At 55.1% G+C, this 57,671-nt stretch carries 45 protein-coding genes and 1 tRNA gene (2 of these 46 only partly in view); 26 read left to right on the forward strand and 20 right to left on the reverse strand.

All coding sequences use genetic code 11. The features are described from left to right. A protein-coding gene (gene yeiP, locus B3B59_RS14535; protein ID WP_040074772.1) for an elongation factor P-like protein YeiP crosses the window boundary here: on the forward strand, window positions 1-317 show its 3' portion. It extends 256 nt beyond the left edge of the window; 317 of the gene's 573 nt are visible here — the last part of the coding sequence; the start codon falls outside the window, past its left edge; it ends in the stop codon at window positions 315-317. 33 nt (window positions 318-350) lie between these two features. Here yeiP and uxuA read toward each other — a convergent pair whose 3' ends face one another. Beyond that, complete coding sequence (gene uxuA / locus B3B59_RS14540) at window positions 351-1,541, reverse strand: mannonate dehydratase (protein ID WP_040074771.1); 1,191 nt, start codon at window positions 1,539-1,541, stop codon at window positions 351-353. Window positions 1,542-1,747: 206 nt separating this feature from the next. On the opposite strand from uxuA, the gene B3B59_RS14545 reads away from it, so the two are divergent. From B3B59_RS14545 to yejF, 9 genes are all read left to right on the forward strand, one after another. Continuing rightward, entirely contained in the window at window positions 1,748-3,220 is a 1,473-nt protein-coding gene (locus B3B59_RS14545; protein WP_286809411.1) for a mannitol dehydrogenase family protein, read from the forward strand. A gap of 119 nt (window positions 3,221-3,339) precedes the next feature. Beyond that, window positions 3,340-4,326, forward strand: coding sequence for a CobW family GTP-binding protein (locus B3B59_RS14550; RefSeq protein WP_286809412.1), 987 nt, complete (start codon window positions 3,340-3,342; stop codon window positions 4,324-4,326). Between the two features lie 33 nt (window positions 4,327-4,359). Next, window positions 4,360-5,076, forward strand: coding sequence for a phosphatase PAP2 family protein (locus tag B3B59_RS14555; RefSeq protein WP_212477817.1), 717 nt, complete (start codon window positions 4,360-4,362; stop codon window positions 5,074-5,076). Between the two features lie 411 nt (window positions 5,077-5,487). After that, window positions 5,488-6,057: a bifunctional murein DD-endopeptidase/murein LD-carboxypeptidase gene (gene mepS, locus B3B59_RS14560; RefSeq protein WP_040074767.1), complete on the forward strand. Its 570-nt coding sequence runs from the start codon at window positions 5,488-5,490 to the stop codon at window positions 6,055-6,057. A 198-nt stretch (window positions 6,058-6,255) separates the two neighbouring features. Then, the gene (locus B3B59_RS14565) at window positions 6,256-7,812 is read left to right on the forward strand and encodes a cyclic di-GMP phosphodiesterase (protein WP_286809413.1); all 1,557 of its coding nucleotides are present in this window, start codon (window positions 6,256-6,258) and stop codon (window positions 7,810-7,812) included. 77 nt (window positions 7,813-7,889) lie between these two features. Further along, window positions 7,890-9,695, forward strand: a complete 1,806-nt coding sequence (locus tag B3B59_RS14570; RefSeq protein ID WP_286809415.1) for an extracellular solute-binding protein — start codon at window positions 7,890-7,892, stop codon at window positions 9,693-9,695. Window positions 9,696-9,703: 8 nt separating this feature from the next. Continuing rightward, window positions 9,704-10,798 carry a microcin C ABC transporter permease YejB gene (locus tag B3B59_RS14575; protein ID WP_046884720.1) on the forward strand — a complete coding sequence of 365 codons (1,095 nt, stop codon included), beginning with the start codon at window positions 9,704-9,706 and terminating at the stop codon, window positions 10,796-10,798. Further along, the gene (locus B3B59_RS14580; protein ID WP_286809416.1) at window positions 10,798-11,823 is read left to right on the forward strand and encodes an ABC transporter permease; all 1,026 of its coding nucleotides are present in this window, start codon (window positions 10,798-10,800) and stop codon (window positions 11,821-11,823) included. The genes B3B59_RS14575 and B3B59_RS14580 overlap by 1 nt, the downstream gene beginning before the upstream one ends. A gap of 1 nt (window position 11,824) precedes the next feature. Continuing rightward, a complete protein-coding gene (gene yejF / locus B3B59_RS14585; RefSeq protein WP_286809417.1) occupies window positions 11,825-13,414 on the forward strand; it encodes a microcin C ABC transporter ATP-binding protein YejF in 1,590 nt (529 codons plus the stop codon). Between the two features lie 3 nt (window positions 13,415-13,417). Here yejF and B3B59_RS14590 read toward each other — a convergent pair whose 3' ends face one another. The 3 genes from B3B59_RS14590 to rsuA form a co-directional block, all read right to left on the reverse strand. Beyond that, a complete protein-coding gene (locus B3B59_RS14590; RefSeq protein ID WP_040074760.1) occupies window positions 13,418-13,762 on the reverse strand; it encodes a YejG family protein in 345 nt (114 codons plus the stop codon). Between the two features lie 333 nt (window positions 13,763-14,095). Beyond that, complete coding sequence (locus B3B59_RS14595; protein ID WP_046884717.1) at window positions 14,096-15,292, reverse strand: Bcr/CflA family multidrug efflux MFS transporter; 1,197 nt, start codon at window positions 15,290-15,292, stop codon at window positions 14,096-14,098. Between the two features lie 14 nt (window positions 15,293-15,306). Then, on the reverse strand, window positions 15,307-16,014 hold the full coding sequence (gene rsuA, locus B3B59_RS14600) for a 16S rRNA pseudouridine(516) synthase RsuA (RefSeq protein ID WP_040074757.1): 708 nt from the start codon (window positions 16,012-16,014) through the stop codon (window positions 15,307-15,309). Window positions 16,015-16,164: 150 nt separating this feature from the next. Here rsuA and B3B59_RS14605 point away from each other — a divergent pair, with 150 nt between their 5' ends. Both B3B59_RS14605 and rplY read left to right on the forward strand, forming a co-directional pair. Continuing rightward, window positions 16,165-17,925 (forward strand): DEAD/DEAH box helicase, encoded by a 1,761-nt coding sequence (locus B3B59_RS14605; RefSeq protein ID WP_040074756.1) that lies wholly within the window; start codon window positions 16,165-16,167, stop codon window positions 17,923-17,925. Window positions 17,926-18,049: 124 nt separating this feature from the next. Next, window positions 18,050-18,334, forward strand: coding sequence for a 50S ribosomal protein L25 (rplY, locus tag B3B59_RS14610; RefSeq protein ID WP_040074755.1), 285 nt, complete (start codon window positions 18,050-18,052; stop codon window positions 18,332-18,334). A gap of 53 nt (window positions 18,335-18,387) precedes the next feature. Here rplY and yejK read toward each other — a convergent pair whose 3' ends face one another. Beyond that, window positions 18,388-19,395, reverse strand: coding sequence for a nucleoid-associated protein YejK (gene yejK, locus B3B59_RS14615; protein ID WP_040074754.1), 1,008 nt, complete (start codon window positions 19,393-19,395; stop codon window positions 18,388-18,390). A gap of 134 nt (window positions 19,396-19,529) precedes the next feature. Between yejK and B3B59_RS14620 the strand changes: the two genes are divergently transcribed. From B3B59_RS14620 to B3B59_RS14630, 3 genes are all read left to right on the forward strand, one after another. Continuing rightward, the gene (locus tag B3B59_RS14620) at window positions 19,530-19,757 is read left to right on the forward strand and encodes a YejL family protein (RefSeq protein ID WP_040074752.1); all 228 of its coding nucleotides are present in this window, start codon (window positions 19,530-19,532) and stop codon (window positions 19,755-19,757) included. A 19-nt stretch (window positions 19,758-19,776) separates the two neighbouring features. Next, window positions 19,777-21,537 carry an LPS biosynthesis-modulating metalloenzyme YejM gene (gene yejM, locus B3B59_RS14625; RefSeq protein WP_286809419.1) on the forward strand — a complete coding sequence of 587 codons (1,761 nt, stop codon included), beginning with the start codon at window positions 19,777-19,779 and terminating at the stop codon, window positions 21,535-21,537. Between the two features lie 72 nt (window positions 21,538-21,609). Continuing rightward, window positions 21,610-21,686: transfer RNA gene (locus B3B59_RS14630), tRNA-Pro, on the forward strand. Between the two features lie 327 nt (window positions 21,687-22,013). Here B3B59_RS14630 and B3B59_RS14635 read toward each other — a convergent pair. Then, window positions 22,014-22,274, reverse strand: coding sequence for a DUF2534 family protein (locus B3B59_RS14635; RefSeq protein ID WP_040074749.1), 261 nt, complete (start codon window positions 22,272-22,274; stop codon window positions 22,014-22,016). Between the two features lie 206 nt (window positions 22,275-22,480). On the opposite strand from B3B59_RS14635, the gene eco reads away from it, so the two are divergent. Beyond that, window positions 22,481-22,957 carry a serine protease inhibitor ecotin gene (eco, locus tag B3B59_RS14640; protein ID WP_263616498.1) on the forward strand — a complete coding sequence of 159 codons (477 nt, stop codon included), beginning with the start codon at window positions 22,481-22,483 and terminating at the stop codon, window positions 22,955-22,957. Window positions 22,958-23,003: 46 nt separating this feature from the next. Here the strand turns inward: eco and B3B59_RS14645 are convergent, their stop codons facing one another. Both B3B59_RS14645 and mqo read right to left on the reverse strand, forming a co-directional pair. Next, window positions 23,004-24,392: a DUF1996 domain-containing protein gene (locus tag B3B59_RS14645; RefSeq protein ID WP_286809420.1), complete on the reverse strand. Its 1,389-nt coding sequence runs from the start codon at window positions 24,390-24,392 to the stop codon at window positions 23,004-23,006. Window positions 24,393-24,533: 141 nt separating this feature from the next. Next, window positions 24,534-26,192, reverse strand: coding sequence for a malate dehydrogenase (quinone) (gene mqo, locus B3B59_RS14650; RefSeq protein WP_286809421.1), 1,659 nt, complete (start codon window positions 26,190-26,192; stop codon window positions 24,534-24,536). Window positions 26,193-26,369: 177 nt separating this feature from the next. On the opposite strand from mqo, the gene B3B59_RS14655 reads away from it, so the two are divergent. Beyond that, the gene (locus tag B3B59_RS14655) at window positions 26,370-27,668 is read left to right on the forward strand and encodes a SulP family inorganic anion transporter (RefSeq protein WP_286809529.1); all 1,299 of its coding nucleotides are present in this window, start codon (window positions 26,370-26,372) and stop codon (window positions 27,666-27,668) included. Here the strand turns inward: B3B59_RS14655 and mgtE are convergent. The 6 genes from mgtE to B3B59_RS14685 all read right to left on the reverse strand — a co-directional run bounded on the left by mgtE (window position 27,631) and on the right by B3B59_RS14685 (window position 35,022). Continuing rightward, window positions 27,631-29,067 carry a magnesium transporter gene (gene mgtE / locus B3B59_RS14660; protein ID WP_207292126.1) on the reverse strand — a complete coding sequence of 479 codons (1,437 nt, stop codon included), beginning with the start codon at window positions 29,065-29,067 and terminating at the stop codon, window positions 27,631-27,633. The two genes, B3B59_RS14655 and mgtE, sit on opposite strands and share 38 nt — an antisense overlap. Before the next feature lie 140 nt (window positions 29,068-29,207). Continuing rightward, on the reverse strand, window positions 29,208-30,851 hold the full coding sequence (locus B3B59_RS14665; RefSeq protein ID WP_207292127.1) for a multidrug ABC transporter permease/ATP-binding protein: 1,644 nt from the start codon (window positions 30,849-30,851) through the stop codon (window positions 29,208-29,210). Between the two features lie 76 nt (window positions 30,852-30,927). Then, window positions 30,928-31,578 (reverse strand): DNA oxidative demethylase AlkB, encoded by a 651-nt coding sequence (alkB, locus tag B3B59_RS14670; protein WP_286809422.1) that lies wholly within the window; start codon window positions 31,576-31,578, stop codon window positions 30,928-30,930. Continuing rightward, a complete protein-coding gene (ada, locus tag B3B59_RS14675; RefSeq protein ID WP_286809530.1) occupies window positions 31,578-32,642 on the reverse strand; it encodes a bifunctional DNA-binding transcriptional regulator/O6-methylguanine-DNA methyltransferase Ada in 1,065 nt (354 codons plus the stop codon). Before ada ends, alkB begins: the two co-directional genes overlap by 1 nt. A 72-nt stretch (window positions 32,643-32,714) precedes the next feature. After that, on the reverse strand, window positions 32,715-33,773 hold the full coding sequence (gene apbE / locus B3B59_RS14680) for an FAD:protein FMN transferase ApbE (protein ID WP_286809423.1): 1,059 nt from the start codon (window positions 33,771-33,773) through the stop codon (window positions 32,715-32,717). Window positions 33,774-33,891: 118 nt separating this feature from the next. Continuing rightward, window positions 33,892-35,022 carry a porin OmpC gene (locus B3B59_RS14685; RefSeq protein WP_286809425.1) on the reverse strand — a complete coding sequence of 377 codons (1,131 nt, stop codon included), beginning with the start codon at window positions 35,020-35,022 and terminating at the stop codon, window positions 33,892-33,894. 743 nt (window positions 35,023-35,765) lie between these two features. Here B3B59_RS14685 and rcsD point away from each other — a divergent pair. Both rcsD and rcsB read left to right on the forward strand, forming a co-directional pair. Further along, window positions 35,766-38,438: a phosphotransferase RcsD gene (gene rcsD / locus B3B59_RS14690; RefSeq protein ID WP_207292129.1), complete on the forward strand. Its 2,673-nt coding sequence runs from the start codon at window positions 35,766-35,768 to the stop codon at window positions 38,436-38,438. 16 nt (window positions 38,439-38,454) lie between these two features. Further along, window positions 38,455-39,105, forward strand: a complete 651-nt coding sequence (rcsB, locus tag B3B59_RS14695) for a response regulator transcription factor RcsB (RefSeq protein WP_001061917.1) — start codon at window positions 38,455-38,457, stop codon at window positions 39,103-39,105. Window positions 39,106-39,171: 66 nt separating this feature from the next. Here rcsB and rcsC read toward each other — a convergent pair whose 3' ends face one another. Together rcsC and gyrA are read right to left on the reverse strand one after the other, a co-directional pair. Beyond that, window positions 39,172-42,015, reverse strand: coding sequence for a two-component system sensor histidine kinase RcsC (gene rcsC, locus B3B59_RS14700; protein ID WP_286809427.1), 2,844 nt, complete (start codon window positions 42,013-42,015; stop codon window positions 39,172-39,174). 135 nt (window positions 42,016-42,150) lie between these two features. Beyond that, window positions 42,151-44,787, reverse strand: coding sequence for a DNA topoisomerase (ATP-hydrolyzing) subunit A (gene gyrA, locus B3B59_RS14705; protein WP_286809429.1), 2,637 nt, complete (start codon window positions 44,785-44,787; stop codon window positions 42,151-42,153). Between the two features lie 146 nt (window positions 44,788-44,933). On the opposite strand from gyrA, the gene ubiG reads away from it, so the two are divergent. The 4 genes from ubiG (at window position 44,934) to yfaE (ending at window position 49,786) form a co-directional block, all read left to right on the forward strand. Next, the gene (ubiG, locus tag B3B59_RS14710) at window positions 44,934-45,662 is read left to right on the forward strand and encodes a bifunctional 2-polyprenyl-6-hydroxyphenol methylase/3-demethylubiquinol 3-O-methyltransferase UbiG (RefSeq protein ID WP_046884704.1); all 729 of its coding nucleotides are present in this window, start codon (window positions 44,934-44,936) and stop codon (window positions 45,660-45,662) included. A gap of 348 nt (window positions 45,663-46,010) precedes the next feature. Further along, complete coding sequence (gene nrdA / locus B3B59_RS14715) at window positions 46,011-48,296, forward strand: class 1a ribonucleoside-diphosphate reductase subunit alpha (protein ID WP_286809430.1); 2,286 nt, start codon at window positions 46,011-46,013, stop codon at window positions 48,294-48,296. 105 nt (window positions 48,297-48,401) lie between these two features. Continuing rightward, window positions 48,402-49,532 carry a class Ia ribonucleoside-diphosphate reductase subunit beta gene (gene nrdB / locus B3B59_RS14720; RefSeq protein ID WP_040074723.1) on the forward strand — a complete coding sequence of 377 codons (1,131 nt, stop codon included), beginning with the start codon at window positions 48,402-48,404 and terminating at the stop codon, window positions 49,530-49,532. Then, window positions 49,532-49,786 (forward strand): class I ribonucleotide reductase maintenance protein YfaE, encoded by a 255-nt coding sequence (gene yfaE, locus B3B59_RS14725; RefSeq protein ID WP_040074722.1) that lies wholly within the window; start codon window positions 49,532-49,534, stop codon window positions 49,784-49,786. Before nrdB ends, yfaE begins: the two co-directional genes overlap by 1 nt. A 6-nt stretch (window positions 49,787-49,792) precedes the next feature. On the opposite strand, the gene inaA is transcribed toward yfaE, so the two are convergent. The 3 genes from inaA to glpT all read right to left on the reverse strand — a co-directional run bounded on the left by inaA (window position 49,793) and on the right by glpT (window position 53,101). After that, the gene (gene inaA / locus B3B59_RS14730; RefSeq protein ID WP_046884703.1) at window positions 49,793-50,443 is read right to left on the reverse strand and encodes a lipopolysaccharide kinase InaA; all 651 of its coding nucleotides are present in this window, start codon (window positions 50,441-50,443) and stop codon (window positions 49,793-49,795) included. Between the two features lie 232 nt (window positions 50,444-50,675). After that, window positions 50,676-51,737 (reverse strand): glycerophosphodiester phosphodiesterase, encoded by a 1,062-nt coding sequence (gene glpQ, locus B3B59_RS14735; protein ID WP_286809431.1) that lies wholly within the window; start codon window positions 51,735-51,737, stop codon window positions 50,676-50,678. 11 nt (window positions 51,738-51,748) lie between these two features. Next, window positions 51,749-53,101: a glycerol-3-phosphate transporter gene (gene glpT / locus B3B59_RS14740; protein WP_006176478.1), complete on the reverse strand. Its 1,353-nt coding sequence runs from the start codon at window positions 53,099-53,101 to the stop codon at window positions 51,749-51,751. Window positions 53,102-53,351: 250 nt separating this feature from the next. Here glpT and glpA point away from each other — a divergent pair, with 250 nt between their 5' ends. The 3 genes from glpA to glpC are packed head-to-tail and all read left to right on the forward strand — an operon-like array spanning window position 53,352 to window position 57,374. Next, window positions 53,352-54,980 (forward strand): anaerobic glycerol-3-phosphate dehydrogenase subunit A, encoded by a 1,629-nt coding sequence (glpA, locus tag B3B59_RS14745; RefSeq protein ID WP_286809433.1) that lies wholly within the window; start codon window positions 53,352-53,354, stop codon window positions 54,978-54,980. Further along, entirely contained in the window at window positions 54,970-56,187 is a 1,218-nt protein-coding gene (gene glpB, locus B3B59_RS14750; protein ID WP_286809434.1) for a glycerol-3-phosphate dehydrogenase subunit GlpB, read from the forward strand. The genes glpA and glpB overlap by 11 nt, the downstream gene beginning before the upstream one ends. Next, window positions 56,184-57,374 carry an anaerobic glycerol-3-phosphate dehydrogenase subunit GlpC gene (gene glpC, locus B3B59_RS14755; RefSeq protein ID WP_286809435.1) on the forward strand — a complete coding sequence of 397 codons (1,191 nt, stop codon included), beginning with the start codon at window positions 56,184-56,186 and terminating at the stop codon, window positions 57,372-57,374. Before glpB ends, glpC begins: the two co-directional genes overlap by 4 nt. A gap of 33 nt (window positions 57,375-57,407) precedes the next feature. Here the strand turns inward: glpC and B3B59_RS14760 are convergent, their stop codons facing one another. After that, a protein-coding gene (locus tag B3B59_RS14760) for a nicotinamide mononucleotide deamidase-related protein YfaY (RefSeq protein WP_286809436.1) crosses the window boundary here: on the reverse strand, window positions 57,408-57,671 show its final stretch. The gene runs 936 nt beyond the window's last position; 264 of the gene's 1,200 nt are visible here — the last part of the coding sequence; the start codon falls outside the window, past its right edge; its stop codon occupies window positions 57,408-57,410.

Consider the following 57,671-nt stretch of genomic DNA (forward strand, 5'->3'; position numbering starts at 1 on the left):
ATAAAGAAGATTACACCCCGTATATCTTCACCAAAGATCAGATCGCAGACGAGCTGCAGTTTATGCCTGAAGGCGGCATGCCGGATATGCAGGTACTGACCTGGGACGGCCAGCTGCTGGCGCTTGAGCTGCCGCAGACCGTTGATCTGGAAATCGTTGAGACCGCACCGGGCATCAAAGGGGCTTCAGCCAGCGCCCGTAACAAACCGGCGACGCTGACCACCGGCCTGGTAGTGCAGGTTCCGGAGTACCTCTCCGCTGGTGAAAAGATCCGTATCCATATCGAAGAAAAACGCTATATGGGTCGTGCAGACTAAGACAAAAAACCCGGCTTTCGCCGGGTTTCTTTTTTACAGCAGTTCGGGATATTTGGTCATTTTTAGCGCCAGTTCCACGCCACGCACTTCCGCCATCCCCTTCAGTCGCCCAATCGCCGAATAGCCAGGATTGGTTTTCTTACGCAGGTCATCCAGCATTTGATGGCCGTGATCGGGACGGAATGGAATCGGTCGCACATCGCCCGCTTTCTTGCGGCGTTGCTCTTCGCTGAGGATAGCGTCCACCACCGCCACCATATTCACGTCACCGCCCAGATGCGCGGCTTCGTGGAAGGTTTTTGGATTCTCTTCCCGGCAGGTAGCGCGCAGGTGAGTAAAGTGAATACGGTCACCAAAGGTTTCGATCATCCGCACCAGATCGTTATCGGCACGCACGCCGTAGGAGCCGGTACACATGGTGAAGCCATTGTTGATGCTGTCGACGGTCTCTTTCAGCCACTGCATATCTTCAATGGTAGAGACAATACGCGGCAGACCGAGAATTGGACGCGGTGGATCGTCCGGATGCACTGCCAGACGCACGCCCGCTTCTTCTGCCACCGGGACGATAGCGCGCAGGAAGTGCGCCATGTTTTCCCGCAGCTGTGCTTTATCGATATTACCATACTCCGCCAGACGCGCGCGGAACTGGTCGAGGGTATAGCCCTCTTCAGCGCCCGGCAGGCCGGCAATAATATTGCGGGTCAATTTTTCAATCTCTGCCGCGCTGGCCGCATTAAACCATGCCTGGGCTTGTTGCTGCTCTTCTGGGCTGTAATCGGCTGCTGCGCCTTCACGCTTCAGAATATGCAGCTCAAATGCGGCGAAGGCGATCTGATCAAAGCGCAGTGCTTTGGAGCCATCCGGCAATTCGTATTCCAGATCGGTGCGCGTCCAGTCGAGGATAGGCATAAAGTTGTAGCAGACTGTATCAATACCGCAGGCCGCCAGATTACGAATGCTCTGCTGGTAGTTGGCGATCCAGGTCGCGCACTGCCCGGAATGGGTTTTGATCTCTTCGTGCACCGGAATGCTTTCCACGACCGACCAGGTGAGCCCTTTTTCGGCCAGCAGCTTCTGGCGCTGTTTAATCTCTTCTACCGGCCATACCTCACCGTTAGGAATATGATGCAGCGCGGTCACCACGCCGGTCGCGCCTGCCTGGCGCACGTCATCAAGAGAAACCGGATCGTTCGGGCCATACCAACGCCAGGTTTGTTCCATCGCTTCATCCTCGCAAAGTTGTTATACCAATATAATGTGACGCAATGACGACTACCATACATGTCTAACGCGCCGGGTCAACGCGCCTCGCCTCATTGATTGATCAAACTCACAGTTCCCGCATATTTACGGCTCACCAATTTAAATTGCTGTCATATAACTTTAGACTGACATTGTTAATTAACGGTTAATCAGGTGTGTATTTCATGAAGACAATTGCCTCTATTACGCTGCCCGCTAACGTTAAGCAGCCCCAGTACGATCGTCAGCAACTGCGCTCCCGCATCGTCCATTTTGGATTTGGTGCCTTTCATCGCGCGCATCAGGCGCTGTTAACCGATCGCGTGCTGAATGCCGAGGGCGGCGACTGGGGTATCTGTGAGATTAGCCTGTTTAGCGGCGATAAGCTGATGAGCCAGCTGCGCGCGCAGGATCACCTGTTTACCGTGCTGGAAAAAGGGGCGGATGGGAATCAACCCATCATCGTCGGCGCGGTGCATGAGTGCCTGAACGCGAAGCTTGATTCGCTGGCCGCCATTATTGAGAAGTTCTGCGAACCGCAGGTGGCGATAGTCTCTCTGACCATTACGGAAAAGGGTTACTGCATTGATCCGGCCACCGGCAAACTGGATGTGCAGAACGAACGTATTCTTCACGATCTGGAAAATCCCACTGAGCCACACTCGGCGCCGGGTATTCTGGTCGAAGCGTTATACCGTCGTCGCGAACGCGGCCTGACGCCCTTCAGCGTACTCTCCTGCGATAACATCCCCGATAACGGTCATGTAGTGAAAAACGCCGTGCTGGGCATGGCGCAGAAACGCTCGCCGGAACTGGCTGAGTGGATTGCGGAACATGTTAGCTTCCCGGGGACGATGGTGGATCGCATTGTTCCTGCAGCGACCGACGCCTCCCTTGCGGAAATTGCTGACGTGCTGGGTGTGGATGATCCCTGCGCCATCAGCTGTGAGCCCTTTATCCAGTGGGTGGTTGAAGATAATTTTGTGGCTGGTCGCCCGGCGTGGGAAGCCGCGGGCGTTCAGCTTGTGCAGGATGTGTTGCCCTGGGAGCAGATGAAGCTGCGAATGCTTAATGGCAGCCACTCTTTCCTCGCCTGGCTGGGCTATCTCAGCGGGTTTGCCCATATCAGCGACTGCATGCAGGACGAGGCTTTGCGCAAGGCTGCCCGTCAGCTGATGCTGACCGAACAAGCCCCTACCCTGCGCATTACCGGTGTGGATCTGGATGCGTATGCCGACAGTCTGATCGACCGTTTTACCAACCCGGCCCTGCAGCACCGTACATGGCAGATTGCGATGGATGGCAGCCAGAAGCTGCCTCAGCGCATGCTGGAAGGGATCCGCGTGCACCTGCAGCGCGGCACCCCGTGGCCACTGCTGGCGCTTGGCGTAGCGGGCTGGATGCGTTACGTCAGCGGCGTGGATGATGCGGGTCAGGCCATCGACGTACGCGATCCCCTGAGCGACAAAATCCGCGCTATCGTCGACAGCAGTACCGAGCAGACGCGCGTGCAGGCGCTGCTTGGCCTGAGCGAAATTTTTGGCGAGGATCTGCCGCAGGATGCCGGGTTTGTTGACGCCGTCAGCAACGCTTACCAACGTATTCAGCACGCCGGCGCCCGCCAGGCGATCATTGATACGCTAAACCTTTCCCAATAATGGCGGTTTACGCGGACGGAATAGGGTTCCGTTCGCGTGACCTCTTCTCATGACTGTTCTTTTCAGCCAGGATTATTGATAATTGTTATAAGATTACAGTTATCACTCCTGGAGCACATGTGACCAAGACTAACCTGATCACCGGTTTTCTCGGCAGCGGCAAAACCACCTCAATTTTGCATCTGCTGGCCAATAAAGATCCTGCCGAAAAATGGGCCGTACTGGTCAATGAATTTGGCGAAGTGGGTATCGATGGCGCGCTGCTGGCCGACAGCGGCGCGATGATTAAAGAGATACCCGGAGGCTGCATGTGTTGTGTCAATGGTCTGCCGATGCAGGTTGGCCTGAACACGCTTCTGCGACAGGGTAAACCCGACCGACTGCTCATCGAGCCCACTGGCCTCGGCCATCCAAAGCAGATCCTCGACCTGCTCACCTCGCCGGTTTATGAACCCTGGATCGATCTGCGTGCGACGTTGTGCGTACTCGACCCGCGTCAGCTGCTGGACGAAAAAGCGGTACAAAATGACAACTTCCGCGATCAGCTGGCCTCTGCCGATATTATCATTGCCAACAAAGAAGATCGGGCGACGCCAGAAAGCCGTGAGGCGCTTAAGATTTGGTGGCAACACGTCGGCGGGGAGCGTCAGTTGCAGTACGCAACGCAGGGCAATATCGATATCGCCTTGTTAGATCTGCCGCACCTGAATACGGTGGAACTGCCTGCCAGCGCGGAACACAACCATTCCCATCGCGATCAGAAAGGGCTTGCCGCCCTGAGCCTGCCTGCCCACCAGCGCTGGCGGCGTAACCTCAATAGCGGCCAGGGCCATCAGGCGTGCGGATGGATTTTTGACGCTGACACCTGTTTCGACACTATCGGTCTGCTGGAATGGGCGCGACTGGCGCCGGTTGATCGCGTTAAAGGGGTGATGCGCACGCCAGATGGCCTGGTGCGGATTAATCGCCAGGGGGAAGATTACTTCATCGAAACCCAGGGAGTGGCTCCACCGGACAGCCGTATAGAGCTAATTAGTGCGGTAAATACCGACTGGAACGCACTTCAGGCTAGTCTGTTGAAGCTTCGTTTAACTTCCGACAACTAACGTTGCCCGGACTTCTTAGCTTAGTAAACGATGATGAAAACACGATTCCCCCAGATAATACTGCTTAATGTCGCTGGCCTGGCGCTCTTCTTCTCATGGTACCTGCCGGTTAACCACGGCTTCTGGTTCCCGCTGGACAGTGGCATCTTCCACTTCTTTAACCATAAGCTGGTGGAGAGTCGTGCCTTCCTGTGGCTGGTCGCCATCACCAATAACCGTGCTTTTGACGGATGTTCGTTACTGGCGATGGGCTGTCTGCTTCTCTGGTTCTGGCGCCAGGCATCGGCAGAAGGCCGTCGGCGCATTATTATTATCGGGCTGGTGATGTTATTGATTGCTGTGGTGCTGAATCAACTGGCATCTGCCCTTATTCCGGTGAAACGTTCGAGTCCTACGCTCTGGTTTTCTGATATTTATCGCGTTAGCGAATTGCTGCATATTTCAACGAAAGACGCCTCGAAAGACAGTTTCCCTGGCGATCACGGGATGATGCTGCTTATTTTTGCGGCAGTAGTATGGCGCTATTTCGGTCGTAAAGCCTTTATGGTTGCCCTGATTATCTTTATGGTCTTTGCTTTCCCGCGGGTCATGATTGGCGCCCACTGGTTCACCGATATTGCTGTCGGGTCGCTCTCTGTGGCGCTGATTGGTCTTCCCTGGTGTCTGATGACTCCATTAAGTGATAAATTAATCGCCGTATTCGATCGTTACTTACCTCATAAATTCAACAAAAATAAAACAAATAACTAACCGAAATTATTAAGCGCCGTCAGGGATCGTTATCGATCCCTGACGATTTAACGGCCGCTTAATTTACATTATGTCATCATGCTGTAACATTAATCGGCTTACAAATGAATCAGTTGTGTGATTTTTAGCCTGATTTCTCCCCTCATTTCCCTTTCCCATCAGCCTGATTTGGCTATCACAAATACTTATAAAAAATTGGCTTTTTTTACTCGCAATGGGTTCGGCAATCGGTTACTCTCAGACTCGTTTTACCCAGCACCGTAATTATTTCTAATGCAGAAAAATTTGTGCGATTCGCCACAGATTTGACCATAAAGAATTGTCTCAAAGTGCGCAGGTAATTAGTCTCGTCACGTTTGGCATTTTTATAACGATATTGATCGTTAAGGACTTCAAGGGAAAATAAACAAAATGGTCAAATCTCAACCGATTTTGAGATATATCTTGCGGGGGATCCCGGCGATTGCAGTTGCGGTTCTGCTTTCTGCTTGTAGCACAACGAATACCGCGAAGAATATGCATCCTGAGACGCGTGTTGTGGGGTCAGAAGACGCCTCTTCACTGCAAGCCTCTCAGGATGAATTTGAAACAATGGTACGTAATCTGGATGTGAAATCCCGACTTATGGACCAGTATGCCAGCTGGAAAGGCGTCCGTTACCGCCTGGGTGGCAGCACCAAAAAAGGTATTGATTGTTCCGGTTTCGTACAGCGTACTTTCCGTGAGCAGTTTGGTTTAGAACTTCCGCGTTCAACCTATGAACAGCAGGAGATGGGCAAGTCGATTTCGCGTACCAGCTTACGCACCGGCGATTTAGTCCTGTTCCGCGCAGGTTCGACCGGCCGACACGTCGGCATCTATATCGGTAATGATCAGTTCGTCCACGCATCCACCAGCAACGGTGTGATGATCTCCAGTATGAACGAGCCTTACTGGAAGAAGCGCTACAATGAAGCGCGCCGTGTACTGACGCGGAGTTAATCGATGCGTGTTGTCCGTTACCCTTGGCTGACAACACGTTGAATAAAGCACTGCTACGGCGGTGCTTTTTTTTGTTTCATCGCCAGGCAAGAGAGCGTAACCTTTCTCCGGCAAAGCCAATCCAGGCTATAGTCGTGTAACTGCATGAATTTAGCCGTCATGAAGACGGGGGCGGCAAATCAGGATCTGATAACATCAATGTTCACCCGCTACTTTTCATCCCGCCGTAAAGTGCTGATCATTAGCCTTCTTACCGGCCTGTTTATCGCCCTGCTCTGCGGCGGTTTGCAATTTTTTTCCAGTTACCATAAACGCGCGGTAAGGTTCGATAACCTGATTGTCGATCTTCGACTGTATATGGAGAGCTATTTCACCGAGCTGCGTACCTCTGTCGACCAGCTGCAACCCATGACTTTGAATAGATGTGAGGATGTGGGTTCAGAGCTGACCTCGCGCGCGGCCTTTAGCCTGAACGTTCGCGCATTTCTGCTGGTGAAAGACAAAATCGCTTTTTGCTCTTCGGCCACCGGGCCGATGAACACCCCCCTTACGGATCTGGTTCCCGAAATTGATCTGAAAAAGCCAATCGATATGGCGCTGGTCCCCGGCACCCCAATGATGCCGAATAAATCCGCCATTGTGCTGTGGTACCGTAACCCGCTGGTAAACGATGGCGGCATTTTTACGTCAATTAACCTCAACCTGACCCCTTATCTTTTATATACCGCCCGCCAGGATGAGTTTGCGGCCATTGCGCTGGTGGTAGGAAACACCGCCTTTTCAACCTATGCCGATCACCTGCTGCATACCAACGAATTAACTACGCCACCCATACGGTCCACCCGCATTGAAGAGTTGCCGCTGCAAATAAATCTCTACGCCGAAGCCTGGACGCGAGAAGACTTGCTGTTTGCATTACTGTTTGGCGTGATTTGCGGCATCAGCAGTGCGGTTGTCTGCTACTACCTGTCGATGGCGCGGGCTAACCCAAGAAAAGAGATCCTGACGGCCATTAAGCAGGATCAGTTTTATGTGGTCTATCAGCCGGTTGTAGATGCCAACGATCTAAAAATGACTGGCGTAGAGGTACTCATGCGCTGGCGTCATCCGGGTGCCGGAGAGATCCCGCCTGATGCGTTTATCAACTTTGCTGAAGCACAAAAGCTGATCGTCCCTCTGACGCTGCACCTCTTTGACCTGATACTGCGCGATGCGCCAATGTTGAAAAAACGGCTACCACCGGGTGCAAAACTGGGGATCAATATTGCTCCAGGCCACCTGCATGCCGAAAGTTTTAAAGAAGACATGCGTAAATTTGCCGCCTCGCTACCGCCGAATCACTTCCAGGTCGTGCTTGAAATTACCGAGCGCAATATGCTGCAGCACAGCGAAGCGGCCCGGCTGTTCGACTGGCTTCATCATGAAGGCTTTGAAGTGGCGATTGATGACTTTGGTACCGGGCATAGCGCGCTCATCTATCTTGAGCGCTTCTCGATGGACTATCTCAAAATCGATCGTGGGTTCGTCAACACCATCGGTATGGAAACGGTTACCTCCCCCGTCCTCGACGCGGTCATTACCCTGGCGCGCCGGCTGAATATGATCATCGTGGCGGAAGGGGTAGAAACAGCCGAGCAGGCAAAGTGGCTGCGGGAACATGGCGTCAATTTCTTACAGGGATACTGGATTAGTCGCCCTATGCCGCTGGACGCGCTGCTGACGTGGCAAGAAGATCCCGGGCTCAGTCGTGAATAATTGCACAACGGTCGCCTCGTCACTTATTATTCAATGATCATCGGGTGGCCAGCTAATAATAAGGAATGCGTAGCGGAATGATATTGCGCGTAATGATGCTACTGCTTGTAGCGCTGAGTGGATTCTGTCAGGCGCAGACCATCAAAGAGAGCTACGCGTTCGCCGTCATCGGCGAGCCGAAATACGCCATCAATTTCGATCACTACGATTACGTCAACCCGGCGGCGCCAAAAGGGGGAAAGGCTACCCTTTCCGTTATCGGTACCTTTGATAACTTCAACCGCTATGCTCTGCGCGGCGTGGCCGCCGAACGCACTGAATCACTTTACGATCCCCTCTTCACTACCTCGGACGATGAACCCGGCAGCTACTATCCTCTGGTCGCTGAGTTTGCACGCTACGCTGATGATTATTCCTGGGTGGAGCTTACGCTCAATCCGAAAGCGCGCTTTCATGATGGGACACCGGTCAGCGCCCGTGACGTCGAGTTTACCTTTCATAAATTTATGACGGAAGGGGTACCCCAGTTCCGACTGGTCTATAAAGGCACCACCGTTAAAGCCATCGCGCCGCTTACGGTGCGTATTGAGCTGGCGAAGCCCAATAAAGAGGATATGCTGAGCCTCTTCTCCCTGCCGGTGATGCCAGAGAAATTCTGGAAAAATCATAAACTCAGCGATCCTATCTCCACGCCGCCGCTGGCCAGCGGCCCGTATCGCATTACCAGCTGGCGTATGGGGCAGTATGTCATCTGGTCACGGGTAAAAGATTACTGGGCCGCCGACCTGCCTGTTAACCGCGGCCGCTGGAACTTCGACACCCTGCGCTATGACTATTATCTGGACGATAATGTCGCCTTTGAGGCCTTCAAGGCCGGGGCATTTGATATGCGCCTTGAGAGCAGCGCCAAAAACTGGGCCACCCGCTACACCGGCAGAAATTTCGAGCGCGGCTATATCGTTAAAGATGAGTTTAAGAGCGATTCGGCGCAGGACACCCGCTGGCTGGCGTTTAATATCCAGCGTTCCGTCTTTACCGACCGACGCGTGCGCGAAGCCATTACCCTCGCTTTCGACTTTGAATGGATGAATAAAGCGCTCTTCTACGGAGCCTACAGCCGGGTGAACAGCTATTTTCAAAATACGGAGTACGCCGCAACAGGGTATCCGGACGCCGCTGAGCTGACGCTGCTCGCTCCGCTCAAGGGTGAAATCCCGGCCGAGGTCTTTACCTCCGTCTATCAGCCGCCGGTGTCAAAGGGCGACGGCTACGATCGCAACAACCTGCTTAAAGCCAGTAAATTGCTGGATGAAGCAGGCTGGACGCTAAAAAATCAGAAACGCGTTAATATCCAGACCGGGAAACCGCTCACCTTTGAGCTGCTACTTCCCTCCGGCGGCAATAATCAGTGGGTGTTGCCGTTCCAGCACAATCTCGAACGCCTGGGCGTGACGATGACGATTCGTCAGGTCGATAATTCGCAAATCACCAACCGCATGCGTAGCCGCGATTACGATATGATGCCGCGCCTGTGGCGGGCGATGCCATGGCCAAGCTCCGATCTGCAGCTCTCCTGGGCTTCGGCATATATCGACTCCACCTATAACTCCCCGGGAGTAAAAAGCCCGGCCCTCGACGCGCTTATCGCCCGGATCGTTGACGCCCAGGGCGATAAAGAGAAATTGCTGCCGCTCGGGCGGGCGCTCGACCGGGTTCTGACATGGAACTATTACATGCTGCCCATGTGGTATATGGCACAGGATCGTGTCGCCAGCTGGGACAAATTCTCTCACCCGGCGGTACGTCCGGTTTACGCCCTCGGTTTTGAAAACTGGTGGTATGACGTGAACAAAGCGGCGAAATTACCCGCCGAGCGACGGTAAGGAAGGTTATGGGCGCTTATCTGATTCGTCGCTTATTACTGGTGATCCCCACCCTGTGGGCCATCATCACCATCAACTTTTTTATCGTGCAGATTGCCCCCGGTGGTCCGGTGGATCAGGCCATAGCCGCTATCGAAATGGGTAGCAGCAACAGCCTGCCGGGAGGGGGTGGCGAAGGGATGCGCGCCAGCCATGCCCGTACCGGCGTGGGTAATATCAGTGAAAGCCACTATCGCGGCGGACGCGGCCTCGATCCGGAGGTGATCGCCGAGATCACTCAGCGCTACGGTTTCGATAAACCGCTGCATGAACGCTATTTCAAAATGTTATGGGATTACGCGCGCTTCGATTTTGGTAATAGCCTGTTCCGCAGCGCCTCGGTATTGCAACTGATCAAGGAGAGTCTGCCCGTCTCCATCACCCTGGGGCTATGGGGTACCTTGATTATCTACCTGGTCTCTATCCCGCTGGGTATTCGCAAGGCGGTCTATAACGGCAGCCGTTTCGATACCTGGAGCAGTACCTTTATCATTATCGGCTATGCTATTCCGGCCTTCCTTTTCGCCGTAGTGTTGATCGTCCTCTTTGCCGGAGGCAGCTATTACGACCTTTTCCCGCTGCGCGGGCTGGTCTCGGCGGATTTTGACTCTCTGCCCTGGTACCAGAAAGTGACGGATTACCTCTGGCATATCACCTTGCCGGTGCTGGCCACGGTCATTGGCGGCTTCGCCGCGCTCACCATGCTGACCAAAAACTCGTTTCTTGATGAGATCCGCAAACAGTATGTGGTCACCGCCCGGGCGAAAGGGGTGAGCGAGCGCAAAATTCTGTGGCGGCATATATTCCGCAACGCCATGCTGCTGGTCATCGCGGGCTTTCCGGCCACCTTTATCAGCATGTTCTTCACCGGCTCGCTGCTCATAGAGGTGATGTTCTCCCTGAACGGCCTCGGCCTGCTGGGCTACGAAGCGACGCTCTCCCGTGACTACCCGGTGATGTTCGGCACGCTCTATATCTTCACCCTGATTGGCCTGCTGCTGAATATCATCAGTGATATCAGCTATACGCTGGTCGACCCACGCATCGATTTTGAGGGCCGCTGATGCTACGCCTAAGCCCCATAAACCAGGCCCGCTGGGCCCGTTTTCGCCACAACCGCCGCGGCTACTGGTCGCTGTGGATCTTTGCGGTGATCTTTATTCTGAGCCTGTTCTCTGAACTGGTGGCTAACGACAAGCCGCTGCTGGTCCATTTTAACGACCGCTGGTATCTGCCAGCGATAAATAACTACAGTGAGAGCGACTTTGGCGGCCCGTTCGCCACCCCGGCAGATTATCAGGACCCGTGGCTTCGCGCGCAGCTCGATAACCACGGCTGGGCGCTGTGGGCGCCGGTTCGTTTTGGCGCCACCAGCATTAACTTTGCCACTACCCGTCCCTTTCCTTCTCTCCCCTCCAGTCAGAACTGGTTAGGCACCGATGCCAACGGCGGCGACGTACTGGCTCGCATTCTCTATGGCACCCGCATCTCGATTCTGTTCGGCCTGCTATTAACCCTTTTCTCTAGCGTTCTGGGGATACTGGCGGGCGCCCTTCAGGGCTATTACGGCGGCAAAATCGACCTCTGGGGACAGCGTTTTATTGAGGTGTGGTCGGGCATGCCGACCCTGTTTCTGATCATTCTGCTCTCAAGCGTAGTGCAGCCGAATTTCTGGTGGTTACTCGCCATCACCGTGGTGTTCGGCTGGATGGCGCTGGTCGGCGTGGTACGGGCTGAGTTTTTGCGTACCCGTAATTTTGATTATATCCGTGCCGCGCAGGCGCTGGGGGTGGGCGATCGGGGGATTATTTTCCGCCACATTCTGCCCAATGCGATGGTGGCTACCCTCACCTTCCTGCCGTTTATTATGTGCAGCTCCATCACTACCCTGACCTCTCTCGATTTTCTCGGTTTCGGCCTGCCGCTGGGATCGCCATCGCTGGGGGAACTGTTATTGCAGGGCAAAAATAACCTACAGGCGCCCTGGCTTGGGATCACCGCGTTTGTCTCGGTAGCATTGCTGCTGTCGTTACTGATCTTTATTGGCGAAGCGGTACGCGATGCCTTCGACCCCAACAAGGCGGTGTAACATGACGCAGCCCCTTCTGCATATTGATAACCTCTCCATCGCTTTTCGTCAGCAGGGCGAAACGCGTCCGGTAGTGAGCGATCTCTCGCTGCATATCGATCCGGGAGAAACGCTGGCGCTGGTGGGTGAGTCGGGCTCGGGGAAGAGCGTTACGGCCCTCTCAGTGCTGCGCCTGCTGCCTTCGCCACCGGCCATCTATCCCCAGGGCGATATTCTCTTTCAGGGGCAGTCACTGCTGCATGCCGATGAACGTACCCTGCGCGGCGTGCGAGGCAATAAAATCGCGATGATCTTCCAGGAGCCGATGGTCTCGCTCAACCCACTGCATACCCTTGAAAAACAGCTGTATGAAGTGCTCTCTCTGCATCGGGGGATGCGTAAAGAGGCCGCGCGCGGCGAGATGCTCGACTGTCTGGAGCGCACCGGCATTCGTCACGCGGCCAAACGGCTTTCTGACTTCCCGCATCAGCTCTCGGGAGGAGAGCGCCAGCGCGTCATGATTGCCATGGCCCTGCTCACCCGCCCTGAACTGCTGATTGCCGATGAACCCACCACGGCGCTGGACGTCACGGTACAGGCGCAGATCCTGCAACTGCTGCGGGAACTGCGCGACGAGCTGAACATGAGCCTGCTGTTTATCACCCACAATCTCAGCATCGTTAAAAAGCTTGCCGATAGGGTCGCGGTGATGCAAAGCGGGCGTTGCGTCGAGCAGAACAGCGCCCCTGCCCTGTTTAGTGCTCCGCAACATCCCTACACGCAACGACTCCTTGATAGTGAACCCGCTGGCGGCCCTGTTCCGCTGGCAGAAAATGCCCCGACGCTACTCACCGTAAATAACTTGTCGGTGGCCTTCCCGATACGTAAGGGTCTTTTACGCCGGGAGGTGGATAGCAAACGGGTGCTGAACAAGGTCAGCTTTACCCTTCGTGCAGGTGAAACTCTGGGGCTGATGGGGGAATCTGGTTCCGGTAAAAGCACCACCGGGCTGGCGCTACTGCGGCTGATTACGTCGCAAGGTGAGATGACTTTCGATGGTAAGACGCTGCATGACCGCAATCGCCGTCAGATGCTTCCGTTGCGCCATCGAATGCAGGTGGTTTTCCAGGATCCCAACTCCTCACTCAACCCGCGACTCAATGTTCTGCAGATTATCGAAGAGGGGTTACGCGTACACCAGCCTGCGCTCACCCCGGCGCAGCGAGAAGCCGAGGTGATTCGGGTAATGGGCGAGGTGGGGCTGGATCCCGAAACCCGGCAACGTTATCCGGGGGCCTTTTCCGGTGGACAACGACAGCGTATTGCCATTGCCCGCGCCTTGATCCTGCGACCGGAGCTGATCATCCTTGATGAACCGACGTCATCGCTGGATCGCACTGTGCAGGCGCAGATTCTGGCGTTACTGAAAGATCTTCAGCAGCAGTATCGGCTGGCGTATATCTTCATTAGCCATGACCTGCAGGTCGTGCAGGCGCTTTGCCATCAGGTTATTGTTTTACGTCAGGGAGAGGTTGTCGAGCAGGGAGAGTGTCAGCGCGTGTTTGCCGCGCCGACGCAGGCATATACCCGCCAGCTGTTGGCGTTACGTTGACACTCAGAAAGGATTCTGGCCAGACACCGGCTCAGCAATGGCTACGCCGAAATTTTTCAGGCGGCAGGTGGCGGCAAATTCGTCCTGACTTTTCACGAACAGGCAGGGTTCGCCCTCGCACTCCAGCACGGAGCTGTCGAGTTCAATGTCAGTCAGCGCCTGGCTGAGCTTTTCCATTACCGGCCATGCGTTTTCGTCTTGCGGACTGAGCAATTTAAGCGCCACCAGGCAGTTATCGCAGTTCGTCCCGCTTTGCGGAATCGGTTCAACTTTCGAACCTGCGAAACCCGCCGACCAGCGATAGCTCTGCGGCAAGCGATGGACGATGGAGAGCTGTAATGTATCCACGTTTGTTCCCCGGAAGCAAAATATACTTCACAATCTATTTACATTTATAGTAACACATCATTACTCACCTGCCCTGTTTTTAGTGAGAAAGCGGTTACAGCCAGATATCATCGGCGTTAGCGTCTTATTTCTCAGGGCTTTTTGTATGAGTTTCAGGTTCGCAACGGCGCTATATGTACCCGTTTCTGCGATCTAACTCAACCTTTTTAACTACAACGATGTGACTTTTTACATAAATAGATTTTACATAAAAGAAACAAACAAGGAGACCGGGATGAACGTTTTGGTTGATATGTGTCAAAAAAGGGTTCCTGTGGAACCCTTTTTTGTGCGTCATTTAACCGTTTTTTTGGGTCGGCTGGCATAGAGGTAGAAAAGAATGGAGCCCGTCGCACAGAAAGCGATGGACCAGAGCATCGGCCAGGCACTGTTGAAGGTGGCCATCGACAGTAACGCACCGATAATGGCGCCAATGCCAAAGCGGAAGGTCCCGGCGAGCGACGACGCCGTGCCCGCCATGTGCGGGAACTCATCCAGAATGACCGCCATCGCGTTCGACGAGACCATGGAGACGCAACCGACAAACGCCGCCACGCCCACCACCAGCGACCAGAAGCCCACATCGAAGAATGCCGTCACCACCATCCAGATTGCCATGGCGAACTGGATCCACAGCCCGGCACGGAACATATTCAGCGCTCCAACGCGGCGGACAAAGCGGCTGTTGATCAGCGTCATCACAATCAGGAAGACGATGTTCAGTGCAAAGTAGTAGCCGAAATGCTGCGGTGAGACGTGGTTCAGTTCAATGTAAACAAAGGGCCCGGCGCTCAGGAATGAGAACATCCCCGCGAAGCTGAATCCGCTGGCCAGCATATAGCTCAGCACCCGCTTATGACGAAACAGCGATGCGAAGTTGCCGAGCGTGGTGCGGATGTGGAACTTTTGTCGACGTTCAGGCGGCAAGGTTTCCTTGATAAAGAAGAAGATCATTGCCGACGCCAGCAGCGCCGCAAGCGCCAGGATCCAGAAGATAGCGTGCCAGCTAAACCAGACCAGCACAGCCCCACCCGCCATCGGCGCTATCAACGGCGCCACAGTGGTGACCAGCATGACGAAGGACATCATGCGCGAGAACTCTTCTTTCGGGTAGATATCGCGCATCAGGGCATTAATCACCACGCTGGCAGCGGCAGCGGCCAGGCCGTGGAAGAAACGCATGACAATCAGATGGTCAATGGTCTGCGCCAGCGCACAGGCAACGGCCGCACCGGCAAACACCAGGGTACCGCCGAGGATAACCGGTTTGCGCCCCAGGCTATCGGCCATCGGTCCGTATAGCAACTGCCCCACGGCAAAGCCGAGAATATAGGTGCTGAGGGTCATCTGCGCGCTGCCTGCCGGTACGCCGAACTGCTCGGAAATGACCGGCAGTGCGGGCAGGTACATATCGATAGAGAGCGGCATCAGCATGGCCAGCAGGCCAAGGATAAAGACAATGCTAAATGACGAGTGTGGCCTGTTGGTCACAATAAACTCCTGGATTAGCGTGGAGCCAGGCCAACGCTGGCAATTTCTTCATCCGTTAACGGGCGGTATTCACCGGGTTCCAGATCATCATCAAGCTCGATGGCGCCGATACGCTCCCGGTGTAAACCAATCACGTGGTTACCCACCGCGGCGAACATACGTTTTACCTGATGGTAACGCCCTTCGCTGATGGTCAGGCGCACCTCGGTCGGTGTGATCACCTCGAGCGTGGCCGGCCTGGTCAGATCTTTTTCATTATGCAGCTGTACACCCTGCGCGAACTGTTCCGCCGTATTATCGCTCACCGGTGATTCCAGCATCACCCGATATGTCTTTTCACAATGATGGCGTGGTGAGGTAATGCGGTGCGACCACTGACCGTCGTCGGTCATCAGCACCAGTCCGGTAGTGTCGATATCCAGACGCCCGGCGGCGTGTAGCTTGTGCGCCATCGGCTCATCAAGGAAATAGAGAATGGTCGGATGATCCGGATCGTCGGTGGAGCAGACATAACCTTCCGGTTTATTGAGCATGAAATAGCGCGGGCCATTCTGCTGAGTCAGCGAATTACCGTCGTACTCAACCTGATGGTCAGGCTGGAGTTTGAACGCACTATCTTTCACAATATCGCCATCCACGGTAACGCGGCTGGCGCGAATTTCACGCCCGGCAATAGCGCGGCTTACGCCGAGTTGCTGAGCGATAAACTTATCAAGTCGCATGAAGTATTTTTAGCCTTAATGGTGCCAGGAGCCGGACAACACATCCGGAAAAGAGGCAGTCTGAAGAAGCCAGTATAACGGGCTATCTGCGCCACTCAAGGGAAAAAGTTTCGTGGCATACTATATGCGAGATAACCAAACTGAGATCCCATGACATTTACTCTTCGCCCCTATCAGCAGGAAGCGGTTGACGCGACCCTCGCCCACTTTCGCAAGCATAAAGAACCGGCGGCCATTGTGCTCCCTACCGGGGCTGGCAAGAGCCTGGTGATCGCCGAACTGGCCCGGCTGGCGCGCGGGCGCGTGCTGGTGCTGGCGCATGTGAAAGAGCTGGTGGCGCAGAACCATGCCAAGTACCTGGCCCTCGGCCTTGAGGCGGATATCTTTGCCGCCGGCCTGCAGCGTAAAGAGAGCCACGGCAAAGTGGTGTTTGGTAGCGTGCAGTCGGTGGCGCGTAATCTGGATCAGTTCCGCAGCGAATTTTCGCTGTTGATTGTGGACGAGTGTCATCGCATCAGCGATGACGACGACAGCCAGTATCAGCAGATCCTTGCCCATCTGAAAAGCGTTAACCCCTCGATTCGGCTGCTGGGATTAACTGCCACGCCGTTCCGTCTGGGCAAAGGCTGGATTTACCATTTCCACTATCACGGCATGGTGCGCGGCACAGACAAAGCGCTGTTTCGCGACTGTATATACGAGTTACCCCTGCGTTACATGATAAAGCACGGTTACCTCACCCCGCCTGAGCGGCTGGATATGCCGGTGGTGCAGTACGACTTTAGCCGCCTGCAGGTGCAGAGTAATGGCCTGTTTAGCGAAGCGGATCTTAATCGCGAACTCAAAAAACAGGATCGTATTACCCCGCACATTATCAGCCAGATAATGGAATTTGCCGAAACCCGCAAAGGGGTGATGATTTTTGCCGCCACCGTGGAACACGCCCGCGAAATCACCGGGTTGTTACCCGCTGACGATGCGGCGCTGATCACCGGTGAAACGCCGGGCAGCGAACGCGATCGCTTAATTGAAGCCTTCAAAGCGCAGCAGTTTCGCTATCTGGTGAACGTAGCGGTCCTGACCACCGGTTTTGATGCTCCCCACGTGGATCTGATTGCGATTCTGCGCCCTACCGAATCGGTGAGCCTGTATCAGCAGATCGTCGGCAGGGGGTTGCGTCTGTCGCCGGGTAAAACCGACTGCCTGATTCTGGATTACGCCGGCAATCCCCACGACCTGTATGCCCCGGAAGTGGGTACGCCAAAAGGCAAAAGTGACAACGTTCCGGTGCAGGTATTTTGCCCCGGATGCGGCTTCGCCAATACCTTCTGGGGAAAGACAACGGCCGACGGCACCCTTATTGAACACTTTGGCCGGCGCTGTCAGGGCTGGCTGGAGGATGACGACGGCCATCGCGAGCAGTGCGATTATCGTTTCCGCTTTAAAAATTGTCCGCAATGCAATGCTGAAAACGACATTGCTGCCCGCCGCTGCCGCGAGTGCGATACGGTGCTGGTCGATCCGGACGATATGTTAAAAGCGGCGCTGAAGCTGAAAGATGCGCTGGTGTTGCGCTGTAGCGGCATGGTGCTGGCCCAGGGGGCGGATGAGAAAGGCGAGTGGTTAAAAATCACCTATTACGATGAAGACGGTGCCGATGTGAGTGAGCGCTTCCGTCTGCACACACCCGCCCAGCGTACCGCCTTCGAACAGCTGTTTATCCGTCCGCATACCCGTACGCCAGGGGTGCCCCTGCGCTGGATCACCGCCGGGGATATCCTTCACCAGCAGGCGTTGCTTCGCCATCCGGACTTTGTGGTGGCCCGTAAAAAAGGGCAGTTCTGGCAGGTGCGCGAGAAGGTGTTTGACTACGAAGGGCGCTACCGCCGGGCGAATGAATTGCGTGGCTAAAGGGAGTTTTCATTGATGTCAGCGCTGATTACGTATAAAATGCCGCCCGCCTCACATCCGTGAAGCAGAACACCTGCCTGCTGCTGGGTCGCCTGTAGCAGGATCTATATACAGAGAGAAATCAATGTTCACTATCAATGCAGAAGCACGTAAAGAGCAGGGTAAGGGTGCGAGCCGCCGCCTGCGCGCAGCTAACAAATTCCCGGCCATCATCTATGGCGGCGAAGCTGCTCCTGTCGCAATCGAACTGGACCACGACAAAGTGTGGAACATGCAGAACAAAGCTGAGTTCTACAGCGAAGTTCTGACTATCGTTGTTGACGGTAAAGAAGAGAAAGTTAAAGCTCAGGCGGTGCAGCGTCACCCGTTCAAGCCAAAACTGTCTCACATCGACTTCGTTCGCGCGTAATCGCTGACAAGTTGAATAAAAAAACCCCGCTCTGCGGGGTTTTTTTATGGCGCTTATTTGCCGCCGGAGGTGCGACGCTGAAGCTGGTCGCGCAGGTTTGGCGGAGTACCTTTGATCGTCAGGGTATCCGTGGCCGGGTCCCAGAAAATGCGCTCACCCAGCAGCAAGGCATCGAAGTTGATCGTCAGCCCGCCGCCGCTCCCGGCAAATTTGGTCAACTGACGCAGGGTGCTACGATCCGCCGGGAAGCTCTCTTCCAGCTCGTAACCTTTGTCAGCCGTAAATTCCTGGAAACTCACTTCACTGACGCCCGCCAGCTCTTTCGATAACGACTCAAGCTCGATCTCTTCCCCCGCCTGCAGCTGTTCGTTGCAGTAGGTGTACACCTGCTGACGCACGGTCTGACGCTCGGATTTATCGAGCTGCGCCTCTGCGGTAAAGTCGTCCACCGCCTGCAGCAAGCCTTTGTTTTGCGCTTTCGCGTTAAGCCCTTCGCTGGCGCCGAGGAAATCCATAAAGAAGTCGGCCACTTTACGCCCTACCCGCCCTTTAAGGAAGGTGAGGTAGCGTGTGGATTCCGGATTGGTTTCCCACTCGGTAAGGTCAATACGCGCCACAATATCGGCATGATTGATGTCCAGATAGTGGGTCGAGCTGATGTCCAGCTGCTCATTTACGCGCATGCTGCTTAAGTTGTTCAGCACCGTCACCAGCAGATACTCTACCGCCAGGTAGCGGTACTGACAGAACAGCACGATACCGCCGTCAGCAAAAGGATATTTTGCCAGCTCATCGCGCAGGCGTCCGGTCGCCGCCCGGCTAAAGGCGAGGAACTCCTCTTCGCCCTGACGCTGTAAGCGCAGGCTTTGCGCCAGTTCACTCTCTTCGTTGAACATGCCGTAAGCTTTATTTTTGGCGCTATAGACGCGGTGTAGCTCCGCCATCATGTCCACGACGGTTGGCGTCGGTTCAAGTAACGTATCGCGCAGCACCAGCTCAAGGGTTTGCTCATCACGCTTGATAAGCTGGTGCAGCGCAATCTGGTTGATATCCAGACTCATGATAAACTCTCCTGTTAGACCGGGCGGTATTCAACCATCCCCTGCGCATGTGCGCAATAGAAGATAAAAAAGGGGAAAAAATGCTGTTGCTACGGTACTATGTTGCCCTTTCATCAACGAAATGATTTTGATTTATGCCACAACATTCCCGCTACAGTGACGAACACGTAGAACAGCTTCTGAGTGAGCTGGTTAACGTACTGGAAAAACACAAAACGCCAACCGACCTTTCCCTGATGGTACTGGGGAATATGGTGACCAACCTGATTAATACCAGCGTTGCTCCGGCTCAACGTCAGGCCATTGCGAAATCCTTCGCACAGGCGTTGCAGTCCTCGGTTAACGACGACCCGGCACACTAAGGGAAACGAACGACAGCTTATGGTGACGAATCGTCAGCGCTACCGCGAAAAAGTGTCCCAGATGGTAAGCTGGGGGCACTGGTTTGCCCTGTTCAACATTCTGTTGGCGATGGTGCTTGGCAGCCGCTATCTGTTTGTAGCCGACTGGCCAACCACGCTGGCCGGGCGGATTTACTCCTGGATCAGCGTCATTGGCCATTTTAGCTTTCTGGTTTTCGCCACCTATCTGCTGATTCTGTTTCCACTGACCTTCGTTGTCATGTCGCAGCGGCTTATGCGGTTTATCTCCGCGATTCTGGCCACTGTAGGCATGACGCTGCTGTTAATCGACAGCGAAGTCTTTACCCGTTTCCACCTGCATCTCAATCCCATCGTCTGGGAACTGGTGATTAACCCCGACCAGAACGAAACCGCGCGTGACTGGCAGCTAATGTTTATCAGCGCGCCTATCATCCTGATGATTGAGATGCTTTTTGCCACCTGGAGCTGGCAAAAACTGCGTAGCCTGACGCGTCGCCGTCATTACGCCAAACCCATTGCGGCGCTCTTTTTCGTCGCTTTTATCAGCTCACACGTTATGTATATCTGGGCTGATGCCAACTTCTATCGTCCGGTCACGATGCAGCGCGCCAACCTGCCGCTCTCTTATCCGATGACCGCGCGACGCTTTCTGGAAAAACACGGTCTGCTGGATGCGCAGGAGTATCAGCGCCGTCTTGTCGAGCAGGGCAATCCGGAAGCGGTATCCGTGCAGTATCCACTCAGCCCGCTGCGTTTCCGCGATATGGGCCAGGGCCAGAACGTGCTGTTGATTACCGTCGACGGCCTGAACTACTCGCGCTTCGAAAAACAGATGCCGACGCTGGCCGAATTTGCGGATAAGAACATTAACTTTACGCAGCATATGAGTGCCGGTAATTCGACGGATGCGGGGATCTTTGGCCTGTTCTACGGGATTTCGCCTGCCTATATGGACGGCGTGCTGTCGGCGCGCATCCCTGCGGCCTTGATCACCGCGCTGAATCAGCAGGGTTATCAGCTGGGGCTCTTCTCTTCAGACGGCTTTAGCAGCCCGCTCTATCGTCAGGCGCTGTTGTCCGATTTCTCTCTGCCTACCGCCAAAACGCAAACTGATGCGCAAACCGCCGGTCAGTGGATTAACTGGCTGCAGCGTTATGCGCAGGAAGATAACCGCTGGTTCTCGTGGGTCGCCCTGAACGGCACCGCAATCGACGACAGTCAGCAGAAGGGCTTTAACCAGCGTTATGCGCGCGCGGCCGGTGAGGTCGATGCTCAAATTGCCCGTGTGCTGAACGCCTTACGCGATTCTGGCAAGCTGGAAAATACCGTGGTGGTGATCACGGCGGGCCATGGCGTGGCGCTGGGTAGCGATCGCGACAGCATGGAATGGTCTCGCCCTCGCCTGCAGGTACCGCTGGTTATTCACTGGCCGGGCACACCTTCCCAGCGCATCAACAGGCTTACCGATCATAAAGATGTGATGACCACGCTGATGCAGCGCTTACTGCATGTGAATACGCCAGCTAACGAGTACTCACAGGGGCAGGATCTGTTCAGCGCGACGCGTCGTCATGACTGGGTGACCGCCGCAGACGGAAATACGCTGACCGTGATGACGCCCAATCTGTCGCTGGTGCTGAATAGCAACGGCACCTATAAGACCTATACCCTGAAGGGCGAAAGAATCAACGATCAGAAACCGCAGCTCAGCCTGTTGCTGCAGGTATTGACCGATGAGAAACGCTTCATCGCTAACTGATTAATATTAAATCAGTTAGCGGTCAGGGCGCTTGCAATAGACCGTAAATTGAGTAGTATTAGCTACCAGTGTCGGCACGTAGCGCAGCCTGGTAGCGCACTGTCATGGGGTGTCAGGGGTCGGAGGTTCAAATCCTCTCGTGCCGACCAAAAATCCCAAAGAAACCAACCTTCTACGGTTGGTTTTTTTATGCCTGTAATAAACCCTCGCTGAGGGTGAGACCAATTCTGGCAGCCAACGCAGCAGGTAAACGAGCGTTACCAGCGGTTTAAACGCCCCGATCTGAAATGTCTACCCCGCCCCCCCAGCTTTCCCGGATGATGCCCGCGCCAGAAGACAACGCCGCTTACCAGAGTGAACAAGCCAAAAGGGTGAGATGTGAAAACGCGACCGGGTATCGTTAATTCATCAGGCACGTTTTTCAGAGGTAAAAAAAACCAGCCCGTGGGCTGGTCTGGCGTATTACCGTGCGGGGCTTACTGTTTATTACTGCCACCGAGGAAAAAAATCCCCAGCGGGATGGCCAGCAGCACGGTAAAGACGGTGCTATAGACGAGGATCATGGCCGACTGCAAAACAAACATGCTGGTCGTCCACGAAGAGAGTGGGATGTTGTACTGTTCAATGACACCAACGATGGTCGCGCGGCCGACGCAGGCCACCGCAATTGAAAATACCACCAACAATGCCAGAAGAAATTTTCTGCCCGACGGGGTGTTAAGCTTTGCGCGTACCATCGCTCTTTCCTTTACAGATGAATAACCATGATTGCCGCTAACCCTACCACGATCTTGCCGGTCACGCCATATCAGCATTTAACACTAAACAATAAGCAAACAACCAGCTGATTAAACCGGTTAAACAGAAAATTTAAGTAAATCCCCCTGTCAGTGAGGGTTCAATATGCTACGCTTGCCACGATCGTTGAACAAAAGGAATGATTGTGAAAAAAGTACCGAAGATTGCTATCGCCCTGCTGGCGGCCACCTGTACCAGCGCTTTTGCCAGCAATGATATTCTGACCCCTTTCCCGCAGGCCGAAAAAGGGATGAAACGTCAGGTGATCCAGCTGCCGGAGCAGAAGGATGAGGCGCAGTACAAAGTCGAACTGCTGATTGGTAAGACGCTGGAAGTGGACTGCAATCAGCACCGACTTGGCGGCGAGCTGTCCCAAAAAACGCTGGAAGGCTGGGGTTACGACTACTACCGCTTCGATAACGTTACTTCACCGGTCTCAACGATGATGGCCTGTCCGGACGGCAAGAAAACCGAGAAATTTGTTACGGCATACCTCGGCGACCACAGCCTGCTGCGCTATAACAGCAAGCTGCCGATTGTGGTCTATACCCCGGAAAATATCGAGGTGAAGTACCGCCTCTGGAAGGCAGACGAGAAAATCGACGACGCACAAGTGCGTTAAAGAGGCGATTTCAGGGTTCCAGCGCTCGCCTGGAACCCCTTCTCACCTAAATCTCTGGCGTGTGTTTAAAGCCTGTCAGCATCAGCACAAGGCTCTCTTTCGACGCAGCGGTGTTGAACTGATAATGGTTACCCTGCCGATCGCCGCCGATATACCAGGAGATCTCCGTTTTCCCTGCGGCCAGTGCTTTACGTACTGCGGTATCGACATCCACCATCCGGTATTCCCGGACATGATTGAGATAGAGCAACGCCTCTGAGCGATAACTGCAGGCAGGACGCTGTTTCCAGTTCACCGTGGCAGGATCCCAGTCATTGCTCGCCGGATAGAAGAAGATCTGATCGGCACCATTATTCTCTACCTTCCCGCCATAGAGGCGTATACGGTACTTAAACTGCGCAGGATCCTGCCCGGCCGGCAGCGGTGGGATGGCAAATTTCACCAGGCTCAGCGTTTCCGGGTTGCGGGTACGGCCCCCCTGTTTCCAGTTATCGCTAATCTGCAGCCCCTGCCCTGATGGAGTCTCGCTGCTGACAGTGACATTCGCCAGCGCCTTCGAATACCCGTAGGGCACGTTGGTACCGCAGTCCATCCCCTGGTTCATACAGAGATCGGTCATAAATCGCGCCCCCTCCTCTGTCCAGCCGTTCATAAAGTCGGCGTGGGCCGTATAGAGGCTCCCCCAATGCTCCTCCCGCATATCTCCATTCATCGTGGGATCGAGAGAAAGCTGCGCTTTTGCCGTATCCAGGAAGGTAATGCCCTTTAGCACATAGGCCACATTCATATTGACGGTCGGGATCTTCACCGGATACCCGGATGGACACTGCCCTTTCACGTCATAAACGGCATTTTTCATACCGTGCAGCGGCTTAAGATGGATCCCATCCCAGCAGTTGGGAAACTGGATACCGATATTGAACTGCACCGCATCTTTGGCTTTACGCAGTCCGCATACCTCACCCACCTTATTGCTGTAACCTTTGCCGTTGGCGCATAAGAAGGTAATTTTGCCGTTAGGCTGCGTGCCATGGTGATCGCCTGCCAGTAGCGCCAGCCCCGCCGGAAAAGGGGTTAGTGGATATTGCGTAACATGCGAAGCCTGATAATAGGTTTTCTGATAAGCAGGCTGCACGACCGTACCATCCGGCAGACGCAGAGAAGGCGCCCAGTAAGCAGAGCTATCGGCTTTGTTATCGCAGGTGGTCTCAGGGCGCTGACGCAGCGATGAATAATCCGACCAGGCATCGGCATGGGTGTTGCCGAAAAAGTCATGCCACATGGCCTGATTGGGCATACCGTACATCATGATCGCGTCATCGCCACGCGTATGACTCATGGCACAAACCACGTGAGCCTGCGGGCCGGCGTGAGCACAAAGGGAGGGAAGCAGCATGGCCGACGCCATCGCGGCAGAGAGGGTGGTCCTTTTCATTATTATCTCCTGATATGAAAGGCCACATTGGTATCAAAAGCGCGTGCGCACGACTAAATATTGGCGGGGTACTTTTCCTCGCGGGTTTGCTTTACGCGTAAAAAAGGCCGGAAGAACCGGCCTTTTTCTCTCAGCGTGACATTACAGTGCGATATCTGCCACGGGCTTGTTAACTGCCGGCTGGGGCTTGCCCTGCGGCTCCGCTTTTGGCGCCACATCGGCCGCCTGCGGTTTTTCATATTTCAGCTGCAGAACGCGGCTGGTGTACTCCAGCTCCTGTTCAGTCGCTGCCACATTACCGTTCAGTTTGGTGCCGTAAGACGGAATAATGGTTTTCAGTTTCGCCTGCCATTCCGGCGTCGCGACTTTATCTTTGAACACTTTTTCCATCAGGTGCAGCATGATAGGTGCAGCGGTAGATGCGCCTGGAGAAGCGCCCAGCAGCGCCGCAATGGTGCCCTCTTTATCGCTCACCACTTCAGTGCCGAGACGCAGAACGCCGCCCTCTTTTTCATCACGTTTGATGATCTGCACGCGCTGACCTGCCTGCCACAGACGCCAATCCTCTTTTTTCGCCTGCGGATAGTACTCTTTCAGCGCCTCGAAACGCTCTTCATCAGAGAGCATGACCTGGCTAATCAGGTATTTCACCAGATCGAAGTTATCCAGCCCGACGTTCATCATCGGCACGATGTTTGAGGTGGTGGTGGAGCTCAGCAGATCCCACAGCGAACCGTTTTTCAGGAATTTCGTGGAGAAGGTCGCGAACGGCCCGAACAGCACGACGCGTTTGCCATCCAGCATACGGGTATCGATATGGGGTACAGACATTGGCGGTGCGCCCACAGAGGCCTGGCCATACACTTTCGCCAGATGACGATTCACCACTTCCGGATTTTCAGAGACCAGGAACTGGCCGCCCACCGGGAAACCGCCATAGTTGTCGGCTTCCGGAATACCGGTTTCCTGCAGCAGTTTTAACGCTGCGCCGCCGGCACCGATGAAGACAAACTTCGCCTTAATGACGTGCTCTTCTTCATTGTTCTTCAGGTCGGCTACGGTTACGCTCCAGGAGTTATCAGCGTTACGCTTAAAGCCACGGACTTCGGTATTCAGCGCCAGGTTGAAGTGCTCTTTCTTCTGCAAAGCGCCCACCAGCTGACGGGTGATTTCACCGTAGTTCACATCGGTGCCGATTTCGGTACGGGTTGCAGCTACCTTCTGGTTGGGATCACGCCCTTCCATCACCAGCGGCGCCCACTCTTTGATCTGTGCATGATCTTCAGAGTATTTCATCCCGCGGAACAGGGTGCTCTGCTGAAGGGCGGCATAACGTCCACGCAGGAAGTTAACGTTGTCATCGCCCCAGACAAAACTCATGTGTGGCACGGTGTTAATGAAGCTGTGTGGGTCGTGCAGCACGCCGCTGTTCACCTGATGAGACCAGAACTGACGAGAAATCTGGAACGCTTCGTTAATCTCAACCGCTTTTTCGATACTGATGGAGCCGTCCTTCTTCTGCGGCGTATAGTTCAGCTCCATCAATGCCGAGTGGCCGGTACCGGCGTTGTTCCAGCCGTTCGAACTCTCTTTCGCCACCCCATCCAGGCGCTCAACCATGGTCATTGACCAGTCTGGCTGCAGTTCTTGCAGGTAGGTTCCGAGCGTTGCGCTCATGATCCCGCCACCAATTAAAAGGACATCCGTTTGCTGCTCTTTTGGTGCGTCAGCCTTCGCCGCCATCGAGACAGCGTTCAGCCCCACGGCCAGCGAAAAGAGCACGGCAGTCATTTTTTTCATCATTTATGCCTTAAGTTATACGTGGAAATTGCAGGTGAAATAAGCTGCGGGGCAACGGTAGCAACATTTAAATATTGTTTAAAGGTTACGAAATTATTGTAATTGTGAAATTTAATGGTGGATTGTTTATACGGGAATGGCGCATCGGACTGGCAACGCGACCATTTTCTGGCTACTATGCTGCACTTTGTGATCGCGCGCACGGAAGCCCGCCCTGACCTGCGAAGCCTTATGTCTAAAATCCTGACCTCTCACCAGCCCGATGAGGGCCGTGTAGCGCATATCGTGCGCTCGCCGAATCTCTTTGTCCGCGAAATTCTGGCGGGTGTTATCACCGCCCTGGCGCTGATCCCGGAAGTGATCTCCTTCTCTGTGGTGGCCGGCGTCGACCCGAAAGTTAGCCTCTTTGCCTCGGTGGTGCTCTGCCTGGGGCTCTCTGTGTTGGGCGGTCGCCCGGCGATGGTCACCGCGGCAGCCGGTTCGGTGGCGCTGGTCATTGGTCCGATGGTGGCGCAGCATGGCGTGCAGTACATCCTGCCAGCGGTACTGCTCGCCGGGTTAATTCAGATCCTCTTCGGCGCGCTGGGGATGGCACGATTGATGCGTTTTATTCCCCAGTCGGTGATGACCGGGTTTGTTAACGCCCTTGGGATATTGATCTTCTTCGCGCAGGTTCCCCACTTCTGGAGCAAAAGCCCGCTGATTGTCGGTCTGTTTGTACTGACGATACTGATTGTGCTGTGGGTGCCACGCTACATTAAGAGTGTCCCCTCCCCGCTGATTGCTATTGTGCTGCTGACCCTGTTTACCGTCACCAGCGGACAGATCCTGCCGACCGTAGGCGATGAAGGTTCCATGGGCGGCGGACTGCCAGGGCTGACTGAACTGCTGGTGCCCTTAAACCTGAACACCCTCAGCATTATCTGGCCTTGTGCGCTCAGTATCGCCTTTGTCGGACTGATGGAGTCGTTACTGACGGCAAAACTGGTGGATGAGCTGACGGCAACCCCCTCCAGCAAGCGCCGGGAAAGCATCGGGCTCGGCGTCACCAATATCCTGGCTGGTTTTTTTGGTGGGATTGCCGGTTGCGCGATGATCGGGCAAACCATCGTGAACGTCGAGATGGGCAAAGGCCGCAGTCGCGTATCCACCTTCGCTGCCGGTCTGGTGCTCCTGCTCCTGGTGACCGCGCTGAGCGAAGTGATGGCCAAAATCCCGATGGCGGTGCTGGCGGGGATCATGGCCATCGTCGCGGTGAAAACCTTCAGCTGGCATAGCATCCAGCCCGGTACGGTGAAAGGTGCGCCGGTGGCTGAAACGCTGGTGATGCTGGTGACCGTTGCGGCGACCGTTTCAACCGGTAACCTGGCCATTGGCGTGGTAGGCGGGATTATCGCCATGGCGATCATCCCGGCCCGTCTTAAGCGCAAGCACGCCGCTACAGCAGAAACAGCGTCGCAAGCCCAAGAAAAATAAAGAAACCCCCGGTATCGGTGATGGCGGTGATCATCACGCTCGACCCCACTGCGGGGTCGCGCCCGAGACGATTCATGGTCATCGGGATAATCACCCCCATCAGCGCCGCCACCAGCAGGTTGAGCACCATTGCCAGGGTCATGACCGCGCCCAGTGCCATATCATCGTACAACCACCAGGTCACTCCGCCCATAATCCCGCCCCACACCAGACCGTTGATAAGCGCCACGCCCAGTTCGCGGAAAATTAAAAAGGTGAAGTTGCCGGGCTGGATGTTCTGCAACGCCAGCGCACGGACAATCATGGTAATGGTCTGGTTACCGGTATTGCCGCCAATCCCCGCGACAATCGGCATCAGCGAGGCCAGGGCGACCAGCTGCGAGATGGTATGTTCGAAACCATCAATCACCCGCGAGGCGATAAAGGCGGTGCAAAGGTTGATGGCTAGCCACGCCCAGCGGGTTTTTACCGCTTTACTGACCGGGGCATAGACATCCTCTTCCGCGCTCAAGCCCCCCATGGCGCGCATATCGTTATCGGTCTCTTCATAGACCACATCAACGATTTCATCGATGGTCACACGTCCCATCAATTTGCCCGTCGAGTCCACGACGGCGGCGCTGAGCAGGTTGTCACGTTCGAAGGTGCGCGCCGCTTTTTCCGCGTCATCTTCCGGCATGAAGATCACCGGATCGGGCTCCATCACTTCACTCACTCGCCGCTTCGCGCCGTGCAGCAGAATGGTTTGCAGATCCAGCTCGCCCAGCAAGGTTTTATCCCGTGAAGTGACAAAGAGTTTGTCAGTGTTATTGGGCATTTTCCCCAGACGTCGCAGATAGCGCTGCACCGCGCCCAGAGTGACGTCCGGGCGCACGAGAATCACGCCAAACTCCATGATCGCGCCGACGCTGTTTTTCTCATAATGCATCACCTGGCGAACGCGGGCGCGTTCATCAGCCGGCATCGAGGCCAGCAGGCGGCCCGTCAGATTACGCGGCAGATGCTGTACGAGGTAGATCTGCTCATCAATATCCAGGGTCCGGAGCGCGTCAAGGATAGCGTGATCGCTCATCTCCTCGATCAAGTCGTCCCAGACGTTCTCTGAGGCTTCAAGCAGCACCTGGCCGCGCTCGTGATCTTCCACCAGCCGCCACAGAGCGAGACGCTCTTCCCGGGGCAACGCTTCAAGGGTATCGGCAAGATCGGGCGGTGGCAGATGCGACACCAGTGCCCCTACCTCAGCAATATCGTCGGCTAAGGTGCCGACGTCATATTGCTCAGCCAGGGTCAGTTTACCCAGCAGCGTGGAGACCAGCGCTTTATCGGTGGTCATCAACCAGATCAGTCGCGCACGCTCTTCATCGCGCAGCCTTGCGCTGTTTTTGTTCTTTAACGGCATTGATCATAAATCCATGTAATGTGATGGCATTAAGAATAGCGGCAGGATATGTAAATAAGAATAAACGACGGGCGGAGATGAACAAAAAAAGAGCATAAAGAGGGAAAATACCCGGCCATTGGGACGGCCGGGCAAAGAAGTCAGGCAGTACGGGCAACCGCATCCCTGGAGGCAGCATCGCGCTCGGCACCGGTCAGCTCGCTCAGCTGGCCATTACGCATCTCCAGCAGCCGATCCGCATGAATAAAGTAGTGATCGTCATGGCTGATGGCAAAGATGGTTTTGCCCATCTGCTGCATCAGCGGTAGCAGCACCTGGTAGAAGTCGCGGCGGAAGTGGGGATCCTGATCTGCCGCCCACTCGTCGAGCAAAATGATGTCACGCTCTTCGGCCAGCGCCAGGAGTAGCGCCACGCGCTTCTTCTGCCCTTTCGACAGCTTCAGGTTGAGAATTTTGCCATTCTCCAGCTCGAGCTTATGCGACATTTGCAGATGGTCGAGCCACTTCGCGACCAGCGCCGAATCGGCCTGTTTGCCCTCTGGTCCCAGCAACTGGTCAAACAGCCAGACGTCGGTGAAGACCGCCGAGAAGAGCTTGCGGTAGTCTTCAGGCTGCTCAACGTTCATGGGTTTGCCGTCAAGGAGGATGTCGCCTGACTGAGGCTGGTAGAGGCCCGTTAGCAGCATCGCCAGCGTTGATTTGCCGCTACCGTTCCCGCCAATCAGAAACAGCAACTCACCGCGATGGATCGTTAAATTTACCGGCCCAATGGCGAAGGCGTTGTCCTGGTAGTGGAACGTGACATTGCGTAACTCCAGGGTCTGCCAGTTCGGGAAGGCCTGTGGACGCGGGAACGCAGGCTTGTAGGGCGCCAGCGCAAATTTGTTAAGCTTATTAAATGCCACCTGCGCGCTCAGCAGGGTCGGCAACGCACCCACGGCAGAGAGCATCGGCGTACGCAGGAACAGCAGCGTCAGCGAGTAGGTTGCCGCCACGTTGGTATCGGCCCAGCCGAGGCTGTTCGCCATCCAGAACACCAGGCCGATAGCGCCCAGCATCATAATATTCGACCAGTTTACCGCGCTCAGATGAAAGGTATCGGCGCGAATAATATGGTGGCGATACTCGCGGGCATCCGGAACATAGAGATTATTGAAGATGTGTTCAGCGCGCTCGCGATTCAGGGTCAGCTCTTTGCGTCCTTCCAGCACGGTCTGATAATCGTTGTAGAGCTTATCTTCGGTTTCACGCAGCACGGCCATATGTTTGTAGACCCGCGCCACCAGCACGAACCCGCCCCAGATGGTGATCACAATCCACAGTGCGGTGATGGCCAGCATTTTGGTAGACAAGAATGCGAGATAGGCTGCCGATCCGAAGGTCAGAATAATCCCCTGCACCAGCTCCGGCAGACGCACAAAGGCAATGGTGATGGCACGCACATCGCTGGTCAGCCCAGCCAGCAACGAAGCGCTGCCTAACTGTTCGATGCGCTCTACGTGGGTATCCAGAATACGCTTGATAAACTCGCTACGCAGGCGATAAACGAAGTGGTGGCCCAGCGTGGTCAGCGCCAGCTGTGAGCCCAGCGTTACCGCCATCAGCAACAGCAGCAAGCCGAGAAATTCGGGTAGCACCGTCAGGGTGGTATCGACCGTTTCGATTAAACGCAGATTGATAAAGGCGATGAGCCCTATGCCCAGCGCGGCGCTGAGCAGGCTTAGCGCCATCACCGCAATAAAAGGCCAGCGATATTGTCGCCAGACCAGAAGAAGGAGTTCCATGCAGAGCTATCCGGACAAGAAAAAACAGCCAGCAGTTTAAACTGCCCGCCGCTTACATCAAGAATAATTCTTATTTTTATTCGCTCTTCGCTGCCTGGCGGAACGTAAGGTTGTAGCGATACTCGCCGGTCAGGGGATGTTCGCCTGGCTTGAGCGGTTGAATCCCGTGATAAAAGAGGCGCGATGCTCCGCCCCACACCACCACATCACCATGCTCCAGCAGCAGGCGTTGTAGGGGATCATTACGTTTCATTCCGCCAAACTGGAAGACGGCCGGCAATCCCAGCGAGACCGAAACAATCGGTGCCCGCAGGTCGGCTTCGTCTTTATCCTGATGCAGCGAGAGCTTTGCCCCTACGCCGTAGCGGTTGATCAGGCAGGCGTCGGGTTGAAAATCGGCGTAGCCTGCTGCGATAGCCGCCCGGTGGCAAAGCGTAGCAAAAGCGACAGGTAGCGGCGGCCAGCGATGACCGGTGAGCGGATCGTGGGGAGAGTATAGATAGCCGCGTTGGTCGGTCGTCCAGCCGAGCGGGCCGCAGTTGGTCATGGCCACTGACATGGTGTACCCGCCCGGGGTCACCATCTGGCGAAAGGGGGCGTGCGTCGCCACGTCGGTAATCGCCGCCATCAGAGCGGAGTCAGAGGCGAGCGCAAAGCGGCGCAAGATCACGGCCCCCGGCGCAAGCGGCTCCTCCCAGGGTTCGGCATCGGCAAAAAGATCGAGCATTACTCCTCCTCATTTCCGGCTTCACTGCGCAAAATCGCCGCTTTTCGCGCTATTCCCCAGCGGTACCCTGAAAGCCCACCGTCGTTTCGCACTACCCGGTGACACGGAATGATAATGGCGAGCCGGTTGGCCGCACAGGCACGGGCCACTGCCCGCACCGCATTCGGTTTACCGAGGCGGGTAGCCACCTGCTGATAACTGACGGTTTCCCCAGCCGGAATAGTGCGTAACGCTTGCCAGACCTGCTGCTGGAAGGCGGTACCGCGAATATCCAGCGGCAGCGTCAGGCTCAGGGTATGGTTATCAATGCTGGCGATAACCTGCTGCACGCGTGCGGCAAATCCGGTATCTGCCTGCTCGTGGCGGGCGTGCGGGAACAACGTCTGCAGTTCGTTCAGCAGCACCGCGTCGTCATCTCCGGGCAGTATGGCACAGATCCCGCGCTCGCTCTCCGCGACCAGACAGCGGCCCAGCGCGCAGTCGCTGAGCGCGTAACGGACGGTTGTCTTATCGCCGCCCCGGCGAAACTGCTTCGCGGTCATGCCAAGCGCGGCGTCTGCGTTACGGTAGTAGCTGCTGCTGTCCGGGAAACCGGCCGCCAGCAACGAATCGGTAATCTTTTCGCCCTGCGCTAACCGGCTACGGAGACGCGCCGCGCGGGCGGCCTGCTGCCAGGCTTTGGGCGTCATCCCGGTGGCGGATTTGAACAGACGGTGCAGATGATAAGGGCTTACTGCCACCTGCTGCGCCAGTGCATCCAGCGTGAGGGACTCTTCCTGCTCCAGCAGGCGGCAGGCTTTCTCGATAAGCAATACGCGCCGCGCCTGCGGATCATGTTCATCGGGGCGACAACGCTTACACGGACGAAAGCCGGCCTGAAGGGCGGTATCAGCATCGTCAAAGAAACGGACATTCTGGCGTAAGGCGTGGCGCGCCCGACACGACGGGCGGCAAAAGATACCGGTGGTTTGCACGGCAAAGACGAACTGGCCGTCAGCGGCGGTGTCGCGAGACAACACCGCCTGCCAGCGTGGGTCATCGTTAATCAGGGTCGTTTTGTTCATCATGCGCTCCTTCAGTAAGCATACTCCTACCCTGCCTGAGCGCCAGAGAACAAAAACCCGTAACCTTGCTTTTTAATTTTTTCCGTTAACCAGATAGCCGCTGAACTGCGGTGACATCCAGGTTTTGAACCCGTTACCTTCACGGGTGATCATATAGACCGCCAGCCCTTCCCGGCGCACAACTTCCTTCGCTTTTTCCGTCCCCAGCACCATCAGACCTGTATCCCAGGCATCGGCCTCCAGCGCCGTGGGGGCTATCACCGTCACGGACACCAGATTATGGGTGATAGGTCGCCCGGTCTGTGGGTCGATCGCGTGGGAGATGCGCTTGCCGTCCAGCTCATAATAGTTACGATAGCTGCCCGCCGTACTAATGCCGTGGCCGTTGATGTCAACGATCGCCTGTACGGCATTCTGCTCATCGGTAGGTTTTTGGATCGCCACGCGCCACGGTTTATCGCTGGCATTCATCCCCCGGCTGACCAGCGCGCCCCCTACCGACACCAGATAGCGGGGGATCCCCTCTTCGGCCATCAGCGCGGCCAGGTGATCGGCGGCATAGCCTTCCCCAACGGTAGAAAGATCAACAAACAGGTCGGGGATATTCTTTTCCAGATACTGCTGACCGTACTGGTACAACACCGACAGATGGTGCAGTCCGGTTTGTCCTCGCGCATCATCAATTTGTTGCTGGGTGGGTGTTTTTACGGGCTGTTTGTCGGGACCAAATCCCCACAGGTTAACCAGCGGCCCCACGGTGATATCCATCGCCCCCTGGGTTTTGTAGCCCACGCGCAGGGATTCGGTCACGATATCTGCCATCGCCTCGCTAACGGGCCACGGAGAGGTGCTTTTTGAGTGATTAAAGCGCATCAGCGCGGAGTCGTTTTTCCAGGTAGAAAGGAGCTGATCGTCGGCATCCAGCTGCGTCTGGATCTTACCGCGTAGCGCTTCAGCCCTGGCTTTATCAACGTTGATAACGCTAACGCGCCAGAAGGTGCCCATGGTTTTACCTTCTAACACCGTTGCCACTGCGGCATTTTCACTTTTTTCCGGCGTTTTCGGGACATCGCACGCTGTTAACATAAAGAGTGCCGACAAGACGCCGACACGAAGAAAAGTCATATCCATTATTTATTATCCTCTGGCCTGAGCCCGGCAAGAGTACACCAAAAACAGGGATTTGTAAGAGCCGATTACAGGAACAAAAAAGGGGCCATCAGGCCCCTTATCTGACACGCTATGCGTCTTAGAACTGGTAAACCAGACCCAGCGCGACGATGTCGTCAGTGCTGATGCCAGCCTGTTCGGTGAATTCGTTTTTATCCAGCAGGTTGATTTTGTAATCAACGTAGGTGGACATGTTTTTGTTGAAGTAGTAAGTCGCGCCAACATCAATATACTTCAGCAAATCCTGATCGCCGAAGTTGGTGGTGTTGTTACGGATGTCTTTCCCTTTAGACTGCAGGTACGCCACGGACGGACGCAGACCGAAGTCGAACTGGTACTGTGCGACCACTTCGAAGTTCTGCGCTTTATCAGCGAAACCGTAGGCATCGGTGATGCTGCTGCCGTTAGAAGAACCAAAACGGGTCGCGTTATAGGTCTGGGAGTATTGCGCTGCCAGGTAAACATTGTTCGCGTCATATTTCAGGCCGCCGCTGTATACGTTAGCGCGATCGCCGTCGCCGTAGACATCTGCTGCGTTCTGGTCAGCGGTACGTTTAGAGGAGGCCAGAGCGGCACCCGCACTGAAACCTTCGCCCAGATCGTAAGTCAGAGACGCGCCATAGCCATCACCGTTCTGTTTCAGCAGGCTACGACCGCCGGCAGAGTCATTCTCGCCGCTTACGTTGTCGTTCGCGCCCTGGTACTGCAGCGCGAAGTTCAGGCCTTCAACCAGACCGAAGAAGTCCTGGTTACGGTAGGTCGCAACGCCATTAGCACGGGATTGCATGAAGTTATCAGCACCGTAGGTGTCGCCGCCGAATTCTGGCAGAACGTCAGTCCAGGAGGTGACATCGTAGATAATGCCGTAGTTACGACCGTAATCGAAAGAGCCTGCGTCGCCGAATTTCAGACCTGCAAATGCCACACGGGTCCAGGACTGGTTATCGCTTTCAGAGGTGTTGCCCTGAATCTGGTATTCCCACTGGCCGTACCCGGTCAGCTGGTCATTAACCTGCGTTTCGCCTTTAAAGCCGATACGCATATAGGTCTGATCGCCATCGCTACCGTCGTCGTCAGAGAAATAGTGCAGACCATCAACTTTACCGAAGAGATCTAATTTGTTGCCGTCTTTGTTATAAATTTCAGCCGCATTCGCTGCGCCCGCTACCAGCAGTGCTGGTACCAGGAGGGAAAGTACTTTAACTTTCATTTTTATACCCTCTGTTATATGCCTTATTTTTATTACCACTGCTTACTGATTAACCCTCTTAACCAGTCGGCAACTTCATTCTCCGCAAAAATACAGAATAATCCAACGGGAATATGATACGAAAACTTTGAAGATGTTTCACTTTTCGACCAGGATGTTTCATTTTGTAAAAACGAGGGAACTTTCTGACAGCACAAATAGCTAAAAAACAAACATACCATACAGCGCATTCTAATAAAAACTATAAATATCAATGATATAGTCAAGACTGCGTTATAGCACTGATTGACAAAACAATTTCTTATCTCCCGTCTAAAATAACTCTCGCTATCATCATTAACTTTATTTATTACCGTCATTCAGTTTTGAATGTCTGTTTATCCCAAATTGAGCCGAATGCCCTGCATTCGGTTTTTTTTTACACTTCTCTACACAAATATTCATTATTTGTGCTACCGCCCTGAAACTATAACGACTATTAATTAATTGCCGTTGTGCTGAAAATTAGACAGCAAAAATGAACGGCAAATATAATTGTTTGTTTGATTGTGCTATTTTCTTTAATTATCGCTAATAATTTGTACAATACATTTCAGGGTGTACAAATTTTCGCCAAAGAAACGGGCGGGGTTTTCTGACGTAAAAAGTCAGCTCATCAGGTAGCGTGACGCTGGAAATTCGATTATTACCCTTTATACTGCCCTTTCCGCCTGCAGCGCAGCCATAACGGGTTAAACATAGCAATGAGTCAGTCTGAAACCACAGCCGCCAGTAAATTTTCACTGCTTCCGGGCAGCATTACCCGTTTCTTTCTTCTATTGATCGTTGTGCTGTTAGTCACTCTGGGCGTGATGGTGCAGAGTGCGGTAAATGCCTGGCTAAAGGATCGCAGTTATCAGGTTGTGGATATCACCCATGCCCTCCATAAACGCATAGATACCTGGCGCTATGCCACCTGGCAGATTTACGACAATATCGCTGCAACGCCTGGCAACTCTTCGGGAGAAGGCTTGCAGGAAACCCGCCTCAAACAAGACGTTTACTATCTTGAGAAGACGCGTCGGAAAACCGAAGCCCTGATTTTTGGCTCTCACGACAGCGCCACCCTTGAGATGACGCAGCGTATCTCTACCTATCTTGATACCTTGTGGGGCGCCGAAACTATTCCCTGGTCGATGTACTACCTGAACGGCCAGGATAACAGCATGATTTTAATCTCTACCCTGCCGCTGAAAGACCTCTCCTCCGGGTTTAAAGAGACCACGGTCGGCAATATCGTTGACTCGCGTCGGGCAGAGATGTTGCAGCAGGCCAATGCGCTGGATGAGCGTGAAAGTTTCTCTTCTCTGCGCCGGCTGGCATGGCAGAACGGGCATTACTTCACGCTACGCACCACCTTTAACCAACCGGGGCATCTGGCAACGGTAGTGGCGTTCGACCTGCCGATAAACGATTTGATCCCACCGGATATGCCGCTGGATAGTTTCCGCCTCGATCCGGATACTGCCTCGCAAAATCTGCGTTCATCACAAGACAAAGAAAGCCCGGACAGCGTAAGCATCTCTTTCAACGGCTCGAAGATCGAGATCGCCTCTTCCCTGAACAGTACCGGGATGCGACTGGTCTGGCAGGTGCCTTTTGGTACCCTGCTGCTCGATACACTGCAAAACATTCTATTGCCACTGTTGCTGAACATTGGCCTGTTGGCTCTGGCGCTGTTTGGTTACAGTACATTTCGTACGCAGTCCGGGCGTCAGAGCGATGTCCCGGTCAATACCGGAAGCAGCAATGAGCTTCGCGTCCTGCGCGCCCTGAATGAAGAAATAGTCTCGGTATTACCCCTTGGCCTGCTGGTGCATGATCAGGAAGCAAACCGCACTATTATCAGCAATAAGATCGCCGATCACCTGCTACCGCACCTCAATTTGCAAAATATCACCACGATGGCCGATCAGCATCAGGGTGTGATTCAGGCCACTATTAATAATGAGCTGTATGAAATTCGTCAGTTCCGCAGCCAGGTGGCTTCGCGTACCCAGATCTTTATTATCCGCGACCAGGATCGCGAAGTGCTGGTGAACAAAAAGCTCAAGCAGGCACAACGGCTGTATGAAAAGAATCAACAGGGCCGGGCGGCCTTTATGCAGAACATTGGTGAGGCGTTTAAACAGCCTCTGAAGACGTTGGCCGATGAGGCTGCACATCTCAACGGCGCGGACAGTCTGCAGCTTGCCAGACACGCCGATACGCTGGTAAGGCTAGTGGACGAAATTCAGCTGGCAAATATGCTGGAGAATGATAGCTGGAAGAGCAACGCAGAGTTGTTTTCTATTCAGGATCTGATTGATGAAGTCGTGCCGGAGGTACTGCCGGTTGTTAAGCGCAAGGGTCTGCAGCTTCTTATTAACAACCCGCTGCCGGCTAACGATAAACGTCACGGGGATCGCGAAGCGCTGCGCCGGATCTTGTTGCTGCTGATTCAGTATGCCGTCACCACCACCCAGATCGGTAAGATCACCCTTGAAGTGAGCAATGACGAATCGGCAGACGATCGCTTGACCTTCCGTATTCTGGATACCGGTGAAGGGGTCACGCTGAGCGAAATCGATAATCTCCACTTCCCGTTCCTGAACGAGACCCAGGGGGATAGTTACGGTAAAGCCAACCCCCTCACCTTCTGGCTCTGCGATCAGCTCGCCCGTAAACTTGGCGGTCATCTGAATATTAAAGCCCGCGAATCGCTGGGAACCCGTTACTCTCTGCACGTAAAAATGGCGGCGACGGCACAAGAAGCTGAAGATGATGAACGTCTGCTCGATGACGTGGTAGCCATGATTGACGTCACCTCTAATGAGATTCGTAATATCGTGGTTCGTCAGCTGGAAAACTGGGGTGCAAGTTGCATCACGCCTGACGAAAGGCTGGTAAGTCAAGAATATGATCTGTTTTTAACTGATAATCCGTCTAATCTTACTGCCTCCGGCTTGCTTTTAAGCGATGATGAGCCAGGCGTGCGAAATATCGGCCCCGGGCAGATGCGCGTCAACTTTAATATGAGCAATGCTATGCAGGAAGCTGTACTACAACTAATAGAAGAGCAGCTGGCCCAGGAAACGATCCCGGACTCCCCGCTTGGCGGTAATGAAAATGCCGAGCTTCAGGCCAGCGGTTATTATTCGCTCTTTGTAGACACAGTACCAGATGATGTTAAGAGGCTGTATACTGAATCCGCCGCGAGCGATTTTGCGGCGCTGGCTCAGACAGCACACCGACTAAAAGGGGTGTTTGCCATGCTTAATCTGGTTCCAGGCAAGCAATTATGTGAAACGCTGGAACATCTTATTCGTGAGAAAGATGCCGCCAGCATAGAAAAATACATCAGCGACATTGACGCCTACGTCAAAAGCTTGCTGTAGCAAGGTAGCCCTATACATGAACAATATGAACGTAATTATTGCCGATGACCATCCGATTGTACTGTTCGGTATTCGCAAATCACTTGAACAGATCGAGTGGGTGAATGTTGTTGGCGAATTTGAAGACTCCACAGCACTGATTAATAACCTCCCGAAACTTGATGCGCACGTGCTCATCACCGACCTTTCCATGCCTGGAGATAAGTACGGTGACGGCATTACGCTTATCAAATACATCAAGCGCCATTTCCCAAGCCTGTCGATTATTGTTCTGACCATGAACAATAACCCGGCGATCTTAAGCGCCGTGCTGGATCTCGACATTGAAGGGATTGTCCTGAAACAGGGTGCGCCAACCGATCTGCCGAAAGCGCTGGCCGCACTGCAGAAAGGGAAGAAGTTTACCCCGGAGAGCGTCTCTCGCCTGCTGGAGAAAATCAGCGCAGGTGGCTATGGTGACAAACGTCTGTCACCGAAAGAGAGCGAAGTTCTGCGTCTGTTCGCCGAAGGTTTCCTCGTTACCGAGATCGCCAAAAAGCTGAACCGCAGTATCAAGACCATCAGTAGCCAGAAGAAATCAGCGATGATGAAACTGGGCGTGGAAAATGATATCGCACTGCTTAACTACCTCTCTTCCGTGACCCTGAGCCCGGCGGATAAAGATTAACCCCGTAAAAAAACCGGGCTACGCTTACGCGTGCCCGGCTTCTCAATAACGCCTGCGGGCGTTTTTTTATACCCGCGCTTTTCTCACCCGATCCGCATAGACCGCCAGCGTCTGTTTTAATACATCCAGCGTGACCGGCTTGGAGAGACAGCTATCCATCCCCGACTCCAGACAGCGCTGCTTCTCTTCCGCCAGCGCGTTGGCCGTTACGCCTACGACCGGGAGCGTGAGGCCAAGCTGACGGATCCGCTGCGTGAGGCGATAACCGTCCATATTCGGCATGTTGACATCACTCAGCACGATATCAATGTGGTTTTTGCTCAGGACATTAAGGGCATCCACGCCGTCGTTCGCGGTTTTACATTGATAGCCCAGCGAGCCAAGCTGATCGGCCAGCAGACGGCGGTTGATAGGATGATCGTCCACCACCAGAATCATCATATCGTCATTCATCTGCGCCGTTTCCGGTGACGGCAGCGCCGCCGTACCGTCGCTGGTCTCAAGCTCTACGCGCCAAATACGCGCCAGCAGCGCAATCAGCTCATGAGGAGAGGCCACGCTGTTTACCCACACGCCGTGCGCACGCTCAAGCGGAATACCAATATGACGACGGCAGAAGAGTACTGACGCCTTGCCCTGCCACGGCTGTGCCAGTTCATCATCGGTGAGCAGCACATCTTCCGCATCCGGCGTCTGCCCCTGATAGCGCGCCACGCGGATACCGCTGCGGGTCAGCAGGGATTCAAGATAGCTGTGCAGCGAGGCGTTATTAACCGCCAGCCAGCAGCGTTTATCACTTAACCCTTTCACCACCACGCTGGACGGCGACTGGGCAGCATAGAGAGGAATACGAATAGTAAACTGGCTGCCCATGCCTGGTTCGGTATCTACCGAGATATCCCCGTCCATCATGCTGATCAGTTTTTCACAGATTGCCAGCCCCAGCCCGGTGCCCTGGAAGTTACGTTGCACCCCGGTCCCCACCTGGAAGAACGGGTCGAAAAGCTTCACCACCTCTTTGGCCGGGATCCCTACCCCGGTGTCGCGCACGCGGATACTTAGATAATCACCGGCCCGGGTGACATGCAGGACGATGCAGCCGATATCGGTGAATTTAATGGCGTTACTTAACAGGTTAGAGATGACCTGCTGCAGGCGCATCGGGTCGCCCTGCAGGGTAACCGGCACATCAGGTTCGATAAAGCAGTACAGCCCCAGCTGTTTGCGCACCACCAGAGGCAGGTAGTTAGCGCTGATATGGTTCATGACCTCACGGGGAGAGAACTCGCGCGGCTCAATCTTCAGCTGTTCCGACTCGATTTTAGAGAAGTCGAGAATGTCGCTGATGATTTTTAGCAGCAGGCTGGAGGAGTTGTTCATCGCCGTCACCAGACGGTCTACGCCCCGCGGCAGCTCTTTGGTTTGCAGCAGATCCAGGTTGCCGATGATGCCGTATAGCGGGGTACGCAACTCATGGCTAACGGTGGCAAGGAACATCGATTTCGACTGGCTCGCCTGCTCTGCCGACTGGGCCATGTCCTGTAACGACTCTTCCATTTTGACGCGGGCTGAGACGTCGACCAGCACGCAGATCGCCACGTTTTCATTACGGTAGCGCGAGTGGACAAAGCTAATCTGCAGATTGGTGTTATTGCTGGTGAGCACGTCCACAAAGTTCACCTGCTGTCCGCAGATAATCTGCGTCAGCCGCTGCCGGTCTTCGTGGGTGAGCATGTTCAGATAGTTATGCGCCAGCTCGTTACTCAGAATGTTAGTGCCATCGACCGTACGCAGAATGCAGATCCCCACCGGCGCCGAAGCGACGATCTTGCGGTTGAACTGCTCGTGCTCTTCAAGACGCTGGGCGTCGGCTTCTGCCGGAATAAAGATTTTACGTTCGTACATCCGCGCGAGAGTAAAGAGCGCAATCCCCACCAGCACGTTCAGTAGCACCGAGTTCAGGATTAACATGCGGATCCGCTCAAGCACCATATCCACCGGCACCGAATAGACGATGCTCAGCGAGGACGGCGGTAAGCTTTTCTTCAGCACCAGGTCACGGAAACCGGAGGTATAGCCAAACCAGGAACGCTCCTGCATCCAGCGCGGATCGATCTTGATGCGATTTTCCGGTCCGGTCAGGGAAATAAGGGGATGACCGTTTTCGTCCAGAATGGTCACCCCAATTGGTAAGGTACCCGGGGTAAAGAAGTTCTCCATCCGGATAGTCTGTTCAATACCCAGCAGCGCCTGCAGGCGGTTCGCCAGATACACCGGGGTCAGGGAATAGAAGTACCCTATCCCCGGACGCGGCCCCTGGCTAATCCAGAAGATGTTGTTGCCTCGCTCATCCTGCGGCGCATTGCGGTATTTGACGATGCGCTCATGCAGGCTCTTCAGCGCATCATCGCGCTCGACCGGTACGTCACGCAGTCCAAAATCGGCCATACAGAGATTGTCACTGCCAATTAAGAAGACACGATTAAGATCGTAGGCGGCGGAGAAGTTATCGCGCCAGTAGCGCATAAACCAGGCCAGCGACTCCAGCGAACCGCGCCATGCACTGCCCATCGTAGAACAGTCGGAATCCGGGAAAAGCGGTTCGAAATCGGGCACTTCGGCTTTGCTATCACGCCCACGGCTGGCCATGATGCCGTTTTCTGCCGTCAGGCGGTTTTCCGCGATGTATTTCAGCTCTTTCATCACGTCTGAGGTGCGCTGAATATAACGCTGAGCCTGATCGGAGCTAAGATTGAACTCCTGACGAATCTCCGACTCCTTCTGATGCAGCGCGTTCACGATGTAAAACACCGAGAAGAGCGCGATCAATAGCCAGAGTAGCAGTGCCAGCGCCCGAAACAGATAGCGGGAGACTTTTAGCGTAGTTCGAAAGGAGACGAGGTATTTCAAGGGGGCGAGGCTCCGCCATCGGGGTAAAAAAGAATGTGGTTAAGGTAGCGGTAAACGCGCCGGGTCGCAATGTTCACTTGTCTGCTTGTGCAAAAGAAAAGGGCCGGAAACCGGCCCTTTTGCAACAGGGAGACATTACTCGTCAGCGTCGTCCGCTGCATCGTCGTCTACGTCTGCTTCCGGCGCGATTTCATCATCGCCTTCCGCTACGGTACCGTCGATAGAATCAAGCTCTTCATCATCTACCGGTTCGGCAACACGCTGCAGACCCACTACGTTCTCGTCTTCCGCAGTACGGATGAGGATCACGCCCTGCGTATTACGGCCGACTATGCTGATCTCGGAAACGCGTGTACGCACCAGCGTACCGGCATCGGTGATCATCATAATCTGGTCAGCATCATCTACCTGTACCGCGCCAACAACGGAACCGTTGCGCTCGGTCACTTTGATAGAGATAACGCCCTGGGTGCCGCGAGACTTGGTTGGATACTCGCTTTCCGCCGTACGTTTACCATAGCCGTTCTGGGTAACGGTCAGGATTGCTCCTTCGCCACGTGGAACGATCAGGGAGACCACGGCATCTTCGCCCGCCAGTTTGATACCGCGAACGCCGGTCGCCGTACGACCCATTGCGCGCACCGCGTTCTCTTTGAAGCGCACCACTTTACCGGCGGCAGAGAACAGCATCACTTCATCAGAACCGGAGGTCAGATCCACGCCAATCAGTTCGTCGCCTTCGTTCAGGTTCACCGCAATAATACCGGCAGAACGCGGACGGCTGAATTCGGTCAGCGCGGTTTTCTTCACGGTACCGCTGGCGGTCGCCATAAAGACGTTCACGCCCTCTTCGTACTCACGCACCGGCAGGATAGCGGTAATACGCTCGTTCGCTTCCAGCGGCAGCAGGTTGACGATTGGACGACCACGCGCGCCACGGCTCGCTTCCGGCAGCTGATAGACTTTCATCCAGTAGAGACGACCGCGGCTTGAGAAGCAGAGGATCGTGTCATGGGTGTTCGCCACCAGCAGGCGGTCGATAAAGTCTTCTTCTTTAATACGTGCGGCAGATTTGCCTTTACCGCCACGACGCTGAGCTTCGTAGTCGGTGAGCGGCTGATACTTCACATAGCCCTGGTGAGACAGGGTGACCACCACATCTTCGCGGTTGATCAGATCTTCGATGTTGATATCAGAGCTGTTAGCGGTGATTTCAGTACGACGCGCATCGCCAAACTGATCGCGGACCAGCTCCAGCTCTTCGCGGATCACTTCCATCAGACGCTCGGCGCTGCCCAGGATGTGCAGCAGCTCAGCAATCTGTCCCAGCAGCTCTTTGTACTCGTCGAGCAGTTTTTCATGCTCAAGGCCGGTCAGTTTCTGCAGACGCAGATCCAGAATCGCCTGGGCCTGCTGTTCAGTCAGATAGTACTGACCATCGCGCACGCCGAATTCAGGATCCAGCCACTCAGGACGTGCAGCGTCATCACCCGCACGTTCGAGCATGGCAGAGACGTTACCAAGCGCCCATGGCTGAGAGACTAACGCCGCTTTCGCTTCCGCAGGGGTTGGCGCACGACGAATCAATTCAATAATCGGTTCGATGTTTGCCAGGGCCACGGCCAGCGCTTCAAGGATGTGCGCACGGTCGCGCGCTTTGCGCAGTTCGAAAATAGTACGACGCGTTACCACTTCACGGCGGTGACGCACGAACGCGCTCAGAATCTCTTTCAGGTTCATGATCTTCGGCTGGCCATGGTGAAGCGCAACCATGTTAATACCGAAGGAGACCTGCAGCTGAGTCTGGGAGTAGAGGTTGTTAAGAACCACTTCACCCACTGCGTCGCGTTTGATCTCAATCACGATGCGCATCCCGTCTTTATCGGACTCGTCACGCAGCGCGCTGATACCTTCAACACGTTTCTCTTTTACCAGCTCGGCGATTTTTTCAATCAGACGCGCTTTGTTCACCTGATACGGGATCTCGTGAACAATGATGGTTTCACGGCCGGTTTTGGCGTCCGCTTCCACTTCCGCACGGGCACGGATATAAATCTTGCCGCGACCGGTGCGATACGCCTCTTCAATACCACGACGACCATTGATGATCGCCGCTGTCGGGAAATCCGGGCCCGGGATGTGTTCCATCAGCCCTTCAATGCTGATCTCTTCATCGTCGATATAGGCCAGGCAGCCGTTGATGACTTCGGTAATATTGTGTGGCGGAATGTTGGTTGCCATACCTACGGCGATACCCGACGACCCGTTAACGAGCAGGTTCGGGATCTTGGTAGGCATGACATCTGGGATTCGCTCGGTACCATCGTAGTTATCGACGAAATCAACGGTCTCTTTTTCCAGGTCGGCCATCAGCTCATGGGCGATTTTCGACATACGGATTTCCGTATAACGCATCGCCGCTGCGGAGTCGCCGTCAACAGAACCAAAGTTACCCTGACCATCTACCAGCATGTAACGCAAGGAGAATGGCTGCGCCATACGGACGATGGTGTCATATACGGCGGTATCACCATGGGGGTGGTATTTACCGATTACGTCACCAACGACACGGGCAGATTTTTTGTAGGCTTTATTCCAGTCATTGCCCAATACGTTCATGGCGTATAGTACGCGACGGTGTACCGGTTTAAGTCCATCGCGGACATCCGGCAGCGCACGGCCAACAATGACCGACATCGCATAGTCCAGATAGGAGCTCTTCAGCTCTTCCTCGATGTTAACCGGTGTAATTTCTCTCGCAAGGTCGCTCATCTAACCGCTATCCCTCTACTGTATCCCGGATTCAAAGGTCGCAAATTATAACACAGCCGCGGTGTAAGAGGTAAACCAATACGGTTTATTCATCCCCTTCACCTGATATACTTCCGGGTCTGACCACAAAAGGAGTAAAAGCGCCCATGAATGCCGAAAAAACGTCGGTGGGTCACAACGTTGACCATGAAGAGATCGCCAAATTCGAAGCCGTCGCCTCGCGCTGGTGGGACCTTGAAGGCGAGTTTAAACCGCTGCATCGTATTAACCCGCTACGTCTGGGCTACATCGCCGAGCGCTCCGGTGGCCTGTTTGGCAAAAAGGTGCTTGATGTCGGCTGCGGCGGCGGAATTCTGGCAGAAAGCATGGCGCGCGAAGGCGCGAACGTTACCGGGCTGGATATGGGCTTCGAGCCACTGCAGGTAGCACGGCTGCATGCGCTGGAATCGGGTGTACAGGTTGAGTATGTTCAAGAGACCGTGGAAGAGCACGCCGCTAAGTATGCCCATCAGTATGACGTAGTGACCTGCATGGAGATGCTCGAGCACGTTCCTGATCCGCAGTCGGTGGTGAGCGCCTGTGCAAAACTGGTTAAGCCCGGCGGTCAGGTCTTCTTCTCTACCATCAACCGTAACGGCAAGGCCTGGCTGATGGCGGTGGTCGGGGCTGAATATGTCCTGCGCATGGTGCCGAAAGGGACCCACGACGTGAAGAAATTTATTAAGCCTGCCGAGTTACTGAGCTGGGTTGACCAGACGGGGCTTAAAGAGCAGCACATGACCGGTCTCCACTACAATCCTGTTCTGGATAAATTCAAGCTTGGGCCGGGCGTTGATGTTAATTATATGTTGCATACAACGGCAAAAAAAGACTAACGACATCACGAATTCTTATAAACAATGCGCAACCCTGTGTTGCGCAATTTTGCCCGTCGTTGAAGAAATCAGCACTTGATCAAAATTTGGATTTTTTTTCTAGATTATTGACACGGGGTCCAGGCCTTATAGCACGAGGACTTACGCTTTTTTACCCTTTCACAACCTCAAATTAACGTCAAAATCAACCCTTGTACTGAAATGATTCGATACTAGAATACTCACCATATAGCGTTTCTCTTATCGCAAACCCCCTATATGTAGTATTTATCCACAGAGTTAGTCACAAGGCGAATCTGTGGATAAGCGGGGGATATTTTTTTATTTCACGGACAGGTAAAAACCCACATGAATCAGAGTCTGCTGGTGACAAAGCGCGACGGTGCAACCGAGCGTATCAATCTGGACAAAATCCATCGTGTTCTCGACTGGGCAGCAGAAGGACTGAATAACGTATCAATCTCCCAGGTCGAACTGCGATCGCACATCCAGTTCTACGATGGCATTAAAACCTCTGATATCCACGAGACCATCATCAAAGCCGCGGCAGATTTGATCTCCCGCGAAGCGCCGGATTATCAGTACCTGGCGGCACGTCTGGCCATCTTCCATCTGCGCAAAAAAGCCTACGGTCAGTTTGAACCTCCAGCCCTGTACGATCACGTCGTGAAAATGGTCGAGCTGGGCAAGTACGACACGCATCTGCTGGAAGACTACACGGAAGAAGAGTTCAAGCAGATGGACGGGTTTATCGACCACTGGCGTGACATGAACTTCTCCTATGCTGCCGTTAAGCAGCTGGAAGGCAAATACCTGGTGCAGAACCGCGTGACCGGTGAGATCTACGAAAGCGCACAGTTCCTCTATATTCTGGTTGCCGCTTGCCTGTTCTCTAACTATCCGCGTGACACCCGTCTGGAATACGTGAAGCGTTTCTATGATGCGGTCTCCACCTTTAAAATTTCGCTGCCTACGCCAATCATGTCTGGCGTGCGTACCCCAACGCGTCAGTTCAGCTCTTGCGTACTGATCGAATGCGGCGATAGCCTGGATTCCATTAACGCCACCTCCAGCGCCATTGTGAAATATGTCTCCCAGCGTGCCGGCATTGGTATCAACGCGGGCCGTATTCGTGCGCTGGGTAGCCCTATTCGCGGCGGCGAAGCGTTCCACACCGGCTGTATTCCGTTCTATAAACATTTCCAGACCGCCGTGAAGTCCTGCTCTCAGGGCGGCGTGCGCGGCGGTGCGGCTACCCTCTTCTACCCAATGTGGCACCTGGAAGTGGAAAGCCTGCTGGTACTGAAAAATAACCGTGGCGTGGAAGGCAACCGCGTGCGTCACATGGACTACGGCGTACAGATCAACAAACTGATGTACACCCGTCTGCTGAAGGGCGAAGACATCACCCTGTTTAGCCCGTCCGACGTACCGGGCCTGTACGACGCTTTCTTTGCCGATCAGGACGAGTTTGAGCGTCTGTACACCAAATACGAAAAAGATGACAGCATTCGTAAGCAGCGCGTGAAAGCGGTCGATCTCTTCTCCCTGATGATGCAGGAACGTGCTTCGACTGGCCGTATCTACATTCAGAACGTTGACCACTGCAACACCCACAGCCCGTTCGATCCGGCGATTGCCCCGGTGCGTCAGTCTAACCTGTGCCTGGAAATCGCGCTGCCGACCAAACCGCTGGACGATGTGAACGACGAAAACGGCGAGATCGCGCTCTGTACGCTCTCCGCGTTTAACCTGGGCGCGATCAAGAGCCTGTCCGAGCTGGAAGAGCTGGCGGTACTGGCGGTTCGCGCGCTCGACGCCCTGCTGGATTACCAGGATTATCCAATCCCGGCGGCCAAACGCGGTGCAATGGGTCGTCGTACCCTGGGTATTGGTGTCATCAACTTCGCCTACTGGCTGGCGAAGAACGGTAAGCGTTACTCCGATGGCAGCGCCAACAACCTGACCCATGAGACGTTTGAAGCCATTCAGTACTACTTGCTGAAAGCCTCTAACGAACTGGCGAAAGAGCAAGGTGCTTGCCCGTGGTTCAATGAAACCACCTATGCAAAAGGCATTATGCCAATCGACACCTACAAGAAAGACCTGGATGTGATTGTCAGCGAGCCGCTGCACCTGGACTGGGACGCGCTTCGTGAGTCCATCAAGACCCACGGCCTGCGTAACTCTACGCTCTCTGCCCTGATGCCGTCCGAGACCTCTTCGCAGATCTCTAACGCCACTAACGGCATTGAGCCGCCGCGCGGCCACGTGAGCATTAAGGCGTCGAAAGATGGCATCCTGCGCCAGGTGGTGCCGGATTATGAACTGCTGAAAAACAACTACGAACTGCTGTGGGAAATGCCGAACAACGACGGCTACCTGCAACTGGTGGGTATCATGCAGAAGTTCATCGATCAGGCGATCTCGGCGAATACTAACTATGACCCGTCACGTTTCCCGTCCGGAAAAGTGCCGATGCAGCAGTTGCTGAAAGACCTGCTTACCGCTTACAAATTTGGCGTGAAAACCCTGTACTATCAAAACACCCGTGACGGTGCAGAAGATGCACAGGATGACCTGGCTCCTTCTATCCAGGATGATGGCTGCGAAAGCGGCGCATGTAAGATCTAATAAATCCCCTCACCCTAACCCTCTCTTACAAGGAGAGGGAACTCTTTCCCCCTCTCCCTGTGGGAGAGGGCCGGGGTGAGGGAAATAACACCACAGGACACATTCATGGCATACACCACCTTTTCACAGACGAAAAATGACCAGCTCAAAGAGCCGATGTTTTTCGGCCAGCCGGTCAACGTGGCACGCTACGATCAGCAAAAATATGACATCTTCGAAAAGCTGATTGAAAAGCAACTCTCCTTCTTCTGGCGCCCGGAAGAAGTGGACGTTTCACGCGATCGCATCGATTTCCAGGCATTGCCAGAGCATGAGAAGCATATCTTCCTCAGCAACCTGAAATACCAGACGCTGCTGGACTCTATTCAGGGACGTAGCCCGAACGTGGCGCTGCTGCCGTTGATCTCTATTCCGGAGCTGGAAACCTGGGTTGAGACCTGGGCGTTTTCCGAGACGATCCACTCACGCTCCTATACCCATATCATCCGTAATATCGTTAACGATCCGGCGATTGTGTTTGATGATATCGTGACGAACGACCAGATCCTGAAGCGCGCAGAGGGCATCTCTCACTTCTACGACGATCTGATTGAGATGACCAGCTACTGGCATCTGCTGGGCGAAGGTACGCACACCGTTAACGGTAAAACCGTCACCGTCAGCCTGCGCGAGCTGAAGAAAAAACTGTACCTGTGCCTGATGAGCGTGAACGCGCTGGAAGCGATCCGCTTCTACGTCAGTTTCGCCTGCTCCTTCGCCTTTGCTGAACGTGAGCTGATGGAAGGCAACGCCAAAATCATCCGCCTGATTGCCCGTGACGAAGCCCTGCATTTGACAGGTACTCAGCATATGCTGAACCTGCTGCGCAGCGGTGTAGACGATCCGGAAATGGCCGAGATCGCAGAAGAGTGCAAACAGGAGAGCTACGACCTGTTCGTTCAGGCTGCAGTGCAGGAAAAAGAGTGGGCAGAGTATCTGTTCCAGGGCGGCTCCATGATTGGCCTGAACAAAGATATTCTCTGCCAGTACGTCGAGTACATTACCAATATCCGTATGCAGGCGGTGGGCCTTGACCTGCCGTTCCAGACGCGCTCCAACCCGATTCCGTGGATCAATACCTGGCTGGTCTCTGACAATGTGCAGGTTGCGCCGCAGGAAGTGGAGGTGAGCTCTTACCTGGTCGGTCAGATTGACTCTGAAGTGAATACCGACGACCTGAGCGACTTCCAGCTCTGATGAGCCGCGTGACGCTTCGCCTTTCCGGCACAGAGGTTATGTGCCGGGATGAGCACCCCTCCCTGCTGATTGCTCTTGAGTCGCATCAGGTTGAAGTAGAATACCAGTGTCGTGAAGGTTACTGCGGCTCTTGCCGCTGTCGCCTGGTATCCGGTCAGGTGGACTGGATTGCCGAACCGCTGGCCTTCATCAGCGAAGGGGAAATTTTGCCCTGCTGCTGCAGGGCTAAAGGGGATATTGAGATCGAGATGTAACAGCGATTACATCGCGTAGTAATACGCTTTGACCTGTTCCCAGTCACGCTTCGGAATCGGGTCCAGATATTTTTCCAGCTGCCGGAAGTCGTGATTCGCAGCCTTATGGCGGCGCAGACGACGGCGGCTCTTTTCAAGATCGAGAAATCCTGCCTCGACCACCCCTTCGGTCTTCACATAGATATGACGTACATAGCAGCAACCATGCTGGCGGTTAACGCTATGCATTTTTTTGAACGCCAGGGCAACCGCTTTTAGCATGGCGTCACGCACCTCGTCCGGGAACGGCGTAATTGCGTGCTGATGATACCAGTCAGCAATACTGATAAATCCCGCCATATCTTCGGTGACCAGCAGGGCACGCCATTCACCCTCGACCTTCATCGCTTTGCCATAAACGATCTTAGGAACGATCACACCCGCTTTTTCCAGATCATGGATAACGCTGATCTCACGAACAATGGTGGGGCGGCCAAAAGGGTAACGTAAGGAGTGGAACAGATGGTGCGTCATGCGTTTGACATACAGCTTTTTGCCGTCACGCTCGACACATTGCACGCCGCTCATTCCCTTACGCCGAAAGTTCGGTTCTTCAACCCAGTCGCCTTCTGTGGCCCACCAATGGCTAAATTCTTTATCTTTTGCAGCCATGTTCATGCTGTACCATCCGTTACTATTCACAGGTAAATAATCAGCCTTATGATAACCAGGATGATTAGGAAAAATCTCAACAACTTGTGTCGGGAAGCAGACAATGTCACACTTAATAAAGGCTTTATACATGGCAAGCAGGATAGGCGAACGGAGTAAAGCTGCTTAAAGGGTTAGTGGCGAGGGTTCGGCGGTCCCGGCCTGCGAAATCGCAGGCCGGATGAGGTTACGTCTGTCATTAACGCTTGTGGTTCAAAAATTCCACAGCCTTATCGGGGAAATCCGTAAACAGCCCATCTACGTCTGCCTGGTTGTACAGCACGTTGTAAAGCTGGTTCACGTCCGTCGCATAATCAGGCAGCTGGTCGGCTCGCACCGTAAAAGGATGGACCTGCATATGGTTCGCATGCGCCTCTTTGACCATTGCCGTCAGCTTTATGTGACCCGGCGTTGAGCCCTCCGCCACCAGCATGTGGTAATCCGGCCCGATGCCGTCGGCGTATTGGGCAATCTGCTTCATCGCGCCCGGCTTAAACATCCAGTCGTAGTTGTAGTTAACCCACTTGCCATCCGGCTGCTTCTCCTGCGTTTCATTCCAGTCGGTATAGGCAATCAGTTGCACCAGGTTGAGATCCATCCCCCGCTTCGGTTCTAGCTCGGTTTTAATGCGCTTGAGTTCAGCCGCATCAAAGCACTGGAGGTAGACCTTATCCTTCTTACTGGTGTAGCCGTACTGCTTCAGTACATCCAGCGTTTTCGCCGCAATGTCCTTCCCTTCCTGATGATGGAACCACGGCGCTTTGATCTCCGGGTAGATGCCGATGTTTTTACCGGTAGAGTGGTTCATCCCCTGCACAAACTCGATTTCCTCTTCAAAGGTATGAATGCGGAAGTCGGATTTGCCCATCGGGAAACGCCCCGGATAGACCTGTACCTTCTTGCCGTTTTCAATCTCGAAGCCTTCGGTAAATTTCAGCGAGCGGATCTCGGCAAGCGTGAAGTCGATGGCGTAATAACGGCCGTCCTTACGGGCACGGTCGGGAAAACGGTCGGCGACATCGGTAACGCGGTCAAGATAGTGGTCATGCAGGACGACCAGATGGTCGTCCCGGGTCATCACCAGATCCTGCTCAAGATAATCCGCCCCCTGCGCGTAAGCCATCGCTTTCGCGGGCAGCGTATGCTCGGGCAGATAGCCGCTGGCGCCGCGGTGGGCAATGACAATCTTGTCTGCCGCCAGCGCCGAGCCTGTCATGACACCGGCCAGCAGCAGGCCGGTAGCGAGTTGAGTCAGTTTCATCGTAATGCTCCTTATTGACGACGTGCCTGTATTTCGGCGTGATGACGTTTTTCACCAATCATGACAACAATCAGCAGCAGTACCGCCAGTACGCTACCGCCAATCATGACCATGAAGCCGCCATCCCAGCCGAAGAAGTCAACGGTATAGCCGACAATGGCGCTTGCGGCGACCGAGCCGCCAAGGTAGCCAAACAGGCCGGTAAAGCCTGCCGCCGTCCCTGCTGCTTTCTTCGGTGCCAGCTCAAGGGCATGCAGGCCAATCAGCATCACCGGGCCGTAGATCAGGAAGCCGATCACAATCATACAGGCCATGTCCACGCCCGGGTTGCCCGGTGGGTTAAGCCAGTAAACGACGGTGGCGATGGTCACCAGGGTCATAAAGAAGACACCCGTTGCACCACGGTTGCCGCGGAAGACCTTGTCCGACATCCAGCCACAAATCAGCGTGCCCGGGATACCCGCGTATTCATACAGGAAGTAGGCCCAGGAGGATTTATCCAGCGCGAAGTGTTTCACCTCTTTCAGGTAGGTTGGCGACCAGTCGAGGATGCCGTAGCGCAGCAGGTAAACAAAGACGTTAGCGACCGCGATGTACCACAGCAGTTTGTTGGGCAGCACGTATTTCATGAAGATCTGTTTGGCTGTCAGCTCCTCTTCATGCTGTTCGCTATAGTCGTCCGGATAGTCGTTTTTATACTCTTCGATTGGCGGCAGGCCGCAGGACTGCGGCGTATCGCGCATCAGGGCGAAGGCGATAATCGCTACCACGATCGCGCCAAACGCCGGCATGTAAAGCGCAGCTTTCCAGTCGTTGAACCATGCCATCCCGAGCAGGAACAGCAGCGGAGGGATACCGCCGCCCACGTTATGCGCGCAGTTCCAGACCGACACAATTCCGCCACGCTCTTTCTGCGACCACCAGTGCACCATGGTGCGTCCGCACGGCGGCCAGCCCATCCCCTGGAACCAGCCGCAGAGGAACAGCAGCACAAACATAATCGCGATACTGGAGGTCGCCCAGGGCACAAAGCCCATAAACAACATCACTGCGGCCGCCAGAATCAAACCGGCTGGCAGGAACACGCGCGGGTTCGAGCGATCCGACACCGACCCCATAATGAACTTGGAAAACCCGTAGGCGATCGAGATCCCCGAGAGCGCAAACCCTAAATCACCGCGCGAGAAGCCCTGCTCCACCAGATACGGCATGGCGAGCGCGAAGTTTTTACGTACCAGATAATATGCCGCGTACCCGAAGAAAATCCCCAGGAAGATTTGCCAACGCAGACGGCGGTAAAGCGGATCTATCTCTGCCTCTGGCAGACGCGCCCGATGCGGCGCAGGTTTAAAGATACTGAGCATGACAGCCTCCGTGGCCTTGTGATGAATGAGAAGGTGCTTCGCACCCGATTCCAGAGGCGGGGATGTTAAGAAATCACGGTGATTGTTACTGTGAATCAACGCACAGATTGTTACAGAAATATGACAGAATGCGCAAAATAGCGCATGAAATCACGTTTCACTTTCGAATAACGCGCGTTTATGTTCGAAATCAAACAAACCACATTTTTAGTGTGGCTAAATGATAAAAAACGAACATAGAGGGAAGACAATGACGGTTCTCGATCCTCGCTACAGCGATGTAATAATCATTGGCGGCGGCGCAACCGGGGCCGGCATCGCCCGCGACTGCGCCCTGCGTGGCCTGAGCGTGACCCTGCTGGAGCGCCATGATATTGCGACAGGCGCCACGGGCCGCAACCACGGCCTGCTGCACAGCGGCGCGAGGTACGCGGTAACCGACGGCGAGTCGGCGCGGGAGTGCATTACGGAAAACCAGATCCTGAAACGCATCGCCCGCCACTGCGTCGAGCCGACCAACGGACTGTTCATTACCCTCCCCGAAGACGATCTCGCGTTTCAGCAAACCTTTATCACCGCCTGTACGGCCGCCGGGATCCAGGCCGAGGCCATCGACCCGGCGCTGGCGCGTCGGCTGGAGCCGTCTGTCAACCCGGCCCTCACCGGCGCGGTGAAAGTCCCCGACGGCACGGTCGATCCGTTTCGCCTGACCGCCGCCAATATGCTGGACGCACGGGAACACGGCGCGCGCATTCTGACCGGGCATGAAGTCACCGGGCTTATCCGCGACGGCAACACTGTGCGCGGCGTGCGGGTGTTCGACCCGCAATATAACGAGCGCAGCGAACTGTACGCCGCCGTGGTTATCAATGCGGCGGGGATCTGGGGGCAGCGCATCGCGGAATACGCCGACTTATCCCTCCGCATGTTCCCGGCGAAAGGTTCACTGCTGATCCTCGACCATCGCATCAACAACCACGTCATCAACCGCTGTCGTAAGCCTTCCGACGCCGATATTCTGGTCCCGGGCGACACCATTTCGCTTATCGGCACCACCTCTACCCACGTCGATTACAGCGAGATTGACGTTAACCGGGTGACGGCCGAAGAGGTGGATATTCTGCTGCGCGAAGGCGAGAAACTGGCTCCGATGATGGCGCAAACCCGCATTTTGCGCGCCTATGCGGGCGTGCGGCCGCTGGTTGCCAGCGATAACGACCCCAGCGGGCGCAACGTCAGCCGGGGAATTGTCCTGCTCGATCATGCCCAACGTGACGGCATGGAGGGCTTTATCACCATCACCGGCGGCAAGCTCATGACCTATCGCCTGATGGCGGAGTGGGCCACGGATGCGGTCTGCCGCAAGCTTGGTAACACCACCCCGTGCGTCACGGCAGAACAGCCCCTGCCCGGCTCGCGTCAGTCCACCGAGAAAACGCTACAGAAAATCATCTCCCTGCCCGCCCCGCTGCGCGGCTCTGCTATTTATCGCCACGGCGACAGAACGCCGCAGTGGCTTGGCGAGGGGCGACTAAGCCGCAGCCTGGTGTGCGAGTGCGAAGCGGTGACCGCAGGCGAGGTGCAATATGCCGTCGAGAATCTGACGGTCAATACGCTGCTCGATCTTCGCCGCCGCACGCGCGTCGGCATGGGTACCTGTCAGGGCGAGCTTTGCGCCTGTCGCGCCGCCGGGCTGCTGCAACGCTTTCACGCCACCACCTCAACGCAGTCCCTGACCCAGCTCAGCGATTTCCTCAATGAACGCTGGAAAGGCATTCAGCCCGTTGCCTGGGGCGATGCCCTGCGTGAAAGCGAGTTTACCCGCTGGGTTTATCAGGGACTTTGCGGCCTGCAGAAGGAGCCACACCATGAAATTTAATACCGTCATTGTCGGCGGCGGGCTGGCAGGGCTGCTGTGCGGGATCACGCTCACGCAACGTGGTCTGCGCTGCGCCATCGTCACCCGCGGGCAGAGCGCTTTGCACTTCTCTTCCGGATCGCTGGATCTCCTCAACGATGCCTGTCGCGGCGCACTTGCGCCTGAGCATCCCTACAGCCTGATCGGCGAGCACAACATTGCCCGCCTGGCGCAGGAAACCGAAAGGCTGCTGAGCGCCTGTGGCGCGCGGATGCAGGGCAGCGCTGAGAAAAATCACCAGCGCGTGACGCCGCTCGGCACCCTGCGTTCCGCGTGGCTCAGCCCGGAAGACGTTCCTGTCGCCCCGTTCGGCGCAGAACGCGTAATGGTGGTGGGAATTGACGGTTTTCTTGATTTTCAGCCGCACCTGGCGGCGGCCTCGCTCTGTCAGCGCGGCATTAACGCGACGGCGGCGGAGATAGACCTGCCCGAACTGGACGTGCTGCGTGAAAACTCCAGCGAATTTCGGGCAGTGAATATCGCGCGGCTGCTGGATAACGACGATAACTGGCCGCTGCTGTATGACGCGCTCAGGCCGCTCGCTGAACAGTGTGACGCCCTGTTGATGCCTGCGTGCTTTGGCCTCACCGACAATCGACTCTGGCGCTGGCTGTCGGACCGCCTGCCGTGCACGCTCGGCTTGCTGCCGACCCTTCCCCCTTCCGTACCGGGTATTCGGCTGCACACGCAGCTTAAGCAAAAATTTATTGCCCAGGGCGGCGTGTGGATGGCGGGTGACGAGGTGAAAAAGATCACGCTATCTGATAACGACGTCAGCGAGGTGTGGACGCGAAACCACGGTGACATTCCGCTGCGCGCACGCGCCGTGGTACTGGCCAGCGGCAGCTTCTTCAGTAACGGCTTACTGAGTACCCGCGAGGGGATCCGCGAAGCCATTCTGGGGCTGGATGTCCGGCAGAGCGCCTCCCGTTCGGACTGGTATCAGAGTGATTTCTTTACGCCGCAGCCCTGGCAGCAGTTTGGCGTGATTGTTGATCACCACCTGCACCCGCAGCTCAGCGGCCAGTCGCTTAACGGTCTCTACGCCATCGGCTCGATTCTGGGCGGCTACGATCCGATTGCCCAGGGCTGTGGCGGCGGCGTGTGTGCTATCACGGCGCTTCATGCCGCAGAGCAGATTATTCAACGCACGGAGGCAGGACAATGAGCGATAGCCGTTTCGAAAGCTGCATAAAATGCACGGTGTGTACCACGGTCTGCCCGGTCAGCGGCGTGAACCCGCGTTATCCTGGCCCAAAACAGGCCGGGCCTGACGGCGAACGCCTGCGTCTGAAAGACGCCGCACTCTACGATGATGCGCTGAAATACTGCATTAACTGCAAGCGCTGCGAGGTGGCCTGTCCGTCAGACGTCAAAATCGGCGACATCATCCAGCGCGCCCGGGCGCAGTACAGCAGGCAAAAACCGACGCTGCGCGATGCGATCCTCAGCCATACCGACCTGATGGGCAGCGTTTCCACGCCCTTCGCGCCGCTGGTGAATGCCGCCACCTCTCTGAAACCGGTACGCCGGCTGCTCGACGCGACGCTGAAAATTGACCACCACCGCAGCCTGCCGAAATACTCCCACGGCACCTTCCGTCGCTGGTACAAATCGATGGCGGCAGAACAGGCCCGCTTTGCCGATCAGGTGGCGTTCTTCCATGGCTGCTACGTGAATTACAACCACCCGCAGTTGGGAAAAGACCTGCTGAAAGTGCTGAACGCGATGGGTACGGGTGTACAGCTCCTCAGCAAGGAAAAGTGCTGCGGCGTGCCGCTGATTGCCAACGGCTTTACGGACAAAGCGCGCAGGCAAGCCCGCAGCAATGTCACCTCCCTGCGTGATGCGATCGTCGGGAAAGGGATACCGGTCCTGGCTACCTCGTCTACCTGCACCTTCACCCTGCGCGATGAGTACCCCCACCTGCTGGACGTGGATAACACCGATCTGCGCGACCATATTGAACTGGCAACGCGGTTTCTGTGGCGCATGCTGGACAGCGGGAAGACCTTACCGCTGGGCACCCTGCAGCTGAAGGTGGTGTATCACACCCCATGTCATATGGAAAAGATGGGCTGGTCGCTGTATACGCTGGAGCTGCTGCGGCTGATCCCCGGGCTGGAGCTGACGGTGCTGGATTCGCGCTGCTGCGGGATAGCGGGCACCTACGGTTTTAAGCGTGAAAACTATGACACGTCGCAGGCAATTGGCGCGCCGCTGTTCAGGCAGATAGAGGAGAGCGGCGCCGATCTGGTGGTAACCGACTGCGAAACCTGCAAATGGCAGATTGAAATGTCCACCAGCAAACGCTGCGAACATCCCATCACCCTGCTGGCAAAGGCGCTGGGCTAAGCGTTGCCGGGGCGGTTCGCCCCGGCACATCCGTTACTCAACAAACAGCGAATCAACCACATTGATCCAGCCATGCTCGCTGGCGACCGGTTTGCCGTTCAGCCAGCGCCGCAGCATGTTGAGCGCCATCATCGCACATACCTCCTGACGCACCGCCTGGCTGTGGCGGGTGATACTCATTTTTACCTGCAGCGCATGGGTCCCTTCCGGCGTCGCGAGAGCAAAATTAAGATGCTCGTCATCCACGCCGCCGACGGCCAGCGCCAGCCCGGCGAAATGCTTAACCCTGCGCTCGGC

The sequence above is a fragment of the Leclercia sp. UBA2479 genome, assembly GCF_002341985.1.
Lineage (GTDB): Bacteria > Pseudomonadota > Gammaproteobacteria > Enterobacterales > Enterobacteriaceae > Enterobacter > Enterobacter pneumoniae.

Excerpts from the sequence above, each read along its gene's own strand:
- uxuA (WP_040074771.1), bottom strand. The coding sequence starts at position 1,541 with ATGGAACAAACCTGGCGTTGGTATGGCCCGAACGATCCGGTTTCTCTT.
- B3B59_RS14545 (WP_286809411.1), top strand. The coding sequence starts at position 1,748 with ATGAAGACAATTGCCTCTATTACGCTGCCCGCTAACGTTAAGCAGCCC.
- B3B59_RS14555 (WP_212477817.1), top strand. The coding sequence starts at position 4,360 with ATGAAAACACGATTCCCCCAGATAATACTGCTTAATGTCGCTGGCCTG.
- mepS (WP_040074767.1), top strand. The coding sequence starts at position 5,488 with ATGGTCAAATCTCAACCGATTTTGAGATATATCTTGCGGGGGATCCCG.
- B3B59_RS14565 (WP_286809413.1), top strand. The coding sequence starts at position 6,256 with ATGTTCACCCGCTACTTTTCATCCCGCCGTAAAGTGCTGATCATTAGC.
- B3B59_RS14570 (WP_286809415.1), top strand. The coding sequence starts at position 7,890 with ATGATATTGCGCGTAATGATGCTACTGCTTGTAGCGCTGAGTGGATTC.
- B3B59_RS14575 (WP_046884720.1), top strand. The coding sequence starts at position 9,704 with ATGGGCGCTTATCTGATTCGTCGCTTATTACTGGTGATCCCCACCCTG.
- B3B59_RS14580 (WP_286809416.1), top strand. The coding sequence starts at position 10,798 with ATGCTACGCCTAAGCCCCATAAACCAGGCCCGCTGGGCCCGTTTTCGC.
- yejF (WP_286809417.1), top strand. The coding sequence starts at position 11,825 with ATGACGCAGCCCCTTCTGCATATTGATAACCTCTCCATCGCTTTTCGT.
- rsuA (WP_040074757.1), bottom strand. The coding sequence starts at position 16,014 with ATGCGACTTGATAAGTTTATCGCTCAGCAACTCGGCGTAAGCCGCGCT.
- B3B59_RS14605 (WP_040074756.1), top strand. The coding sequence starts at position 16,165 with ATGACATTTACTCTTCGCCCCTATCAGCAGGAAGCGGTTGACGCGACC.
- rplY (WP_040074755.1), top strand. The coding sequence starts at position 18,050 with ATGTTCACTATCAATGCAGAAGCACGTAAAGAGCAGGGTAAGGGTGCG.
- yejK (WP_040074754.1), bottom strand. The coding sequence starts at position 19,395 with ATGAGTCTGGATATCAACCAGATTGCGCTGCACCAGCTTATCAAGCGT.
- B3B59_RS14620 (WP_040074752.1), top strand. The coding sequence starts at position 19,530 with ATGCCACAACATTCCCGCTACAGTGACGAACACGTAGAACAGCTTCTG.
- yejM (WP_286809419.1), top strand. The coding sequence starts at position 19,777 with ATGGTGACGAATCGTCAGCGCTACCGCGAAAAAGTGTCCCAGATGGTA.
- B3B59_RS14635 (WP_040074749.1), bottom strand. The coding sequence starts at position 22,274 with ATGGTACGCGCAAAGCTTAACACCCCGTCGGGCAGAAAATTTCTTCTG.
- B3B59_RS14645 (WP_286809420.1), bottom strand. The coding sequence starts at position 24,392 with ATGAAAAGGACCACCCTCTCTGCCGCGATGGCGTCGGCCATGCTGCTT.
- mqo (WP_286809421.1), bottom strand. The coding sequence starts at position 26,192 with ATGAAAAAAATGACTGCCGTGCTCTTTTCGCTGGCCGTGGGGCTGAAC.
- B3B59_RS14655 (WP_286809529.1), top strand. The coding sequence starts at position 26,370 with ATGCTGCACTTTGTGATCGCGCGCACGGAAGCCCGCCCTGACCTGCGA.
- mgtE (WP_207292126.1), bottom strand. The coding sequence starts at position 29,067 with ATGCCGTTAAAGAACAAAAACAGCGCAAGGCTGCGCGATGAAGAGCGT.
- B3B59_RS14665 (WP_207292127.1), bottom strand. The coding sequence starts at position 30,851 with ATGGAACTCCTTCTTCTGGTCTGGCGACAATATCGCTGGCCTTTTATT.
- alkB (WP_286809422.1), bottom strand. The coding sequence starts at position 31,578 with ATGCTCGATCTTTTTGCCGATGCCGAACCCTGGGAGGAGCCGCTTGCG.
- ada (WP_286809530.1), bottom strand. The coding sequence starts at position 32,642 with ATGAACAAAACGACCCTGATTAACGATGACCCACGCTGGCAGGCGGTG.
- apbE (WP_286809423.1), bottom strand. The coding sequence starts at position 33,773 with ATGGATATGACTTTTCTTCGTGTCGGCGTCTTGTCGGCACTCTTTATG.
- B3B59_RS14685 (WP_286809425.1), bottom strand. The coding sequence starts at position 35,022 with ATGAAAGTTAAAGTACTTTCCCTCCTGGTACCAGCACTGCTGGTAGCG.
- rcsD (WP_207292129.1), top strand. The coding sequence starts at position 35,766 with ATGAGTCAGTCTGAAACCACAGCCGCCAGTAAATTTTCACTGCTTCCG.
- rcsB (WP_001061917.1), top strand. The coding sequence starts at position 38,455 with ATGAACAATATGAACGTAATTATTGCCGATGACCATCCGATTGTACTG.
- gyrA (WP_286809429.1), bottom strand. The coding sequence starts at position 44,787 with ATGAGCGACCTTGCGAGAGAAATTACACCGGTTAACATCGAGGAAGAG.
- ubiG (WP_046884704.1), top strand. The coding sequence starts at position 44,934 with ATGAATGCCGAAAAAACGTCGGTGGGTCACAACGTTGACCATGAAGAG.
- nrdA (WP_286809430.1), top strand. The coding sequence starts at position 46,011 with ATGAATCAGAGTCTGCTGGTGACAAAGCGCGACGGTGCAACCGAGCGT.
- nrdB (WP_040074723.1), top strand. The coding sequence starts at position 48,402 with ATGGCATACACCACCTTTTCACAGACGAAAAATGACCAGCTCAAAGAG.
- yfaE (WP_040074722.1), top strand. The coding sequence starts at position 49,532 with ATGAGCCGCGTGACGCTTCGCCTTTCCGGCACAGAGGTTATGTGCCGG.
- inaA (WP_046884703.1), bottom strand. The coding sequence starts at position 50,443 with ATGAACATGGCTGCAAAAGATAAAGAATTTAGCCATTGGTGGGCCACA.
- glpQ (WP_286809431.1), bottom strand. The coding sequence starts at position 51,737 with ATGAAACTGACTCAACTCGCTACCGGCCTGCTGCTGGCCGGTGTCATG.
- glpT (WP_006176478.1), bottom strand. The coding sequence starts at position 53,101 with ATGCTCAGTATCTTTAAACCTGCGCCGCATCGGGCGCGTCTGCCAGAG.
- glpA (WP_286809433.1), top strand. The coding sequence starts at position 53,352 with ATGACGGTTCTCGATCCTCGCTACAGCGATGTAATAATCATTGGCGGC.
- glpB (WP_286809434.1), top strand. The coding sequence starts at position 54,970 with ATGAAATTTAATACCGTCATTGTCGGCGGCGGGCTGGCAGGGCTGCTG.
- glpC (WP_286809435.1), top strand. The coding sequence starts at position 56,184 with ATGAGCGATAGCCGTTTCGAAAGCTGCATAAAATGCACGGTGTGTACC.